The sequence below is a fragment of the Streptomyces sp. NRRL S-340 genome, from assembly GCF_000720185.1.
GTDB lineage: Bacteria > Actinomycetota > Actinomycetes > Streptomycetales > Streptomycetaceae > Streptomyces.
Genome location: NZ_JOIY01000051.1, coordinates 1 through 53,867 on the forward strand (window position 1 = coordinate 1; position 53,867 = coordinate 53,867).

At 73.1% G+C, this 53,867-nt stretch carries 48 protein-coding genes and 2 pseudogenes; 27 read left to right on the plus strand and 23 right to left on the minus strand.

Annotated features, from left to right (window positions below; genetic code table 11):
* Positions 1–127 precede the first annotated feature (127 nt).
* From IG64_RS31435 to IG64_RS31470, 9 genes are all read left to right on the plus strand, one after another.
* Positions 128–772: an HAD family hydrolase gene (locus tag IG64_RS31435; protein WP_037862375.1), complete on the plus strand. Its 645-nt coding sequence runs from the start codon at positions 128–130 to the stop codon at positions 770–772.
* Between the two features lie 105 nt (positions 773–877).
* Positions 878–1,684, plus strand: coding sequence for a VC0807 family protein (locus IG64_RS31440; protein ID WP_051813550.1), 807 nt, complete (start codon positions 878–880; stop codon positions 1,682–1,684).
* Positions 1,685–1,763: 79 nt separating this feature from the next.
* Positions 1,764–3,002, plus strand: a complete 1,239-nt coding sequence (locus IG64_RS31445; protein WP_078884334.1) for an MFS transporter — start codon at positions 1,764–1,766, stop codon at positions 3,000–3,002.
* Positions 2,953–4,125 (plus strand): acetoin utilization protein AcuC, encoded by a 1,173-nt coding sequence (locus IG64_RS31450; RefSeq protein WP_037862380.1) that lies wholly within the window; start codon positions 2,953–2,955, stop codon positions 4,123–4,125. Before IG64_RS31445 ends, IG64_RS31450 begins: the two co-directional genes overlap by 50 nt.
* A gap of 414 nt (positions 4,126–4,539) precedes the next feature.
* On the plus strand, positions 4,540–5,355 hold the full coding sequence (locus IG64_RS31455; protein ID WP_037862382.1) for a phosphatase: 816 nt from the start codon (positions 4,540–4,542) through the stop codon (positions 5,353–5,355).
* Between the two features lie 129 nt (positions 5,356–5,484).
* Positions 5,485–5,697, plus strand: a complete 213-nt coding sequence (locus tag IG64_RS31460; protein WP_158771693.1) for a helix-turn-helix domain-containing protein — start codon at positions 5,485–5,487, stop codon at positions 5,695–5,697.
* Between the two features lie 155 nt (positions 5,698–5,852).
* Positions 5,853–5,951 (plus strand): 30S ribosomal protein bS22, encoded by a 99-nt coding sequence (locus IG64_RS39605; protein ID WP_003948845.1) that lies wholly within the window; start codon positions 5,853–5,855, stop codon positions 5,949–5,951.
* Between the two features lie 184 nt (positions 5,952–6,135).
* Positions 6,136–7,197 carry an NAD-dependent epimerase/dehydratase family protein gene (locus tag IG64_RS31465; RefSeq protein WP_037862389.1) on the plus strand — a complete coding sequence of 354 codons (1,062 nt, stop codon included), beginning with the start codon at positions 6,136–6,138 and terminating at the stop codon, positions 7,195–7,197.
* Positions 7,198–7,211: 14 nt separating this feature from the next.
* The gene (locus tag IG64_RS31470) at positions 7,212–8,285 is read left to right on the plus strand and encodes a lysophospholipid acyltransferase family protein (protein ID WP_037862391.1); all 1,074 of its coding nucleotides are present in this window, start codon (positions 7,212–7,214) and stop codon (positions 8,283–8,285) included.
* An 82-nt stretch (positions 8,286–8,367) separates the two neighbouring features.
* Here the strand turns inward: IG64_RS31470 and IG64_RS31475 are convergent, their stop codons facing one another.
* The 3 genes from IG64_RS31475 to IG64_RS31485 all read right to left on the minus strand — a co-directional run bounded on the left by IG64_RS31475 (position 8,368) and on the right by IG64_RS31485 (position 12,118).
* Complete coding sequence (locus IG64_RS31475) at positions 8,368–9,612, minus strand: DUF5667 domain-containing protein (RefSeq protein ID WP_037862394.1); 1,245 nt, start codon at positions 9,610–9,612, stop codon at positions 8,368–8,370.
* A gap of 235 nt (positions 9,613–9,847) precedes the next feature.
* Positions 9,848–10,672, minus strand: coding sequence for an ECF subfamily RNA polymerase sigma factor, BldN family (locus IG64_RS31480; RefSeq protein ID WP_037862396.1), 825 nt, complete (start codon positions 10,670–10,672; stop codon positions 9,848–9,850).
* Positions 10,673–11,191: 519 nt separating this feature from the next.
* Positions 11,192–12,118 (minus strand): HAD family hydrolase, encoded by a 927-nt coding sequence (locus tag IG64_RS31485; protein WP_037862400.1) that lies wholly within the window; start codon positions 12,116–12,118, stop codon positions 11,192–11,194.
* 277 nt (positions 12,119–12,395) lie between these two features.
* Here IG64_RS31485 and IG64_RS31490 point away from each other — a divergent pair, with 277 nt between their 5' ends.
* The 5 genes from IG64_RS31490 (at position 12,396) to IG64_RS31510 (ending at position 18,234) form a co-directional block, all read left to right on the plus strand.
* Complete coding sequence (locus IG64_RS31490) at positions 12,396–12,680, plus strand: glutaredoxin family protein (RefSeq protein ID WP_107474413.1); 285 nt, start codon at positions 12,396–12,398, stop codon at positions 12,678–12,680.
* 328 nt (positions 12,681–13,008) lie between these two features.
* Entirely contained in the window at positions 13,009–13,773 is a 765-nt protein-coding gene (locus IG64_RS31495; RefSeq protein ID WP_037862404.1) for a redox-sensing transcriptional repressor Rex, read from the plus strand.
* Positions 13,770–15,545 carry a glutamyl-tRNA reductase gene (locus IG64_RS31500; RefSeq protein WP_037862407.1) on the plus strand — a complete coding sequence of 592 codons (1,776 nt, stop codon included), beginning with the start codon at positions 13,770–13,772 and terminating at the stop codon, positions 15,543–15,545. Before IG64_RS31495 ends, IG64_RS31500 begins: the two co-directional genes overlap by 4 nt.
* Positions 15,542–16,528, plus strand: coding sequence for a hydroxymethylbilane synthase (hemC, locus tag IG64_RS31505; protein WP_037862410.1), 987 nt, complete (start codon positions 15,542–15,544; stop codon positions 16,526–16,528). Before IG64_RS31500 ends, hemC begins: the two co-directional genes overlap by 4 nt.
* The gene (locus IG64_RS31510; protein ID WP_037862411.1) at positions 16,525–18,234 is read left to right on the plus strand and encodes a uroporphyrinogen-III synthase; all 1,710 of its coding nucleotides are present in this window, start codon (positions 16,525–16,527) and stop codon (positions 18,232–18,234) included. Before hemC ends, IG64_RS31510 begins: the two co-directional genes overlap by 4 nt.
* Before the next feature lie 81 nt (positions 18,235–18,315).
* Here IG64_RS31510 and IG64_RS31515 read toward each other — a convergent pair whose 3' ends face one another.
* Complete coding sequence (locus IG64_RS31515) at positions 18,316–18,564, minus strand: DUF397 domain-containing protein (protein WP_037862413.1); 249 nt, start codon at positions 18,562–18,564, stop codon at positions 18,316–18,318.
* Complete coding sequence (locus IG64_RS31520) at positions 18,561–19,394, minus strand: helix-turn-helix transcriptional regulator (RefSeq protein WP_324609596.1); 834 nt, start codon at positions 19,392–19,394, stop codon at positions 18,561–18,563. The genes IG64_RS31515 and IG64_RS31520 overlap by 4 nt, the downstream gene beginning before the upstream one ends.
* 157 nt (positions 19,395–19,551) lie before the next feature.
* Here IG64_RS31520 and IG64_RS31525 point away from each other — a divergent pair, with 157 nt between their 5' ends.
* On the plus strand, positions 19,552–20,016 hold the full coding sequence (locus IG64_RS31525; RefSeq protein WP_037862472.1) for an ATP-binding protein: 465 nt from the start codon (positions 19,552–19,554) through the stop codon (positions 20,014–20,016).
* Between the two features lie 242 nt (positions 20,017–20,258).
* Entirely contained in the window at positions 20,259–21,371 is a 1,113-nt protein-coding gene (locus IG64_RS31530) for a hypothetical protein (protein WP_037862415.1), read from the plus strand.
* Positions 21,372–21,389: 18 nt separating this feature from the next.
* On the opposite strand, the gene IG64_RS31535 is transcribed toward IG64_RS31530, so the two are convergent.
* The gene (locus tag IG64_RS31535) at positions 21,390–21,779 is read right to left on the minus strand and encodes a VOC family protein (RefSeq protein ID WP_037862417.1); all 390 of its coding nucleotides are present in this window, start codon (positions 21,777–21,779) and stop codon (positions 21,390–21,392) included.
* 70 nt (positions 21,780–21,849) lie between these two features.
* On the opposite strand from IG64_RS31535, the pseudogene IG64_RS31540 reads away from it, so the two are divergent.
* Positions 21,850–22,800, plus strand: a pseudogene (locus tag IG64_RS31540) (helix-turn-helix transcriptional regulator); the annotation flags it as partial.
* A gap of 430 nt (positions 22,801–23,230) precedes the next feature.
* Complete coding sequence (gene hemB / locus IG64_RS31545) at positions 23,231–24,223, plus strand: porphobilinogen synthase (RefSeq protein WP_037862419.1); 993 nt, start codon at positions 23,231–23,233, stop codon at positions 24,221–24,223.
* Here hemB and IG64_RS31550 read toward each other — a convergent pair.
* On the minus strand, positions 24,187–24,408 hold the full coding sequence (locus IG64_RS31550) for a hypothetical protein (protein ID WP_037862421.1): 222 nt from the start codon (positions 24,406–24,408) through the stop codon (positions 24,187–24,189). The genes hemB and IG64_RS31550 overlap by 37 nt on opposite strands.
* Positions 24,409–24,650: 242 nt before the next feature.
* Complete coding sequence (locus IG64_RS31555) at positions 24,651–25,409, minus strand: DUF4232 domain-containing protein (protein ID WP_037862423.1); 759 nt, start codon at positions 25,407–25,409, stop codon at positions 24,651–24,653.
* A 226-nt stretch (positions 25,410–25,635) separates the two neighbouring features.
* Here IG64_RS31555 and IG64_RS31560 point away from each other — a divergent pair, with 226 nt between their 5' ends.
* The gene (locus tag IG64_RS31560) at positions 25,636–26,940 is read left to right on the plus strand and encodes an XRE family transcriptional regulator (RefSeq protein ID WP_037862425.1); all 1,305 of its coding nucleotides are present in this window, start codon (positions 25,636–25,638) and stop codon (positions 26,938–26,940) included.
* A 288-nt stretch (positions 26,941–27,228) separates the two neighbouring features.
* On the opposite strand, the gene argS is transcribed toward IG64_RS31560, so the two are convergent.
* Positions 27,229–28,992: an arginine--tRNA ligase gene (gene argS / locus IG64_RS31565; protein WP_037862428.1), complete on the minus strand. Its 1,764-nt coding sequence runs from the start codon at positions 28,990–28,992 to the stop codon at positions 27,229–27,231.
* A gap of 218 nt (positions 28,993–29,210) precedes the next feature.
* Here argS and lysS point away from each other — a divergent pair, with 218 nt between their 5' ends.
* Positions 29,211–30,953 carry a lysine--tRNA ligase gene (lysS, locus tag IG64_RS31570; protein ID WP_037862431.1) on the plus strand — a complete coding sequence of 581 codons (1,743 nt, stop codon included), beginning with the start codon at positions 29,211–29,213 and terminating at the stop codon, positions 30,951–30,953.
* A gap of 69 nt (positions 30,954–31,022) precedes the next feature.
* On the opposite strand, the gene IG64_RS31575 is transcribed toward lysS, so the two are convergent.
* From IG64_RS31575 to IG64_RS31585, 3 genes are all read right to left on the minus strand, one after another.
* The gene (locus IG64_RS31575; RefSeq protein WP_037862434.1) at positions 31,023–32,333 is read right to left on the minus strand and encodes a DUF2637 domain-containing protein; all 1,311 of its coding nucleotides are present in this window, start codon (positions 32,331–32,333) and stop codon (positions 31,023–31,025) included.
* A gap of 118 nt (positions 32,334–32,451) precedes the next feature.
* Positions 32,452–33,393 carry a DUF3558 family protein gene (locus tag IG64_RS31580; protein WP_107474415.1) on the minus strand — a complete coding sequence of 314 codons (942 nt, stop codon included), beginning with the start codon at positions 33,391–33,393 and terminating at the stop codon, positions 32,452–32,454.
* A 166-nt stretch (positions 33,394–33,559) separates the two neighbouring features.
* Positions 33,560–34,429, minus strand: a complete 870-nt coding sequence (locus IG64_RS31585; protein ID WP_037862437.1) for a hypothetical protein — start codon at positions 34,427–34,429, stop codon at positions 33,560–33,562.
* A gap of 205 nt (positions 34,430–34,634) precedes the next feature.
* Between IG64_RS31585 and IG64_RS31590 the strand changes: the two genes are divergently transcribed.
* Positions 34,635–35,828 (plus strand): RtcB family protein, encoded by a 1,194-nt coding sequence (locus tag IG64_RS31590; RefSeq protein ID WP_037862440.1) that lies wholly within the window; start codon positions 34,635–34,637, stop codon positions 35,826–35,828.
* A 7-nt stretch (positions 35,829–35,835) separates the two neighbouring features.
* Here the strand turns inward: IG64_RS31590 and IG64_RS31595 are convergent, their stop codons facing one another.
* Genes IG64_RS31595 through IG64_RS31610 form a run of 4 tightly spaced genes read right to left on the minus strand, consistent with a single transcriptional unit; the run spans position 35,836 to position 38,546 of the window.
* Entirely contained in the window at positions 35,836–37,104 is a 1,269-nt protein-coding gene (locus IG64_RS31595) for a GNAT family N-acetyltransferase (RefSeq protein ID WP_037862442.1), read from the minus strand.
* A gap of 43 nt (positions 37,105–37,147) precedes the next feature.
* Positions 37,148–37,372, minus strand: a complete 225-nt coding sequence (locus IG64_RS31600; RefSeq protein ID WP_037862480.1) for a hypothetical protein — start codon at positions 37,370–37,372, stop codon at positions 37,148–37,150.
* 5 nt (positions 37,373–37,377) lie between these two features.
* A complete protein-coding gene (locus IG64_RS31605) occupies positions 37,378–38,154 on the minus strand; it encodes an SDR family NAD(P)-dependent oxidoreductase (RefSeq protein ID WP_037862444.1) in 777 nt (258 codons plus the stop codon).
* A gap of 50 nt (positions 38,155–38,204) precedes the next feature.
* A complete protein-coding gene (locus tag IG64_RS31610) occupies positions 38,205–38,546 on the minus strand; it encodes a YnfA family protein (RefSeq protein WP_037862448.1) in 342 nt (113 codons plus the stop codon).
* A gap of 350 nt (positions 38,547–38,896) precedes the next feature.
* Here IG64_RS31610 and IG64_RS31615 point away from each other — a divergent pair, with 350 nt between their 5' ends.
* The 5 genes from IG64_RS31615 to IG64_RS31635 all read left to right on the plus strand — a co-directional run bounded on the left by IG64_RS31615 (position 38,897) and on the right by IG64_RS31635 (position 44,905).
* Positions 38,897–40,222 (plus strand): MFS transporter, encoded by a 1,326-nt coding sequence (locus tag IG64_RS31615; protein WP_051813552.1) that lies wholly within the window; start codon positions 38,897–38,899, stop codon positions 40,220–40,222.
* A 570-nt stretch (positions 40,223–40,792) separates the two neighbouring features.
* A complete protein-coding gene (locus tag IG64_RS31620) occupies positions 40,793–41,896 on the plus strand; it encodes an LLM class flavin-dependent oxidoreductase (protein ID WP_037862451.1) in 1,104 nt (367 codons plus the stop codon).
* Entirely contained in the window at positions 41,893–42,501 is a 609-nt protein-coding gene (locus IG64_RS31625) for an FMN reductase (RefSeq protein ID WP_037862455.1), read from the plus strand. The genes IG64_RS31620 and IG64_RS31625 overlap by 4 nt, the downstream gene beginning before the upstream one ends.
* A gap of 232 nt (positions 42,502–42,733) precedes the next feature.
* The gene (locus IG64_RS31630) at positions 42,734–43,459 is read left to right on the plus strand and encodes a response regulator transcription factor (RefSeq protein ID WP_037862482.1); all 726 of its coding nucleotides are present in this window, start codon (positions 42,734–42,736) and stop codon (positions 43,457–43,459) included.
* Positions 43,460–44,905 (plus strand): sensor histidine kinase, encoded by a 1,446-nt coding sequence (locus IG64_RS31635; protein WP_037862460.1) that lies wholly within the window; start codon positions 43,460–43,462, stop codon positions 44,903–44,905.
* A 182-nt stretch (positions 44,906–45,087) separates the two neighbouring features.
* On the opposite strand, the gene IG64_RS31640 is transcribed toward IG64_RS31635, so the two are convergent.
* From IG64_RS31640 to IG64_RS31655, 4 genes are all read right to left on the minus strand, one after another.
* Positions 45,088–47,307: a serine/threonine-protein kinase gene (locus IG64_RS31640; RefSeq protein WP_078884336.1), complete on the minus strand. Its 2,220-nt coding sequence runs from the start codon at positions 47,305–47,307 to the stop codon at positions 45,088–45,090.
* 32 nt (positions 47,308–47,339) lie between these two features.
* On the minus strand, positions 47,340–49,214 hold the full coding sequence (locus IG64_RS31645; RefSeq protein WP_051813551.1) for a phosphatidylglycerol lysyltransferase domain-containing protein: 1,875 nt from the start codon (positions 49,212–49,214) through the stop codon (positions 47,340–47,342).
* Positions 49,215–49,382: 168 nt separating this feature from the next.
* Positions 49,383–49,862 carry a hypothetical protein gene (locus tag IG64_RS42550; RefSeq protein ID WP_234438675.1) on the minus strand — a complete coding sequence of 160 codons (480 nt, stop codon included), beginning with the start codon at positions 49,860–49,862 and terminating at the stop codon, positions 49,383–49,385.
* Positions 49,863–50,193: 331 nt separating this feature from the next.
* On the minus strand, positions 50,194–50,850 hold the full coding sequence (locus tag IG64_RS31655) for a hypothetical protein (protein WP_037862462.1): 657 nt from the start codon (positions 50,848–50,850) through the stop codon (positions 50,194–50,196).
* Positions 50,851–51,336: 486 nt separating this feature from the next.
* On the opposite strand from IG64_RS31655, the gene IG64_RS31660 reads away from it, so the two are divergent.
* Positions 51,337–52,203 carry a class I SAM-dependent methyltransferase gene (locus IG64_RS31660; RefSeq protein WP_234438676.1) on the plus strand — a complete coding sequence of 289 codons (867 nt, stop codon included), beginning with the start codon at positions 51,337–51,339 and terminating at the stop codon, positions 52,201–52,203.
* Positions 52,204–52,353: 150 nt separating this feature from the next.
* Here the strand turns inward: IG64_RS31660 and IG64_RS31665 are convergent, their stop codons facing one another.
* The 3 genes and pseudogenes from IG64_RS31665 to IG64_RS31675 all read right to left on the minus strand — a co-directional run.
* A complete protein-coding gene (locus IG64_RS31665) occupies positions 52,354–52,704 on the minus strand; it encodes a MerR family transcriptional regulator (RefSeq protein WP_037862464.1) in 351 nt (116 codons plus the stop codon).
* 572 nt (positions 52,705–53,276) lie between these two features.
* Positions 53,277–53,456 (minus strand): CBS domain-containing protein, encoded by a 180-nt coding sequence (locus tag IG64_RS31670; RefSeq protein ID WP_420710023.1) that lies wholly within the window; start codon positions 53,454–53,456, stop codon positions 53,277–53,279.
* Between the two features lie 136 nt (positions 53,457–53,592).
* A pseudogene (locus IG64_RS31675) lies at positions 53,593–53,867 on the minus strand (ATP-dependent helicase); the annotation flags it as partial.

The window sequence follows — 53,867 nt, forward strand, 5'->3', positions numbered from 1 at the left end:
AGCGCCGATGGTACTGCAGGGGGGACCCTGTGGGAGAGTAGGACACCGCCGAACAAATTTTAGGGAGAACCCCGCACCTCACGGTGCGGGGTTTTCTGCTTTTCCGGACCTGTTTAGGCTCCTTGGTATGCGCTATGACCTCGTCCTCTTCGACAACGACGGTGTGCTCGTCGACAGCGAGCCGATCTCGAACCGTCTCCTCGCCGCCTATCTGACCGAACTGGGACACCCCACCTCGTACGAGGACTCCCTCCGGGACTACATGGGGGCGGCGATGCACAGGGTCCACGACTTCGTGCTGGAGCGCACGGGGCAGCGGTTGCCCGACGACTTCGACGACGTCTTCCACGCCCGGGTCTTCGCCGCGTTCCAGCGGGAGCTGAAGCCGGTGCCCGGTGTCGTGGACGTCCTGGAGAAGCTGACCGCGGACGGGACACCGTACTGTGTCGCCTCGTCGGGGAGCCATGAGCGGATCCGGGTGGGGCACCGCACGACGGGCCTCGACCGGTGGTTCGACGACGCGCGGATCTTCAGCTCGCAGGACGTGGGACGGGGCAAGCCTGCACCGGACCTCTTCCTCCACGCGGCCGAGCGGATGGGGGTCGCTCCGGAGCGGTGCGTGGTGGTCGAGGACTCCCCGCTGGGCGTGCGGGCCGCCCTGGCGGCCGGGATGGACGTGTACGGGTTCACCGCGATGACGCCCGCCTGCCGGCTCAGCGGAGCCACTCAACTCTTCGGTGACATGGCGGACTTGCCTGACCTGCTGGTATGAGCCGGCGTATGACCGGGGCCACCGGCGCCGGGCTGACATTTGTCATGCGGACCTCCGGACGATCGTTTCTGTCGGCGGACCCCCCTCGGCGGCGAAGCTGAGGGCATGACGAAGAAGACGGGGAACCAGAGCCGGAACACCACCGAGAACCCGAGCGTGCTGGACAACTTCAAGCCGCTGATCCTGGACGTGGCGCTGCCGCTCGGCTCGTACTACGCCTTCAAGGATGCCCTCGGGATGAGCACCTTCGCGGCGCTGGCCTGGAGCAGCGCGGCGCCGGCCCTGCGGACGGTGTGGAGCCTGGTCCGGGAGCGCCGGGCCAACGCCCTGGCGACTCTGATCCTCTTCGTGAACGTCGTCTCGCTGCTGCTGAGCTTCGTCTCCGGTGACCCGCGGTTGATGCTCGCCAAGGACAGCGGGGTGAGCAGCACCGTCGCCATCGGGATCCTGGTCTCCGTGGCGCTCGGCAAGCCGATGATGACCGCGGGGATGAAGCCCTTCCTGGTGAAGGGCGACGCCGGCAGGGAAGCCGCCTGGGGGCGGCTGATGTCCGGCACCGCGGCCGGGTCGGCGGCCTTCCGGGGCAAGGAACGCGTGTTCTCCGCCGTCTGGGGCGTGGCGCTGCTGGCCGAGTGCGTGGCGCGGGTCGTGGGCGCGTACACCCTGCCCGTGGACACCATGGTCTGGCTCGGCTCGGTGATCATGGTCGGCGCGATGGCCGTCGCGTTCGTGGTCAGCGGCGGGGCGGCCGTCGGTCCGATGGAGGGGATGCTGGCCGCCGAGGTCGAGGCCGGGAAGGCCGGGGCGACCGGGGCCGGGCAGCCGGAGCACGCCACCGCCGCGGTCCCGTCGGCCGCCGCCACCACGGTTGCCGCCCCGGCGGTTCCCGCCCCCACCCCCGTCGCCGTCTGAACCGTCCGCGCGAAGCTGAAGGAAATTCATCTTTGACCGGATCTACCCACAGGTAGCCTCGGGCCCTACGCTCGCCGCCATGACAGATGTGCTGCGGCGCGGTAGGGCCTCTTTGGCGTTCAGCTTCTTCGCTCAGGGCACCGCTTTCGCCCTCCTGGTGACGCGCATCCCGGCGATCCAGGACCACTACGGCCTCACCGACGCCCAGCTCCCCATCGTCCTCGCCGCCGTCCCCGTCCTCGCCGGGGTCGGCAGTGTGACGACCGAGCAACTGGTCAAGCGGATACGCCCCAGCCGGCTGCTCCGCTGGTCCCAGCCGCTGGTGCTGCTGGCCCTGCTGGGCGCCGGTGCCGGGCACGGCATCGCGGCGATGGCCGCCGCACTCGCCGTGTTCGGGCTCGCCGTCGGCGTGCTGGACGCGTCGATGAACATGCTCGGGGTGAGCCTGCAGCGGACCTACGGCCGCAGCATCATGCTCAGCTTCCACGCCGCCTACAGCCTGGGCGGGATCGTCGGCGCCTCGCTGGCCTGGGCGGGGGCGCACTGGCACCTGGCGCTGTGGGTGTCGTACCTGCCGGTGGTGGCGGTGCTGCTGCCGGCGGCCCTCGTGGGGAGCCTGTGGTACGTCGACGGGAAGGCCGCCGGGGCCGGGACCGCCGGGGCCGGGACCGAGGGGGCCGGCGACGGGGGTGCGGCCGGCACGCTCGTGTTCCGGCTGCTGCTGCCGCTCTGCCTGGTGATGACCTTCGCGTACATCGGCGACTCGACCGTGTCCAACTGGAGTGCCAAGTACCTCCAGGACACGCTGGGGAGTTCGGAGCAGCTGGCGACGGTGCCGTACAACGTCTACATGGTGACCACGCTGCTGGGCCGGGCCATCGGGGACGTGGGGGTACGGCGGTTCGGGGCGGTGGCCGTGGTGCGGCTGGGCGCGCTGGTGGCGGCGCTGGGATTCGCGGTGGTGGCCGGGGCGCCCGGTGCCTGGGCGGGGATGCTCGGGTTCACGCTGCTGGGGCTCGGGCTGTGTGTGCTGGTGCCGCAGACCTTCGCCGCGGCCGGGCGGTTGTTCCCGGGGGCGTCGGACGCGGCGATCGCACGGCTGAACATCTTCAACTACGTGGGTTTCCTGGTCGGCTCACCGCTGGTGGGCGCGCTCGGCGACGCGTGGAGCTATCGCGGGGCGATGCTGGTGCCGATGGTCCTGGTGCTGGTGACGCTGGTGTACGCCAGGTCGTTCGCGCCGCGGGCGGACCGATACGGTGGCGGGCATGAGCGGCCGCGCACAGCTGATGTGGGACGAGGCAGTAACGGGGTATGACTTCGGCCGGGACCATCCGATGGACCCGGTCCGCCTCGCCCTGACCCGGAAGCTGGTCGGCGCCCTGGGCCTGGACCGCGAGGTGCGGCTGGTCGCGGCCAAGCCGGCCGGGGAGTCGACGCTGCGGCTCGTGCACCGGCTGGACTACATCGAGGCGGTGAAGTCGGCGTCGGCGGATCCGGGGTCCGCGGACGGTGCGTACGGCCTGGGCACGCTGGACGATCCCGCCTTCGCCGGGATGCACGACGTCTCCGCGCTGATCGCCGGCCAGTCGGTGGGCGCGGCGGAGGCGGTGTGGCACGGGGAGGCGCTGCACGCGGTGAACTTCGCGGGCGGGCTGCACCACGCGATGCCGGGCGCGGCGTCCGGCTTCTGCGTGTACAACGACGCGGCGCTGGCCATCGCGCGGCTCCTCGAACTCGGCGCCGAGCGGGTCGCGTACGTCGATGTCGACGTGCACCACGGCGACGGGGTGCAGGCGGCTTTCTGGGAGGACCCGCGGGTGCTGACGGTCTCGCTGCACGAGCATCCGCGGACGTTGTTCCCGCAGACCGGCTGGCCGCAGGAGACGGGCGCCGAGTGCGCGGAGGGCTCGGCGGTGAACGTGGCGCTGCCCGCCGGCACCGGGGACGCGGGGTGGCTGCGGGCCTTCCACGCGATCGTCCCGGAGCTGATCGCGGACTTCCGGCCGCAGGTCCTGGTGACGCAGCACGGCGCCGACACCCACTTCGAGGATCCGCTGGCGCACCTGGCCGTGTCCCTGGACGCGCAGCGGGCCGTGCAGGTGGCCTGCCACGAACTGGCGCACGCGCACGCCGACGGGCGATGGGTCGCACTCGGCGGCGGCGGTTACGCGGTGGTGGACGTCGTCCCCAGATCGTGGTCGCATCTGGTGGGCATCGCGGCGGGGCGGCCGGTGGAGCCGGAGACGGTGATCCCGGAGAGCTGGCGGCAGGAAGTGTACGCACGGACGCGGCAGTTGGGGCCGATGCGGATGACGGACGGCCGGTGGCCGGTGACGTGGGCCGACTGGGAGGCGGGGTACGACCCGGCGGACCGGCTGGACCAGGCGATCCGCGCGACGCGACGGGCGGTGTTCCCCCTGCGGGGCCTGCTCGCGTAGCGGGCGGCCAAGAGCTGCGAACAGAACGGGCGCCCGGCTCGTGACGCCCGGCCCGCACACGCTCGCGGCGTTGCCGAAAGGCCCCGGTGACTCCGCTGCGAGGAGCTTCCGGCGGCTTGCGCTCGCACGCGCCGGGCGCCGCGGGCTGACCGGACTCCCGTCTTGTTCGCAGCTCCGACAGCGGTCGGCGGTCGACGGGTGGCGGGTGGCGAACAGCGGTCGTCATCCGGTCGCCGACGTTCGGCGGCCGGTGGCCGACGTTCGGCGGCCGGTGGCCGACGTGCGGCGGCCGGGGGTGCAAGGGCTGCCCGGCGGAACGGCCGTCCCGTGGCGGACGTGCCTGCGTTACGCCGACCGTGCGGTGTTCTCCCGGTTCCCGGGACGTGCCCGCCGCGTGTCCGGCACCATCGCTTCGTGTCGAGCACCGCTGCACTGCGCGCCCACCTGGTGCGCGCCGGACTGGCCGGGGTGGTGGCCACCACGCGGGAGGTGAGCCTGCGGAGCTACCGGCTGTTCGCGGCCGGTGACCCCCGGGCGCTGATCGGGATCGACCCCGAACGGTCCTGGGGGCAGCGGGAACTGATCGGGTTGATGGCCGAGAAGTGCGGCGTTTCGGCCGATCCGCTGCACACCTTCGGCCATGATGTGATTGACCCGGAGCTGACCCTGGCCGCCCTCGGTGCCTTCGCGGACCGGCTCGGCCTGGCCGCCCGGCGCCGCACGGCGGTGCTGCTCGGCACCGGGCACCCGCACCGGCTGCTCGGTTTCTACGCCGCGTTCGCGGACGCCCTGTCGGCGGCGGGATGTACTGTCCTCACCCCGGCGCAGGGTCGCTGTGTCGACATAACGACCCGGTTCGGTCTACGTACGCACCGCCTCGACTACGTACGCCGCGTCGCCCTGGTACGGTCCGCCGGCCCCGAACGCCCCGGTTGTGAGCCCGGCGCACACACGCACTCGCCGCTCCCGGTTCGGGTGGCCCTCGACGCGGCCGCGGAGGCCGGCGGCCCGCTGCCCGAGCTGGTGATCGGGGACCACGGCTGGGTCTGCGGGGCAGGTCAGCTGGGGTTCGAGGCCATGGGCCTGGCCGACACCGACGACCCGGCGCCGTTCGTCGGGCAGGCGGAGGGGCGCGTGTCCGTCGTCGTTCCACTTGATGACGGTGTGCGAGCCGACTACTACCGTCCGCTGGTCCGCTACGTGCTCAATCGAGCGCGTCTGTCGCCCTAGTCCGGTGATGCGTGCACCTCTTCCCCACTCGCACCACCCGCCCCTAGTCTGGGGAGTGAGCACGCAGCGACGAAGAGTCACCGGAAGGGGAAGCCGGTGGCCGTCGAGTGCGGAAGGTGCAGGTGTGTCATGGCTGCAGCTGACCAGAGGCCTCTGAACGAGGTTCAGTTCCTTACCGTGGCGGAGGTCGCCTCGGTGATGCGAGTGTCGAAGATGACCGTGTACCGGCTGGTGCACAGCGGTCATCTGCCCGCGATCCGGGTGGGGCGGTCCTTCCGCGTCCCGGAGCAAGCGGTTCACGAGTACCTTCGCGAGAGCTATGTGGGGGTGGAAACCGCCTGACGGCAGCGGAGGGGGACCCGTACCGGGCACCGCCGGGTCCCTCCCGGCCCACCGATTAACAAGTGCGCCGCTCCTGCGGGTAGGCTAGCCCCTCGTAGGTCGTGTGGGCCCATGGCGCCCAAACACCGAGTGATGAGAAGTGAGCGAGGGTAGTCGTGGGCTCTGTTATCAAGAAGCGGCGCAAGCGGATGGCCAAGAAGAAGCACCGCAAGCTGCTGAAGCGCACCCGCGTCCAGCGTCGCAACAAGAAGTAGTGACGCCGGTCGCCACTGTGTAGTGCGCGACATCGCGAGAGCGTGTCCGTGGCCCCCCACCCGTGCGGTGGGGGGCCACGCGCGTCACACAGCGCAGTCGGCGGTCATCACAGCGCGACACCGGCCAGGATAGGTTGGCCGCACACGGGGAACGCGGGACGCGACGTGAAGGAAGGCGCTGAGCTTGGGACAGATCGTGCTCGTGACCGGAGTGGCCCGCCGGCTCGCCGGCCGGTTCGTCCGGCGGATCCAGCGTGACCCGCAGGTGGACCGGGTGGTCGCCGTGGACGCGGTCCCGCCCGAGCACCATCTGGGCGGCGCCGACTTCATCCAGGCGGACATCCGTCAGCCCACCCTCGCGCGGGTGCTGGCCGAGACGGCCGCCGACACGGTCGTCCACATGGACGTGACCGGCACCGCGCTCGGCGGCGGCAGCCGGGCCACGGTCAAGGAGACCAACGTCATCGGCACCATGCAGCTGCTGGGCGCCTGTCAGAAGTCCCCCAACGTCCGGCGGCTGGTGGTGAAGTCCAGCACCAACGTCTACGGCTCCGCGCCCCGCGACCCGGCGGTGTTCACCGAGACGACCCCGGCCAAGTCGCTGCCCAGCGGCGGCTTCGCCAAGGACACCGTCGAGGTCGAGGGGTACGTGCGGGGCTTCGCGCGGCGCCGCCCCGACGTGGCCGTGTGCGTGCTCAGGTTCGCCAACATCCTCGGGCCGACCGTGGACACGCCGCTCGCCTCGTACTTCGCGCTGCCGGTGCTGCCGACGGTCTTCGGCTACGACCCGCGGCTGCAGTTCGTGCACGAGGACGACGTGATCGAGGTGTTGCGCATCGCCTCGCACGAAGCCCGCCGGGGCACGCTGAACAGCGGCACCTTCAACATCGCCGGGGACGGTGTGCTGCTGCTGTCGCAGTGCGCGCGCCGGCTGGGCCGCCCGACCGTGCCGCTGCTGCTGCCGGCGGTCACCTGGGCGGGCTCGCTGGTGCGTACGCTGGGGATGACGGACTTCTCGCCCGAGCAGATCCGGCTGCTCACCCACGGCCGGGTCGTGGCCACGGACGAGATGCGCCGGACGCTGGGATTCGCGCCCCGGTACACGACCGCCGAGACCTTCGCGGACTTCGCCCGCAGCCGCGGCCCCGGACTGCTGCCGCCCGAGGCCCTCGCGGGGGCCGTCGACCGGATCGCCGCGCTGTCCCGACAGGGCGGCGGCCACCCCCCGACGCCGAGCGCCAACTGAGGAGCGCAGCAACGATGGCGGACGCCAAGGTCATTCCGTTCGACGACGACCGTTCCCGAGGGAGCGGCGGAGCGCGGCCGTCGCGGCGCCGGAGCACGGGCAGCCGGCGTTCCGGCGGCGACGCCGCGGTGGTCAGGGAGGTCCAGCCGCTGCCGACGGGCGCGGCGGCGCAGGACGAGGGTGCCGAGAGCGGTGAGCCCGAACAGGAGCGCCCGCCGCAGCCGCCGCGGGGCGCCGAGGAGGGCGCCGGCGGCTTGGAGCGGCGGGTCGCCGGCGGCCTGGCGTTCCTGCGCCGGCGCCTCACCGGGGAGTACGAGGTCGACGACTTCGGCTACGACGCCGAGCTGACCGACCAGGTCCTGATGTCCCTGCTGCGGCCGGTGTACGAGAAGTACTTCCGGGTCGAGGTGAAGGGGATCGAGAACATCCCCAAGACGGGCGGCGCGCTGCTCGTCGCCAACCACTCGGGCACGTTGCCGCTGGACGGGCTGATGATGCAGGTGGCGGTGCACGACCACCACCCGGCCGGCCGGCACCTGCGGCTCCTCGCGGCCGACCTCGTCTTCGTGCTGCCCGTGGTCAACGAGCTGGCCCGCAAGCTGGGCCACACCCTGGCGTGCGCGGAGGACGCCGAACGGCTGCTGGGCCAGGGGGAGCTGGTCGGGGTGATGCCGGAGGGCTTCAAGGGCATCGGGAAGCCCTTCAGCGAGCGCTACAAGCTCCAGCGCTTCGGGCGCGGCGGTTTCGTCTCCACGGCGCTGCGCCAGGGAGTGCCGATCATTCCGTGCTCGATCGTCGGGGCGGAGGAGATCTACCCGATGCTCGGCAACGCCAAGACGCTGGCGCGGCTCCTCGGCTTCCCGTACTTCCCGCTGACGCCGACCTTCCCCTGGCTGGGGCCGCTGGGTGCGGTGCCCCTGCCGACGAAGTGGACGATCCAGTTCGGTGAGCCGATCCCGACGGACGGCTATCCGCCGGAGGCGGCCGAGGACCCGATGCTGATGTTCAACCTCACCGACCAGGTCCGCGAACAGATCCAGCACACGCTGTACAAGCTCCTGGTGCAGCGGCGGTCGGTGTTCTTCTGAGATGTGCCCCGGGGCGCCCGCCCGGGACGAGGGCGCCCCCCGGGAGGGGCGCCCTGGCCGCCGTACTGCTGCGGGGCGGGTGCTACTTGGCGTCCTCGCCGTCGATGCCCAGGCCGGGCAGGAGACCCGGGAGGAGGGGCGGGATCGTGACGTCGGGGTCGCTGCCGGGCGACTTGCCGGCGGACGGGGAGGCGCTGCCGCTGGACTGCGGCGGGTCGAGCAGACCGCCGGTGGTGCCGCCGAGCAGACCGTCACCGCTCTCGCTGCCGCTGCCCGCCGACGCCGTGGGGCTGCCGCTGCCGGGCCCGTGAGCGCCCGAGGGACTGCCGCTGCCGGTGCTGGGCGGGGCGGAGCGGCCGGCGGAACCGGTGGGGCCGGACGGTGACGCCGGTGCCTTCCGGTGCCGTCCGCCGCCGTCGGCGGGGGCGGCGGGCTGGGGCAGCAGCGACTGGAGCGGGGCGACCTCCTGGTCTATGGCGTCGAACACCGAGGAGACCTGGTCGCTGACGTCCCCGAGCTGCACGGGCAGCTTCTCGCGCAGCGCGCCCCAGGCGTCGCGGTGGGACTTGGAGAAGGCGGAGAGCGCCTGGATGGGGCCCAGGGACTCCGGGTCGCGCTCGTACGCCTCGTGCAGCAGGCGGTGGCCCTCGGTGGCGTCGTGCTGCATCCCGGACAGGGTGCGGCGGATCTCACCGAGGGACTCGTGGTCCAGGTGGCCACCGCGGCCCCGCTCCAGCAGCCGCCTGGCCTCGCTCAGCCGCATCGAGGCGAGGTCCAGGTAGGCCTGTCCCTGGTCGTCGGCCCCGTCGGTCAGGTAGTTGAGCTTGAAGTCCTCGATGCCGCGCTTGAGGCCGTACAGCGAGTCACCGGGGAGGGCGTCGGAGCTGGCGGCTGCCACTCCGCCGAAGGCGCTCGCGGCCACCCCGACGCTGAGCCCGCCCGCGGCAAGGCCCTTGGTCAGGCGTGTGCGCGGCCGCAGTTTCCCCAGGCCGCTCGCCCGGTGCGCGCCCTTGCCCCGGTGGCCCCGCTGACCGGGCACCGACAGCTCACTCGCCTCGCCCGCCGCGGTGCCCTCCTGCAGCATGGCCTCCATGGCGGCCACCAGCTGGGCCCGCTGGACGGCCTTGACCTCGGGGTCCAGCTCCGGCCTGGGCAGCGCGCCGAGACCGGTGGCGAGGGCCGTCAAGCGCCCCTGCTCGGTCTGGTCCGCCGCCGGGTCCGGTTCCGGTCCCTCGGACTGCTCGGCCGCCGGGCCCCGGTCGGACAGCTCCTCCAGGGCCTGGGCGAAGGCGTTCGCCCGCCGGTGCGCCGATACGTTCGCGATCACTGGCGGCACCTCCTCTCGTCATGACGGTCGACTCCACGGGGGTCCTGCGGGGTTGCACGCCCACGACCGGACCACCCGATCGGGTGATCAGCGTGGGCCAAGGCATGACCACAGGGAGCCTGTATCCCGCACAACGAGCGCCCCGGCACTTCGGTTACGGACGTTCCGGGATCCGGTGGAGAAGTCAACGCGCCGCGACGGAGGGTGAGTTGAATGTCGCTCAGGGTGGGCGGTCTCAGCGGGCGTCGTCGGGGAGCAGCCGGGCCAGGGTGCGCACCGCCCGGTACTGGAGGGTCTTGATCGCGCCCTCGTTCTTGCCCATCACCCGGGCGGTCTCGGCGACCGAGAGGCCCTGGAGGAAGCGGAGCGTGACGCACTCCTGCTGCTGGGGGTTGAGCCGTCGTACGGCGTCCAGCAGGGCGGCGTTGGACAGCGACTCCAGGACGGAGTCCTCGGGGGAGCGCTCGACCTCGTTGGCGTCGAGCATCTCGCCGGTGGTGACCTCCAGCCGGAAGCGGCTGGACTTGAAGTGGTCGGCGACGAGGTTGCGGGCGATGGTGACCAGCCAGGCGCCGAAGTCGCGGCCCTGCCAGGTGAAGGTGCCGATGCGGCGCAGGGCCCGCAGAAAGGTCTCGCTGGTGAGGTCCTCGGCGGTCGCCTTGCCGCCCACGCGGTAGTAGATGTACCGGTACACGGTGTCGCTGTACTGGTCGTAGAGGCGGCCGAAGGCGTCGGCCTCGCCGGCCTGGGCGCGTTCGACGAGGTCCATCATCCGGGCGCTGTCGCTGTCCGCGGCGGGGCGGCGGACGGTGGCCGCCGGGGCGGAGCGCGCGCGTCTGCCGGCCGTCCGCCCGTCGCCGGAACGCCGCCCCTCGACGACGGCGCTGCGCGCGGGCCCCTGCTCCATGCCGTCGGCCAGCGCGTAGCACGGGCCGAGCGGCGCGGCGGTGGCGAAGGCGGGGCCGGGGTACGCGGTGGGGACGATGGTGCGCAGCAGGTCGAGGACCGTTGCGCGGAGCGTAGCCAGGCCCGAGGCGTCAACCCCGACGTGTGGGTACACGGGACTCCCAGAGGCAGAGCTTGCATCACGTGCAGTGCGGAACCATTCACCCGTCGTAGCGACGGAGGGGTGCCGGATTGCGTCTGAGGAGAATAACGCTTCGTACAGGCCCTGCTACACCGAGTTGCTCAAATCACCGATTACGTCGTTTCGGTAACCGGTTGATGACCGTTCGTGTGTCGCAGAGTGACCGTTTGCTGATCGTTCTGGTTCGTGATCGGGGTAGGACAGGGGCGTGTTGTGGCGGTGTACCGCCAACGGGTAAGGCCGGCGCGGTACATGGGGGCGTTCGGTCGTTTGACCGGAATCCGGCTGCGCGGAGCGACTGTGACCGGTGGTGTCACTGTGTTTTCCGTGACCGGTGGTGTGCGGCCGCCCGGCGCCGGGGGTGCGCGGTCAGGGACGACGGCGGCCGGGTGGCCGGGTCCGGTGGCTGGGCGCGGGGACCGGTTCGGGTCCGGCGGCCGACTGCGGGGCCGCTGCGGGCCGGGTCCGGGCCCGCGGGGCGCGCGCCGGAGGTCAGCGGCGGCGCCGGTGCAGGGCGATCGCCGCGGCGGTGCCGCCCGCGACCGCGCCGACGCCCGCCGCGGCGGGGATGCCGACCTTCGCCGCCTTGCGGCCGGTGCGGTAGTCGCGCAGGCGCCAGTCCTTCTCCCGGGCGTGTCGGCGGAGCTTGGCGTCGGGGTTGATGGCGTAGGGGTGGCCGACCAGCGACAGCATGGGGATGTCGTTGTGCGAGTCGCTGTAGGCGGCGCAGCGGGACAGGTCCAGGCCCTCCGCCGCCGCCAGGGCGCGGACCGCCTCGGCCTTCGCCGGGCCGTGCAGCGGTTCGCCGACCAGGCGGCCGGTGTAGACGCCGGCGACCGACTCGGCCACCGTGCCGAGCGCGCCGGTCAGGCCCAGCCGGCGGGCGATGACCTGGGCGATCTCCACCGGGGCCGCGGTGACCAGCCACACTTTCTGGCCGGCGTCGAGGTGTGCCTGGGCCAGGGCCCGGGTGCCCGGCCAGATGCGCTCGGCCATGTACTCGTCGTAGATCTCCTCGCCGATGGACTGCAGCTCGGAGACGCGGTGGCCCTTGACGATGGACAGTGCCGAGTCGCGGGCCTCCTGCATGTGTTCGGGGTCCTCGACGCCGGCCAGCCGGAACCAGGCCTGCTGCCAGGCGAACCGGGCGAGGTCGCGGGTCTCGAAGAACTTCCGTTTGTACAGGCCCCGGCCGAAGTGGAACAGCGCGGCGCCCTGCATCACGGTGTTGTCCAGGTCGAAGAAGGCGGCGGCGCGGTCGTCGCCGTGCACGGGGAACTCCGGTTCCGCCGGGGCGGGCGCCGGGGCCTGTGCCTCCTGGGAGGACTTGCGCGCTGCCTCCGCCGAGGCCTCGCCTGCCAGCACGCTCCGCGCGGTGGCGGAGCGCCTACGGGGGGTGAGCCATCCGAGAGCGGCCATGGCTGTGAGCATAGCCAGTCTGTTCGGGGGTTCCTCAGCCGCGAGGTTCGGGCGCCGTGAACTCTGCGCGACGGCGCCGTGAAGGGGACCGCCGAGGGCCGCCCCGGGACGGCCCGGAGGAGGGCGGCGGGATGGCCGCGGGGGCGGCGGCGGGGCCGCCGGGGGATCCGCGGCGGGGAGCCGCCGGAGGGCGCGCGGCAGGACGGCCTCGGAGCCGGGGGAGGGCCGGACGGCCGGGCGGGGCGGTCCTGGAAGCGGGGGCGCCGCCGGGGCGACAATGTCCGGCATGAGTCCGCTCTTCCGCCGCAGGCCCCCCGCTCCCCAGGACCGGCTGGTGACCCTCGTCCGCAAGCCCGGCTGTCATCTGTGCGACGACGCGCAGGAGGTCGTCGAGAAGGTGTGCGCGGATCTCGGTGTCCGCTGGGAGCAGAAGGACATCACCGAGGACCCGCGGCTGCACGACCGGTACTGGGAGCAGATCCCCGTCGTCCTGATCGACGGGGAGCAGCACACCTTCTGGCGGGTGAACGAGGAGCGGCTGCGCCGCGCGCTGGCCGGCTGAGCCGCGCATCAGCGGGCCCGAGAGGCCGGCCGCGAACTGACCGGCGGGTACAAAGTGGCCGAAAGTCGCTTAGGATCGACGGCGACTTGGTCTCGGGGGCGGTGATCGTGAAGGAGCGTGTGCGGTTTTGCCCCCAACGAGTAAGGAACGCGGACGCGGGTGCGTCGGTTCCGCATGTTCACGCCGGGGGCGCGTGACCCCGGTCACGTTGGCCGGGCAAATCGGACACCATCTTTGTGCACGCGTTCACAAAGACATAGCCTGCTGTCGACGGGGCGGTCCGGGAACGTATGACCGCCCACAGCCCCGCTCTACCCGCAGGAGCACCGTGGCAACTGGCCGAACTCACCGACCGGCGACCCGTAGCCGAGGGATTCCCGAGGCCACCGTCGCCCGGCTTCCGCTGTACCTCCGAGCCCTGACCGCACTGTCGGAGCGCTCGGTCCCGACGGTTTCCTCCGAGGAACTGGCGGCGGCTGCGGGAGTCAACTCCGCCAAGCTGCGCAAGGACTTCTCCTACCTCGGCTCCTACGGGACCCGTGGTGTCGGCTACGACGTCGAGTATCTCGTCTACCAGATCTCCCGTGAACTGGGGCTCACCCAGGACTGGCCGGTTGTGATCGTCGGCATCGGAAACCTCGGCGCCGCGCTCGCCAACTACGGCGGGTTCGCCTCCCGCGGCTTCCGCGTCGCCGCGCTCATCGACGCCGACCCCGCGATGGCCGGGAAGCCGGTCGCCGGGATCCCGGTCCAGCACACCGACGAGCTGGAGGCGATCATCCGGGACAACGGCGTCTCGATCGGCGTCATCGCGACGCCCGCGGGCGCCGCCCAGCAGGTCTGCGACCGGCTCGTCGCCGCGGGCGTCAGCTCCATCCTGAACTTCGCGCCGACCGTGCTGAACGTCCCCGAGGGCGTCGACGTGCGCAAGGTCGACCTCTCCATCGAACTGCAGATCCTGGCCTTCCACGAGCAGCGCAAGGCCGGCGAGGAGGCCGCCGCCGAGGGCGCGGTGCCCGCCGCCGCTGCCGCCCGGAAGCACTCCGCCGACCAGGGACCCGACGGGGACGTCCCCGCCGTGATGCCGGCATGAGCCTTCTCGTCGTCGGACTCAGTCACCGCAGCGCCCCCGTCAGCGTCCTGGAGCGCGCCTCCCTGAACGCGGACGACCGGGTCAAGCTGCTCCAGGACACCGTCGCCGCGGAGCCCGCCACCGAGGCCGCGGTCCTGGCCACCTGCAACCGCATCGAGCTGTACGCCGACGTGGACAAGTTCCACGCCGGGGTCGCCGAGCTGTCCACGCTGCTCGCCCAGCACAGCGGGGTCGGCCTGGAGGAACTCACTCCCCATCTTTACGTGCACTACGAGGACCGTGCCGTCCACCACCTGTTCTCGGTGGCCTGCGGCCTGGACTCGATGGTCGTCGGCGAGGGCCAGATCCTCGGCCAGATAAAGGACTCGCTCGCCCGCGCGCAGGAACTGCACACCGCGGGACGCCTGCTGAACGACCTGTTCCAGCAGGCGCTGAGGGTCGGCAAGCGGGCGCACTCCGAGACCGGCATCGACCGCGCCGGGCAGTCCCTGGTCACCTTCGGCCTGGAGCAGCTGTCCGCGGGCACGGCCGTCACCGACTGGGCGCGCGGCAAGAAGGCCCTGGTCATCGGCGCCGGTTCGATGTCGTCGCTGGCCGCCGCCACGCTGGCACGCGCCGGTGTCGGCGAGATCGTCATCGCCAACCGCACCCGGGAGCGCGCCGAGCGCCTCGCGCGGATCCTCACCGAGGGCGACGACACGCACGTGCCGGCCCGCGCGGTACCGATGGACGCGGTACCGGTCGAGCTGACACGTGCAGACATCGCCGTCTCCTGCACCGGCGCGACGGGACTCGTCCTGACGGCCGAGGCGGTCGCCGCCGCGGTCGAGGGCCGTACGGCCGAGCCCGTCGCCCGGCCGGACGGCGGCCGCACGGCCCCGGAGCCCGCGGGGAGCCGTACGGCAGCCGCGGTGGAGCCGGGCCCGCGCGAGACGACGCAGCCGACCGCCGCCGGTGCCGAGGAGGGCTGCCCGCTCGACCTGGCCACCGTGGAGCAACTGGCCGGTGTGGAGCCGGGCTTCTCCCTGCTCGGCGAGTCCGCGGTCGCCGGTATCGACGCGGCCACCCTGGAGCAGCACGGGGCCTGGGTCGACGGCGGCACCTCCCTGCTGGAGCGGGGCCGCGCGCGTGACGCGCAGGCGGAGGCCGGCGCGGACGCCGAGCTGATCACCGCGCTCGCGGCGACCGCCGCCACCGTCGGCCGCGTCCCCGAACTGCGCAAGCCCGAGCCGGTCGCCGTGCTCCCGCGCCCCGAACCGGTCCTCTTCGTCCTCGACCTGGCCATGCCCCGCGACGTGGACGCGGCCGTGCACCGGCTGGCCGGGGCGCGCCTGGTGGACATCGAGTCGCTCGCCGAGGCCTCGGCCGACGCGCCGATGGCGGCCGACGTCGACCAGGTCCGCCGTATCGTCTCCGACGAGGTCGGGGCCTTCGGGGCGGCCCAGCGGGCGGCGCACATCACGCCGACCGTCGTCGCCCTGCGCACCATGGCCGCCGACGTCGTGGCCAGCGAGATCGCCCGCCTCGAAGGGCGGCTGCCCGGCCTCGACGACAAGCACCGCGCGGAGATCACCCAGACCGTGCGGCGCGTCGTGGACAAGCTGCTGCACGCCCCGACCGTGCGGGTCAAGCAGCTCGCGGCCGAACCCGGCGGCGCCGGGTACGCCGACGCGCTGCGCACCCTGTTCGACCTCGACCCGGAGACGGTGGCCTCCGTCTCCCGGGCCGACGAAGACTCCGAGAAGAACGGCAAGAACCGAGGGCCGGCATGAGTAACAAGGCACTGAGACTCGGGACCAGGCGCAGCAAGCTCGCCATGGCCCAGTCCGGGCAGGTGGCGGACGCCGTGAGCCGGGTGACCGGACGGCCCGTCGAGCTGGTCGAGATCACCACGTACGGCGACGTCTCCCGCGAGCACCTGGCGCAGATCGGCGGCACGGGCGTGTTCGTCGCGGCGCTGCGCGAGGCGCTGCTGCGGGGTGAGGTGGACTTCGCGGTTCATTCGCTCAAGGACCTGCCCACCACGCAGCCCGAGGACCTGGTCCTGGCCGCGATACCCGAGCGCGAGGACCCGCGCGACGTGGTCGTGGCCCGCGATGCGCTGAAGGTCACCGACCTCGCCGCGTCGTCCCCGACGGGGGTGGCACGCATCGGCACCGGCGCCCCGCGCCGCATGGCCCAGCTGAACGCGTACGCCCGCGCCCACGGACTGGACATCGAGACGGTCCCGATCCGGGGCAACGTCGACACCCGCATCGGCTTCGTCCGCAGCGGTGAGCTGGACGCGGTGGTCCTGGCCGCGGCCGGACTGAACCGGATCGGCCGCAGCGACGAGGTGACCGACTTCCTGTCGGTCGACACGGTTCTGCCCGCCCCCGGCCAGGGGGCTCTGGCGATCGAGTGCAGGGCGGGGACCACCGCCCAGGACACTGAGCTGATCGCCGCGCTCGCCCGGCTCGACGACCCGCTCACGCGGGCCGCCGTGACGGCCGAGCGGTCACTGCTCGCCGCCCTGGAGGCCGGTTGCAGCGCCCCTGTGGGTGCTTTGGCCGACCTCCTGGCCGACGGGCAGACTGTCAAGGAAATGCGCCTGCGGGCCGTCGTCGGCACGACCGACGGCACCACGCTGGTGCAGCTGTCCACCACCGGTCCCGTGCCCCACACGCACGACGATGCGATGGCGTTCGGTCGCGAACTCGCCACCGAGATGCTCGCCCAGGGCGCGGCCGGTCTGATGGGGGAGCGAGCACATTGAGCCCCACCACCCTTCCCGCCGGTCCTGAACACGGGCACGTCACCTTCCTCGGTGCCGGACCCGGAGATCCGGGACTGCTCACACTGCGCGCCGTGGAGGCGCTGGCGAACGCGGACGTCCTCGTCGCCGAGCACGAGGTGCTCGACGTCGTCCGCACGCACGCCCGGCAGGGCGTGACCGTCGTGGACACGGCCTCCGGCTCCTCGCCGGACGCCGTTCCGGGCACGGGCGCACCTCAGCTCACAGTGGTTGACAGCACGTCAGCCACCGTCGGGGCCCCCGCGGTGCGGGATGCCGCACATCTTGTCATGGAGGCCGCGCGGGGCGGCAGGCGGGTCGTCCGTGCGGTGACCGGTGACCCGGGACTCGACACGGACGCCGCCGCCGAGATGCTCGCGTGCGCCGACGCGGGGGTCCCCTTCGAGGTCGTCCCCGGCATCGCGAGCGCCGTCGGTGTGCCCGCGTACGCCGGTGTCCCGCTGCGCGACGCCGAGGGCACCGACGTGCGGTTCGTCGACGCCCGTACGGCGTCCGACCGCTGCTGGACGGAGGTCGGCGCCTCCGACGGCACGGTCGTCGTGTCGACGACCCTGGACTCGGTGGCCGCCACGGCCGGTGAACTCGTCACGGCCGGCCGCAAGCCGGACACCCCGATGACGGTGACCGTCGCCGGTACGACCACCCGCCAGCGGACCTGGACCGCCACCCTCGGCACGGTCGCGCAGACCCTCAAGCAGGCCAAGGTCCTGCCGTCTCCGGACGGCGGCCGGCCGGTGATAGCCGTGGTCGGTGAGCGCAGCGCCGCCGCGGCGCGGCGCGACCAGCTGTCGTGGTTCGAGTCCAAGCCGCTGTTCGGCTGGAAGGTCCTCGTGCCGCGCACCAAGGAGCAGGCCGTGTCGCTCTCCGACCGGCTGCGCTCCTACGGTGCCGTCCCGCACGAGGTGCCCACCATCGCCGTGGAGCCGCCGCGCACCCCGCAGCAGATGGAGCGCGCGGTCAAGGGCCTGGTCACCGGACGCTACGAGTGGATCGCCTTCACCTCCGTCAACGCGGTCAAGGCGGTCCGCGAGAAGTTCGAGGAGTACGGTCTCGACGCCCGTGCCTTCGCCGGCATCAAGGTCGCGGCGGTCGGCGAGCAGACCGCCAAGGCGCTGATCGCCTTCGGCGTGAAGCCCGACCTGGTCCCGAGCGGCGAGCAGTCGGCCGCCGGCCTGCTGGAGGACTGGCCGCCCTACGACCCGGTCTTCGACCCGATCGACCGTGTCTTCCTGCCGCGCGCCGACATCGCCACGGAGACGCTGGTCGCCGGGCTGATCGAGCTGGGCTGGGAGGTCGACGACGTCACGGCCTACCGCACGGTCCGCGCCTCGCCGCCGCCGGCGGAGACGCGTGAGGCGATCAAGGGCGGCGGTTTCGACGCGGTGCTCTTCACCTCGTCCTCGACGGTGCGCAACCTGGTAGGCATCGCGGGCAAGCCGCACAACGTCACGGTGATCGCCTGCATCGGCCCGGCGACGGCCAAGACGGCGGAGGAGCACGGCCTGCGGGTCGACGTGATGGCCCCCGAGCCGTCCGTCCTCAAGCTGGCCGAGGCCCTCGCCGACTTCGGCCTGCGCCGCAGGGCCGCCGCCCTGGAGGCCGGCGACCCGGTGACCCGGCCGAGCGAGCGGCGTCCGGGGGCGCGGAGGCGTCGGTCCTCGACGTAGCGGCGCCACGGGTGAGCGGAACGGCGGGGCGTGCCTTCAGGGGCGCGCCCCGCCGTCGTGCGTGGTGCCTCGGGGACTCCGTCAGCGCCCGGAGGCGTACGGCAGGAAGGCCGCCCAGGTGGTGGGGGTGAGGGCGAGGCGGGGGCCGCGGGGGTTCTTGGAGTCGCGGACGAGGATGTGATCGGGGACGGCTGCTACTTCGATGCAGTCGGGGCCGCTGGACGTGCTGTAGCTGCTCTTCCTCCAGGCCACTTCGACGCAGGATGGACCGTCGTCGGTGCTGTAGCTGCTCTTTATCCACTCCAGCTCAGAGCTGCGTTTGAGGCTCATGTTTCTCCCCGCAGTTGCTCGATGAAGGTCAGGGACTCCCGTGGCGTGAGCGCCTGTGCCCGGATGATCCCATAGCGCACATCGAGGACGGTCGTCTCCTTGGGACCGCAGAACACCCGGCTGACGAGCGGCGCTTCGCTGAGCCCCACGGCTGTCCCGTCCTTGAGCTTGAGCAACCGGAAGAGCCCGCCGAGTCCCGAGTTTTCCTCGCTGGTCAGGGGAAGCACCTGTAGGTCGACGTTGGGTAGCCGGGCCACATCCAAGAGCCGTTCAAGCTGCGCACGCATGACCACCCTGCCCCCGATCGGTCGCCGCAGCGTGGCCTCGCACAGCACGAAGCTGAACAGCGGTTTGGCGGTTGCGCTGTCGATGATCTCCTGACGGGCCAGGCGCGCAGTCAGCTGCCGCTCCAACTCCTCATCCGTGAAAGGGGGTCGGCGCGAGCAGAAGACGGCCCGCGCATAGTCCTCGGTCTGGAGTAGGCCGTCCACAACCGAGTTGTTGTACGAACAGATCTGTACGGCCTCGACCTCCAGGCGGCGGACGTCCCGCACCTTCTTCGGATACCTGACCTCCGCCAAGTCTCGCGTCATCGCCGCGACCCGGCCGCCCGCGTTCAGCACTCGGTCCGCCGCCTCCAGGTACTCCGGCCGGGGAATCCTTCGTCCCCGCTCCACAGAAGAGACCAGTTCCTCGCCGTACCCGATGGCCGCACCGAACTCCGCCTGGGTGAGGCCGGCGGACTCGCGCCAGAGCTTCAGTTGCCGTGCGACGGCCCGCACGACCGCGCTGGCTTCCTCGTCATCCGGGCTCATGTCACTGTCGTTCACGTCTGCCCTCCCACCGCACCCTTCCCCGTCCAACCCGCCGCCTCCGCACGCCGTTATCCCGGGCAGCCCGGACGGAACCGGACACCTCCCGGACAGCCACCGGCCGCACGGGGCATCTGTCTTCACAGAGTACGCAGGCGTGAACACGCTGAGTGACGTGAATCAGCAGATCGCCGCAGCGCACACGTCGTTGCACCACTTCTCCGTGCCGCTCTCCGCCACGCGCCGCGGCGCCCGTCTCGCCCGGCTGCTCGCGGCCGAGCGGCTGGACGCGTGGGGAGTCCCATTGGACCCGGCGCGGCTCGTGGTCGCCGAACTCGCGGCGAACGCCGTACTGCACGGCAAGGTTCCCGGGCGGAGTTTCCGGCTCGGTCTCTCCCTCCTCGCGCCCAGGGTGCTGCGCGTCGAGGTGACCGACGCCCGGGGTGACCGGCTCCCGGTCCCCGAGCGTGCCATGGCAGTCGCACAACCCGCCGAGTCCGGTTACGGGCTGCTGCTCGTCGAGGAGTTGGCCGACCGGTGGGGCGTACGGGAAGGGCCGTTCCCGTGCAAGACCGTGTGGGCCGAGTTCGATCTCGCCGGTTCGCCGGGCCGCCTTCCACCGGCGCCGGGGAACACGTGATCCGGTGAGGCGGCCGCCGGGGCTTCGGGACGTAAAAAGACCAAAGAACCCAGGGAAATAACCAACCAACCAAACCAAACCCGGCGTAGGTCACCCGGGTGGGTGAAATCGGTCGGTGTGGGTGGCGCGGCGGCTGGTCAGGCGGGCAGTCTCGGCTCAGACAACCCACACATACGTCGGCCCCCGCCGGGACTGCCATCCCAGTGCGAGGGCCTGACCAACGAGGAAGCGAACCCTTCCCCATGGCTGTGAAGAAGCCTAGTGCTGCCCCGCGTCCGAATCACGAGGTTCGGGCAAGTACCACCCCCACCGGGGTCACCCACGTACGCACGTACCAGTCCGGCCAGTACGTCGTCGTCGGCAACCACCTCGCGCAGCACCGCGAGTTGTCGCTGACCGCGATCGGGCTGGCGACGCACATCATGTCGGTGCCCGAGGGCACCCCGGTCGACATCCGCAGCCTCACCGAGCGCTTCCCCGAGGGACGCGACCGGATCGCCTCCGCGCTGCGCGAGCTGGAGGCGCACGGCTACCTGGAGCGGGTCCGGGAGCACACGGCGGCGGGTCGTCTGGTCACGCGGACGTACGCCCACCACACGCCCGCCGCAGCCCAGCGGGCAGCCGTGCCCCCGCCGGTGCCGCCGCAGGCGGCCGCCCGTCCGGTCGTGCCGCACGCCCGCGCGCCCAAGCGAACGCACGGGACGCCTGCGCAGGGCACGGACACGTCCCAGGAGGATGATCCAGCCGTCCGGCAGGCGGAAGCGGTGCCGGACGGCGGGCCGGTACGGGAAGGCGGGGTGGTCGGCGAAGGCGGGGCCGTTCGCGAAGGCGTGGCGGTTCCCGGAGTGCCCCGGCAGCGGTCCGTGCCCGGGCGGCCTCGGCCGTCGACGCCTGTGAGGCCGTTGCCGCCGAACGGCCCGGGAACCCGCGACCGGAGCGATGACGAGCGCTACGACAAGGCCGTCACGCTGCTCGCCGGGCTGCGCCGTGCCGACGGCCGGCTCGTCCTCTCCCTCCGCGACGTGAACGCTCTGGTCCCGGGAGTCGTCGACTGGCTGGACAGGGGTGTCCCCCTAGTCGACATCCGCCGGGCCCTGGTGAGCGGTCTGCCCGCCGAGATGAACCACCCGGCGGGTGTCCTGGCCTACCGCCTGCGCGAACTGCTGCCGCCGCGGCTTCCCGTCGTCCCGGCGCTCCCGGCCGGTGCGACGACGCACGCGGAGGGGCCCCGGCGTCCGCATCCCCTGCAGGACTGCGACGGTTGCGAGCGGGTCTTCCGGGCGCCCGCCCCCGGCCGCTGCCGGGACTGCCGGGCGGAGCAGGCCGGGGTGGGCGGCGCCCTGTGCCCCGCGTGAGTCGCGGGGCGCAGGGACTCAGACCAGCGTCGTGATGCAGAACGGGTGCCCGGCCGGGTCCAGCAGGACCCGCCAGCGGTCGGGGGAGGGCTGGTCGGCGGGCTTGGTGGCGCCGAGGGTGAGCAGGTGGGACTCGGCGGCGTCCAGGTCGTCGACGCCGATCTCCAGGTGGGCCTGCTTCCCCTGGGCGGGGTCGGGCCAGGTGGGGCGGCGGTAGTCGGCGATGCGGTTGAAGCCGAGGCCCGGGGTGCCGTCCTTGGCGAGGAAGACGAAGTCGTCGGTGGAGAAGGCGACGGGCAGGCCGAGCATCTCGCCGTAGAAACGGCCCAGTTCGGCGGGGTCGGCGCAGTCGAAGGTGACGGCGGCGTAGCGGTAGGCGGGTGCGGAGGTGCTGTTCTCGGTGCTCATGCAAAGACCGTAGGACGGGACCAGGACAGTTCCGGTCCTGGATGTGCGAGGACTGTGGAACACTTCCGGCGTGATCAGTGCGTCCGCCCGGCTGCTGCGACTGGTCTCCGTGCTGGCCGCCCGCCCCTCATGGACCTGCGCCGAGCTGGCCGAGCGGACCGGGGTCACCGAGCGCACGGTGCGGCGGGACGTCGCCAGGCTCCGGGAGATCGGTTACGTCGTCGACTCCGAGCCGGGGCCGTGGGGCGGCTACCGGCTGCGGGCCGGGTCCCGGGTGCCGCCGCTGATCCTCGACGACGAGGAGGCCCTGGCCGTGGCCGTCGGGCTGCGCGAGGCGGCGCTGAGCGGGGCGCTCGGCGGTGACCAGGCCGCGCTGTCGGCGCTGCTGAAGCTGCGGCAGGTGCTGCCGCGGCGGATCGCCGAGCGGCTGGAGGAGATGGACGCCGCGTTCGTGCACACGCCCCGGGCCAGCGAGCCGCAGATCACCTCCGGGATGCTGCTGGAACTGGCCGCCGCGTGCCGCCGGGGCGAGCGGGCGCGGCTGGCCTACCGGGACGGGCAGGGACGGGCCACCGTCCGGGACGTCGACCCCTACCGGCTCGTCCACACCGGGCGCCGCTGGTACTTCGTCGCCCGGGACGTGGCACGGGACCAGTGGCGCACCTTCCGCGCCGACCGGGTCGAGCACGTCCAGCCGACCGGGCAGCCGGTGGCGCCCGCCGACCCGCCCGACCCGGCCGGGCTCGTCTCCCGTTCCACCGCGAACGGCCCCTACCCGCTGACCGCGACGGTCCGGCTCCCGCTGTCCGGGGAAGAGGCGCTGCGGCTGATCCCGGCGACGGTCGGCACGCACCGCCCGGACGGCCCCGACGCCACGGTCGTGGACGTCGGGGGCCCCGACGCCGACGGGCTCGCCCGGTACCTGCTCGGGCTGGCCGTACCGCTGCGGGTGCTGGCCCCGGCGGCCGTACGCGAGGCCCTGGTACGGCACACCCGCGAACTCCTCGCCGCCAACGCCGACGGGGAGGAGCACCTGCCCGGTGCACACCGGGCGGACGGGGACGAGCACCCGCCCGGCGCGCAGCGCGCTGACGGGGATGCGTGTTCGGCCGGTACGCACAGCCCCCGCGGGGGCGAGCACCCGCCCGACGCGCACCGGGCCGACGAGGACGCGTACTTGGCCGGTATGCACAGCCCTCGTGGGGACGAGCACCCGCCCGGCGCGCAGCGCGCTGTCGGGGAGGCGTGCTCGGCCGGTGCGCAGCGCGCCGGCGGGGGCGAAGTCCCGTCCGGAGCGCACCGCCCCCACGGGGACGACCCGCCCGCGCAGCGCTCCGACGCCGCCTGCCCAGGCGGTCCGCGGCGGGCGGGGGAGCGGGGCGGGGGCGGCGGGCAGGCGGTCGACACCGCGTCGGCAAAAGGGCGTCCGGGGCGGGCGTAGCGTAGAGGTCATGACGAAGTACGGATCCTTCCCTGGTACGCGTCCTCGTCGGCTGCGCACCACCCCCGCCATGCGCCGCATGGTCGCCGAGACCCGGCTGCACCCGGCGGACCTGATCCTGCCCGCCTTCGTGCGCGAGGGCGTCGGCGAGCCCGTGCCCATCGCGGCCATGCCCGGTGTCGTGCAGCACACGCGGGACAGCCTGAAGAAGGCCGCGGCCCAGGCCGTGGAGGCCGGGATCTCCGGGATCATGCTCTTCGGGGTGCCGGAGGAGGCCAAGAAGGACGCCCTCGGCACCGCCGGGACCGACCCGGACGGCATCCTCCAGGTCGCCCTGCGGGACGTACGGGCCGAGGTCGGCGACGACCTGCTCGTCATGTCCGACCTGTGCCTGGACGAGTTCACCGATCACGGCCACTGCGGGGTCCTCGACGCCGAGGGCCGGGTGGACAACGACGCCACGCTGGAGCGGTACGCCGAGATGGCGCAGGTCCAGGCCGACGCGGGCGCCCACGTCGTGGGTCCCAGCGGGATGATGGACGGCCAGATCGGTGTGGTGCGCGACGCGCTGGACCAGATCGGCCGCGAGGACGTCGCGATCCTCGCCTACACCGTGAAGTACTCCTCCGCCTTCTACGGGCCCTTCCGCGAGGCCGTCGGTTCCTCGCTCCAGGGTGACCGCAAGACCTACCAGCAGGACCCCGCCAACCTGCGGGAGTCGCTGCGCGAGCTGGCCCTCGACCTGGAGGAGGGCGCCGACATGGTGATGGTCAAGCCGGCCGGCCCCTACCTCGACATCCTCGCCCGGGTCGCCGACGCCGTGGACGTGCCGGTCGCCGCGTACCAGATCTCCGGCGAGTACTCGATGATCGAGGCCGCCGCCGAGAAGGGCTGGGTGGACCGGGACCGGGCCATCCTGGAGAGCCTCACCGGCATCAAGCGGGCCGGGGCGCGCAACATCCTCACCTACTGGGCGGTCGAGGTCGCGCAGAAGCTGCGCTGAGCGTCCGGCTGGTCGGCGGCCGTCGCACACGGCCGCCCCAGCGACGCCGAGTCCGTGGACGGCCCCTCGTCGCGTACGCCCTCACCGTCGTTGCAGCCCGTCAGGGCCGCGGAGGCGGTGATCACGAGCGCCGTCGCGGCGAGCAGCCGGACGCGGAGACGGGCACGGGTGGGGCGTGCGGACATGGGAGATCCCCCTGGAAGCGGGCACGAGCGGTTCTTGCGGTGCGGGACAGCGAAGGCGGCGCGGCGCGGTACGGCGGCGGGCGCGGGTGGTCGGGTCCAGCGTGGTCCGCGGGGGCGCTCTCGCGCCACACCCGGCCGCCGATGCGGGACGCCGGACCGCCACAACCCCCTGTGACCTGCGGCAACGGCGTCCCTGTGGGATGCGGTACGGGACGCGGAACCAGACGTCCGCATCCGGCGCGTCAGAAGTCCACGGCCGGTGCCATGGTGCTCTCCCAGTACGACACCGTCAGCTTGTCGTCGACGAAGACGCCCTGGGCGGGCAGTCGCACCGTGGCGATGGAGCCGTCGTCGAACGGGATCGTCAGGGTGTGCACGGTGTGGCCGTGGCCGCCGTCGCCCGACAGCAGCACGCCCGCGTATCCGGACTGCCCCGGCTCCAGCGTGGTCAGCGCCTGCGGCTTGGTGTCCTCGGCCGTCGGCGGCACCGACTGCGCCTCGCCGAACCGGGTGGCCGGGTACATCGGCAGCATGCAGGTCCTCGAACCGGTGTTGGTCGCGGTCAGCAGCAGGTGGTTGAGGGGACGGGAGACCTCGGCGGCCTTGAGCCGCAGGCTCTTGGCGCCGCACTTGGCCAGCTCGCCCGAGGACGCGTCGGAGGAGCCGGAGGCCTGCGAGCCCTTGCCGGAACCGCCGCCCTTGGCGGTGCCGCCGCTGACGGAGCCGCCCTTCCCGGCGGTGGAGCCCGAACCCGAGCCGGCGCCCGCTCCCGAGCCGGCGCCCGAACCCGTCCCGGCGGGCGACTGCGGGTCGGCGGAGGCGGCGCCCGACGGCTGCTCGTTCTGTACGGACCCCGCGGGGGCGGCGGAGGACGCGGCACCCGCGCCGCTGTCGTCGCCGCCGGCCTGGCAGGCGGTCAGGGACAGCGCGGCGGCGGCGACGGCCGCGGCGGTGAACAGGCGGGTGCGGCGGGGACGGCGGGTGCGGGGGGACAGGGACATGGGAACTCCTTGGTACGCGGTGGTGGAGGACGGCGCTCGGCCCTTCGCCGGGGAGGCGGCCGACGGGAGCGCCGTGTTCGGCTGATCCACAGCTTGTGGGAGGATCCGTCCCGGGTGCCACAGACGCGGCGGCACCCGGGACGGTGGAACGCAGAAACGGGCCCTGAGCTGCGGAAACATCACCCGTCTGGGACGCCGTCCGGGGATGTGAGGAGAGGAAGAGAAGGTGGCGGGGGACGATTTCGCCGGGTTGCTGCGGGAGCTGAAGGAGCGGTCCGGGCTCAGTTACGGAGCGCTCGGCAAGCGCCTGCACATGAGTGCCTCGACCGTGCACCGGTACGTCAGCGGTGACGTCGTACCGACCGACTACGCCCCGGTCGAACGGCTCGCCCGCCTCTGCCGGGCGACCCCCGACGAACTCCTCGAACTGCACCGCCGCTGGGTCCGCGCGGACGCGCTGCGCGGGACGAAGGGGGCGGACCCCGCCGGGGAGGCGACGGCGGAGCCGGCCATCGGGGAACCGGTGGAGGAGAGCGCGCCCGCCTCCGCTCCCGGCGCCGGGCCCGCCCCGGCCCCTGAGCCCTCCCTCGCCCCGGCCCCCGGACCCGCCCGCGCGCCCGCCCCCCGCAGGCGCCGTCCCACCGCCCTGCTCGCCGGTGCCGGGATCGCGGTGGTCGCCGCGGTCACCGCGCTCGTGGTGAACCTGGTGCCGGGCGGTCGCTCCGACCCCTCCGGCGCCGCCGGTGACGCTGCCGCGACGGTCTCCTCCACGGGCGCCACCGCCCCGCACACCGTCCCCCCGGCCGGCGGCGCGAGCGCCAGTACGTCCCCCTCGCCCTCACGGCCGGTCTCCTCCTCGCCGTCCCCCTCGGCGCCCGCGCACCGCACCGCCGCCCCGAGCGCCACCGCGTCCCTCGGGAACGGCCGGCCGGGCGCGGTGCCGGTCACGGTCGCCACCACCCCCTACTACTGGGACGTGCCCTGCGAGCAGAGCTTCCTGGTGGACCGCAGCCCGAAGAACGTGCCGCCGCCGGCCGGACTGCAGGACGTGGTCGGCTGGGCCACGCCGCTCGGCGCGGTGGCCGCCGACCACCAGACGGTGGTGCTCACCGTGCAGGGCACCGGCGCCGAGACGGTCGTGCTCCAGGCGCTGCACGTGCGCGTGGTGCGCAGTGAAGCACCGCTGACCTGGAACTCGTACGCCATGGGCAACGGCTGCGGCGGCGGGGTGGACACCAAGTCCTTCGACGTCTCCCTCGACCTCGGCAACCCGCTGGCGCAGCCCATCGGCGGGCAGCGGAACTTCCCGTACAAGGTCAACGAGTCCGACCCCGAGGTCTTCTACGTCAACGGGCACACCACCGGACACGACGTCAGCTGGTACCTGGAGCTGGACTGGTCCAGCGGCGACCGGCACGGCACCGTGCGCGTGGACGACCACGGCAAGCCCTTCCGCACCAGCGGCGCCCCGGGCGACCACTACGTCAATCCGCTGGGCGGCCACGGCTGGGAACGGGAACTGGGAACCTGAGACCGGGCGGCACGACGTGGCCGTCCCGGGCGCGCCCGAGCGGCGTGCACGGCTGGGTGGCCGGTGATCGGACGGCCTTCCAGGAGCCGCGCCATGCCGGTGGTGCCCTCCGCCACGACCGCTCCCTCCGGCGCGGTCGTGGAGGCTTCCCGAGCGGCCGGCGGGACAAGAAAGGGCGGACGCGGGCTGATGCTCGCGCCCGCCCTCGGTGACAAGCGGGGAGAGCGGAACCCGGGCCGGGTGGTGAGGCCCGGGGGCCGCTCGGTGACCGTCGCCGGTCAGGCCGGATCAGAGCCGCTCAGGCGTCCGGATGCCCAGCAGCGCCATGCCCTGGTGCAGCGTGCGGGCCGTGACGTCGCACAGGAACAGGCGGTTCTCCACCTGTTCGGGCGTCTCGGCCTTCAGCACCGGGCACTTGTCGTAGAACGTCGTGTAGAAGGACGCGAGCTGGTAGAGGTAGGCCGTCAGCTTGTGCGGGGCGTACTCGGCGGCCGCCTCCGCGACCGTCTCCGCGAACTGGTCGGCGTGCAGCCCGAGGGCCCGCTCGGCCGGGGACAGTTCCAGCTCCGGGTGCGCCGCCGGGCGCACCTCGCCCGCCTTGCGCAGGATCGACTGGATACGGGCGTACGCGTACTGGAGGTAGACGGACGTGTCGCCGTTGAGCGAGACCATCTGGTCCAGGTCGAACTTGTAGTCCCGGCTCGCCGACGTCGACAGGTCCGCGTACTTCACCGCGCCGATGCCCACCTGGGCGCCGCGCTCGGCGATCTCCTCCTCGGACAGGTCCAGCGACTTCTCGCGCACCACCGCCGAGGCGCGGTCGATCGCCTCGTCGAGCAGGTCGACCAGGCGGACCGTCTCGCCCTCACGCGTCTTGAACGGCTTGCCGTCCTTGCCGAGGACCGTGCCGAAGGCGAGCTGCTGCGCCTTCACGTCCTCGCCCAGCCAGCCCGCCCTGCGCGCCGTCTCGAAGACCATCTTGAAGTGCAGGGACTGGCGGGCGTCCACCACGTAGAGCAGGGTGTCGGCCTTCAGGTTGAAGACGCGGTCGCGGATCGCGGAGAGGTCGGTGGCCGCGTAGCCGTAGCCGCCGTCGGACTTCTGGACGATCAGCGGGACCAGGTTGCCGTCCGGGCCCTTGATGTCGTCGAAGAAGACGCACAGCGCGCCCTCCGAGCGGACCGCGACGCCGGACTCCTCCAGCAGGCGGCAGGTCTCGGCCAGCATGTCGTTGTAACCGGACTCGCCGACGATGTCCGCGTCCCGGATCTCCATGTCCAGCTTCTCGAAGACGGAGAAGAAGTAGATCTTCGACTCGTCGACGAACTTCTGCCACATCGCGAGGGTGTGCGGCTCGCCCGCCTGGAGGTCGACCACCCGGCGCCGGGCGCGGGTCTTGAACTCCTCGTCGGCGTCGAACTTCTTGCGCGCGGCCTTGTAGAGGCGGTCCAGGTTGGACATCGCCTCCTCACCGCTGACCTCGCCGGCCTCGTGGTCCAGCTCGTGCGGGTGCTCGTCCAGGTACTGGATGAGCATGCCGAACTGGGTGCCCCAGTCGCCGATGTGGTGGCGGCGCACCACGTTCTCCCCGGTGAACTCCAGGAGCTGCACCACCGAGTCGCCGATCACCGCGGAGCGCAGGTGGCCGACGTGCATCTCCTTGGCCACGTTGGGCTGGGCGTAGTCGATGACCGTGGTGCCCGGGTGGCCGGCCTGCGGCACACCGAGGCGGCCGGCCGGGTCGGTGGCGCGCGCGGCCAGGTTCTCCGTGATCGCCCTGTCGGTGACGGTGATGTTGAGGAAGCCGGGTCCGGAGACCTCGATGTCCTTGATCACGTCACCGGCGGTCACCCGCTCCACGACCTGCGCCGCCAGCTCGCGCGGGTTGGCCTTCGCCTTCTTGGCCAGCGCCAGGATGCCGTTGGCCTGGAAGTCCGCCCGGTCGCTTCGTCGCAGCAGCGGGTCCGCGTCGGCGGTCTCCGGCAGGGCGGCGGAGAGGGCGTTCGCGAGGCGCTGGTGGACGGAGGCGGTGAGGGACGTGACCGAGGCCATAGGAATGGGTGCCGTTCTCCTCGTGGGGATGGACAGTCACGGCCAGTATCCCATGGGGGGCAAAGCGAATTTTCCCGCCGCCCGGCCAACCCCGGCGTCCGCGGACCCGTCCAACGCGGTGATAAGGCGTTTTCGTGGATGCCGACCCTCCTGGGACAATGGAGCGGTCAGCCGTGCGACCGCATTGGCAGCTCACGGAGAACTTCAGGAAAGAGGACGTGCCGATCGTGGCTCAGAGCACCGAGACCACCGACTGGGTCTCCCGTTTCGCGGATGAGGTCATCGAGGAGTCGGAGCGTCGGGCCCCCGGCAAACCCGTTGTCGTCGCGTCCGGGCTCTCCCCCTCCGGTCCCATCCACCTGGGCAACCTGCGCGAGGTCATGACCCCGCACCTGGTCGCCGACGAGATCCGCCGCCGCGGCCACCAGGTGCGGCACCTGATCTCCTGGGACGACTACGACCGGTACCGCAAGGTCCCGGCGGGCGTCCCCGGCGTCGACGAGTCGTGGGCCGAGCACATCGGCAAGCCGCTGACCTCGGTCCCCGCCCCCGCGGGCTCGCAGCACCCGAACTGGGCCGAGCACTTCAAGGCCGCGATGACCGCCTCGCTGGCCGAGCTGGGCGTGGAGTTCGACGGCATCAGCCAGACCGCGCAGTACACCTCCGGTGTCTACCGCGAGCAGGTCCTGCACGCGATGAAGCACCGCGGCGACATCGACGCGATCCTCGCCCAGTACCGCACCAAGCCGAAGGCCGGCGCCAAGAAGCAGCAGAAGCCGGTCGACGAGGCCGAGCTGGAGGCCGCCGAGGGCTCGGGCGCCGCCGCCGAGGACGACGGCAGCTCCGGCTCCGCCGGGTACTTCCCGTACAAGCCGTACTGCGGCAACTGCGAGAAGGACCTGACGACCGTCACCTCCTACGACGACGACTCCACCGAGCTGACCTACACCTGCACGGTGTGCGCCTTCTCGGAGACCGTCCGGCTCAGCGAGTTCAACCGCGGCAAGCTGGTCTGGAAGGTCGACTGGCCGATGCGCTGGGCGTACGAGGGCGTGATCTTCGAGCCGTCCGGCGTCGACCACTCCTCGCCCGGCTCGTCCTTCCAGGTCGGCGGACAGATCGTCGGCATCTTCGGCGGCAAGCAGCCCATCGGCCCGATGTACGCCTTCGTCGGGATCTCCGGCATGGCGAAGATGTCCTCGTCCAAGGGCGGGGTGCCCACGCCCGGCGACGCGCTCCAGATCATGGAGCCGCAGCTCCTGCGCTGGCTGTACGCCCGCCGCCGCCCCAACCAGTCCTTCAAGATCGCCTTCGACCAGGAGATCCAGCGGCTGTACGACGAGTGGGACAAGCTCGCCGCGAAGGTGGCCGACGGCTCCGCGCTGCCCGGTGACGTCGCCGCGTACACGCGCGCGGTCGGCACCGCCGCCGGCGAACTGCCGAAGACCGCCCGCCCGCTGCCGTACCGCACGCTCGCCTCCGTCGCCGACATCACCGCCGGCCACCAGGACCAGGCGCTGCGGATCCTGTCCGAGCTGGACCCGGCGAACCCGCTGGGCTCGCTGGACGAGGCCCGCCCCCGGTACGACAAGGCCGAGGCGTGGATCAACACCCACGTCCCCGCCGAGGCCCGCACCATCGTCCGCGACGAGCCCGACACCGACCTGCTCAAGTCCCTCGACGAGGCCTCCCGGCAGTCCCTGCGCCTGCTGCTCGACGGCCTCGCCGAGCACTGGTCGCTGGACGGGCTCACCCACCTCGTCTACGGGGTGCCCAAGGTCCAGGCCGGGTTCTCCGCCGACGCCACGCCCAAGGAGCTGCCGCCGGAGATCAAGACCGCCCAGCGGACGTTCTTCGCGCTCCTCTACCACCTGCTCGTCGGCCGCGACACCGGCCCGCGCCTGCCCACGCTGCTGCTCGCCGTGGGCCAGGAGCGGGTCCGGACGCTGCTCGGCGCGTAGGCCCGCGGGACGCCGTACGGGAAGGGGCCCTCCAGGCGGAGGGCCCCTTCCCGTCGCCTGCCGCCGTGGCTAGGCGATGTGCTCTTCCATCAGCTCTTCGTTGAGACGGGCCGTGAACAGGTCCATGTACTTGCCCAGCTCACGGGAGTTCAGCCGTACCCCGTACGCCGCCTCGACGTTCGCGGCGAAGGTGCCGGGCGTCGGCATGCCCTCGCCCTCTATCGAGTACCGGAACACCTGGTACAGGCCCTCCTCGTCCGGCGCCTGCGCGGGAGTGCCGCCGCCGTCGCCCAGCTCACGGGTGCGGCCCGGGCCGGCGGGGACGGGGAAGCCGCCCGTGTCCTCGGAAGAGGGCTGCGGGGCGGGCTGCCGCGGCGCGTGCTGCCCGGGGTGCTGCGGCGCGTGCTGCGCCGGTTGCTCGGGCCGGTGTTCGGGGTGGTCCGGCTGCTGCTCCTCGTACCACTCCTCGTACGGCGGCTCCGGGCCGTAGGACGGCTCCGGCTCGTACGTCGGGTCGTACCCGCCGTGGTAGTCGATCTGCCGCTGCGACTGGAACCACGGGCTCTCCTCCGGGTCCGGCACGTACGCCTGCTGCTCCGGCTCCGGGCCGCGCTCGGCCACCAGCGCCCGCGGCCCGGAGCCGCCCGGCACCGCCGCCCGCTGCGCGTCGGCCGTCACCACCGGCTGCGGCGCGGGCGCCGGCGGGAGCAGCACCGGCTCGATCCCGGCCGCCGCCAGCCCCGCCGGGGCCGTCTCCGCCAGCGGCACCCCGTAACGGGCCAGCCGCAGCGGCATCAGCGACTCCACCGGCGCCTTCCTGCGCCACGCCCGGCCGAACCGGGAGCGCAGCCGCGCCTGGTAGACCAGCCGCTCCTGCTCCAGCTTGATCACCTGCTCGTAGGAGCGCAGCTCCCACAGCTTCATCCGCCGCCACAGCAGGAACGTCGGCAGCGGCGACAGCAGCCAGCGGGTGAGGCGGACACCCTCCATGTGCTTGTCGGCGGTGATGTCCGCGATCCGGCCGACCGCGTGCCGCGCCGCCTCCACGGCGACCACGAACAGCACCGGGATCACCGCGTGCATGCCCACGCCCAGCGGGTCCGGCCAGGCGGCGGCGCCGTTGAACGCGATCGTCGCCGCCGTCAGCAGCCACGCCGTCTGGCGCAGCAGCGGGAAGGGGATCCGGATCCAGGTCAGCAGCAGGTCCAGCGCGAGCAGCACGCAGATGCCCGCGTCGATGCCGATCGGGAACACATAACTGAAGTCCCCGAAGCCCTTCTTGATGGCCAGCTCGCGCACGGCCGCGTACGAACCGGCGAAGCCGATACCGGCGATGATCACGGCGCCGGTCACGACCACGCCGATGAGAACCCGGTGCATCCGAGTCAGCTGCAGTGGCGCGGCCACTCGTACTCCCCTCCCCTTACGTCCTGTTGCGCGCAACAGAGTGGCACATCTGTCCGGGGAACGGTTGTCCGGATCCGATGACCCGCCGCGCTCAGCGGTCGTCCGACGCCTTGGACGCGGACTGCGACGCCGACGGCGAAGCGGACTTGGACGCCGGTCCGGAGGGCGACGTGGACGGCGTGCCCGACGCCGACCCGGACGCCGGCTTCCCCGACGAGCCCTCACCCGAACCCGCCGAACCCGTCCCGGTGCCGCCGTTGGCCTCGGTCACCGAAGCCACCACCTCCTTGGCGGCCTTCACCGCGTCCTTCGACAGGTCGTCCGCGTCCGGCGCCTTGTCACCGGCCAGTCCGGCGCCGTTGTAGTCCAGCGTGACCACCACGTTCTCGACCCGGGCCACGACCGTCTGCTGCTTGAAGGTGCCTTCCTTCTTCTTCAGGTCGTAGCGCACCGCCGTCGCCTCGTCGCCCGTCCCGGACACCGGCTGCGACTTGGTGTTCTTCGCGTCCGCCACGGCCTGCGCGTCCCCCACCTGCTTGCGGTAGAACACCTGCGCCTGCTCCTCGCCCGTGCCGCGCGCCGTGTCGGACTCGAAGCGCAGCAGGGACACGTTCAGCCAGCGGTACTGAGAGCCCTTCACCCCGTTGTTGTCCAGGCCGTTCCACGAGCAGCTGGACCGGGTGCCCACGTCGCTCGACGTGCCCGCCTTCGCGGACTTCGCGCCCCGGGGGACCAGGTCGTCCAGCGTCTTGCGCGCCAGCACCTTGCACGCGTCCGGCAGCTTGGCGTACTTCGCCGGCTGCACGGTCGGCGAAGCGCTCGGGCTCGCCGACGTCTTCGCGCCGGCCGCGGGACTCTTCGACGCGTCGTCCGAACCCGGATTCGAGTCCGAGGAGGAGCAGGCCGCCGCCAGCAGCAGCACGGGCACCGCACCCGCGCAGACGAGGGCACGGTGCAGCCGCTTCGCCCGCGGGCCGCGTCCCTCCCGCTGATCACGCCGGTCACGCTGTTCTCGCTGAGCTGCTCGCTGCATGGTTCCTTCACTCATGACGCTCGTGGTTCCCTGCGTTCTGATCGGGTGCGGGTCCGGCCGGGTGCGGTCCGACCGGGGCCGGGAGGGCCACCGTACGCAATCGGTCAGCCGCGTGGTCCGCCTTCCCCGGGAGCACGGCACCGCGCCAAGTGCCGCCCCCGGCACGTCAACCGCCCAGCGAACCCGCCAGCTGCGCCGCCAGTTTCCGGGCCTTGTCCTGCATTTCCTTGCTGTCCGGGACGACGCCGACGGCGGTCGGCTGCTCCTCGTACTCGATGGTCACGATCACGTTCGACGTGCGGAACGCCACAGTCACCGTCCGCTGCTTGACCGTCGAACCGGAGCTGCTGAGGGTGTCGTCCACGAAGGCCTCGTCGCCGAGGTCGTCGAGCGTGCGGGGCTGCACCTCGGCCGGATCGGACGCCGGGGCGGAGGCCGAGGAGGAGGGGGAGGAGGGGGCCGTGGAGGAGCCCGAGGCCGGGGCGGTCGGGGTGCCGCCGGAGTCGCCGCCCGCCGGCGCACCGGCCGCCGTGCCCGTGCCCGTTCCCGTCGCGGAGCCCGAGCCGGTGGCGGAGGCGGGCGGCGCGGGCAGGTCCGCTGCCGTCTGCTTGGTGGCGAAGACCGCCTCGGCCTGGCTGTCGTCGCTCACGGCGTTGTCGTAGGAGACGACCCGCTCGAAGTCGACGTGGAGGTGGTCGGTGGCGTCCGCGGAGTCCACCTTCCAGCGGCAGCCGACCTTGCGTTCGGTGTCGTAGGTGAGCGTGGCCTCGCCGTCGTAGGCCTTCTCCCGCTGGTCCGGGTCCGTGATCTGCTGGATGCCGGGCAGCAGCGCGTCCAGGGTGCTGTGGCCGACCGCGCGGCAGGCCTCGGGGAGCGTGCGGTACTTGCCCGGCTGGGCCGCCGCCGTCGCCTTGCCCGGGCCGTCAGCGTTGGCGTTGTCGGCAGGGCCGTCGTCGGACGAGCCGCCGGTGCAGCCGGCCAGCAGCAGCGCCGCGAGCAACGCGGCCGGGCCGGATACGTACGCCTTCCGCAGCACGGTCAGGCTCCTCTCGACGATGTCGGGCCGGGGTGCCCCGCCCCGGTTATTCGCTTGCCGGCCGGGGGCGTCTCCTGGAGACAATGTCTATCGCACGCACTGCCGTGGACGCCGGTCCGATGCCCTGTTTCGTCGACCTTGGCGCCGGTATTGCGATTCACCGCTTCTGAGACTTCTGTTTGTTTTCCGGGGGAATGAGGACGATATGTCGTACGTGGAAATGCCGGGCGCGAAGGTCCCCATCCGTATGTGGACCGACCCCGCCTCGGTCGAGGACGTGGCGCTGCGCCAGCTGCAGAACGTCGCCACCCTCCCCTGGATCGAGGGCCTGGCCGTCATGCCCGACGTGCACTACGGCAAGGGCGCGACCGTCGGCTCCGTCATCGCCATGCGGGGCGCGGTCTGCCCCGCGGCGGTGGGCGTGGACATCGGCTGCGGCATGTCCGCGGTCAGGACCTCCCTGACCGCGAACGACCTGCCCGGCGACCTGTCGCGGCTGCGCACGAAGATCGAGCAGGCCATCCCGGTGGGCCGCGGCATGCACGACGACCCGCTCGACCCGGGCCGCTTCCACGGGCTGCCCACGGCCGGCTGGGACGGGTTCTGGGCGCGGTTCGACGGGGTGGCGGAAGCGGTCAGGTTCCGCCAGGAACGCGCCATCAAGCAGATGGGAACGCTTGGCGGGGGCAACCATTTCGTCGAAGTCTGCACAGACACGTCCGGTTCCGTCTGGCTCATGCTCCACTCCGGTTCCCGCAACATCGGCAAGGAACTGGCCGAGCACCACATCGGCGTCGCGCAGAAGCTCCCGCACAACCAGGGCCTGGTCGACCGCGATCTGGCGGTCTTCGTCGCGGACACCCCGCAGATGGCCGCGTACCGCACGGACCTGTTCTGGGCGCAGGAGTACGCCAAGTACAACCGCACGCTGATGATGGCGCTGCTGAAGGACGTGGTCCGCAAGGAGTTCAAGAAGGCCGGGCCGGTCTTCGAGCCGGAGATCTCCTGCCACCACAACTACGTGGCCGAGGAGCGCTACGACGGCATGGACCTGCTGGTCACCCGCAAGGGCGCGATCCGCGCCGGGGCGGGCGAGTACGGCATCATCCCCGGCTCGATGGGCACCGGCTCGTACATCGTGAAGGGCCTCGGCAACGAGAAGGCCTTCAACTCCGCCTCGCACGGCGCCGGCCGCCGCATGAGCCGCAACGCCGCCAAGCGCCGCTTCTCCACGAAGGACCTGGAGGAGCAGACGCGGGGCGTGGAGTGCCGCAAGGACTCCGGCGTGGTCGACGAGATCCCCGGTGCCTACAAGCCGATCGAGCAGGTCATCGACCAGCAGCGGGACCTCGTCGAGGTCGTGGCGAAGCTGAAGCAGGTCGTGTGCGTGAAGGGCTGAGGGCCCGTCAGTCCCGCAGCCGCTTCTCCATGAGGGTGACCGCGTACGGGCTGCCCGTGCCGTCGGTCTTCACGGGCTGCTCGCCGACGGCCGTGTAGCCCGCCGCCTCGTAGTAGGCGCGCAGACGGGGGTTGGAGGACAGGCAGTCGAGGCGGGCGTGGCTGCGGCCGGCGGCGGCGATGCGGGACTCGGCCTCGGCCAGCAGAGCGCGGCCGGCGGCGGGCGGTGCCGTGTGCGGCATGGTCATGAGGCGGTGGATGTAACCGGCCTCCGGGGGGCGGGGGCCCCAGGCGGCGGGGTCGTCCCACCACAGTTCCCAGGCGCCGGCCAGGTCGTCCCCCGCGTACGCCAGCCACACCTCGCCCTCGCGCATGCGGGTGACGAAGTGGGCCTCGTCCTTCTCGCCGGGCTTCCACTGGTCGATGCCGCGGGCCAGTTGCCGCAGGGCGGCCGTGTCGCGCAGGCGCACCAGGAGCGGGGCGTCGGCGGGGACGGCCGGGCGGTAGGTCAGGGCCGGCCAGGACGTGGGGACGGGCTCCAGCAGGTGCGCCCGGAGGGTGGCGGTGAGGACCTGCGCGTCGAGTTCCAGCGCGTCGCTCACGTACCCCTCGACCGAGCCGTACTTCGCCTTCAGCGCGGCCAGGAACAGGCGCATCACCGCGGCGGGCGCGCGGCCGTATCCCGGCCAGTCCGGGGAGCGGCCGCCGTTCCTGGCCCGCCAGTCGGCCAGCAGGGCCCCGGTGGCCAGCTCGGTGAGGGTGAAGTCCTCGACGACCACCGGCTCGGGGACGCCGAGGAGGGAGAGGACCAGGGCGGCCATCTCGCCCGTGCGGTCCTTGCCGGAGGCGCAGTGGAAGACCAGCGGGGTACCGGAGACGGCCGCGTCGCTGATCAGCTCCAGGGCCTCGCGGATCTCCTTGGTGCCGTCCTCGGCCACCTCCATGTACCGCTCCGCCAGGTACGGTCCCGGTTCCACCTCCGGGCCCAGGGCCGGCTGGTCGTACGGGCGGTGCTCGATGCTCAGGTTGTGGTAGGCGAAGGACGGGTGCTCCGGCACGCGGCCCTGGCGGTCGACCTCCCAGCCGTGGCGCAGGTCGATCACCGTGCCGATGCCGAGGGCGAGGAACCGGTCCCAGTCGGCGGTGCCCGGGCGCAGCTTGCCGAGGCCGTCCGCGCGGAAGAGGCGGCGCGGAACGACCCGCCGGCCGTCGTCGGTGGCGTACCCGCCGAGGTCGCGCATGTTGCGCAGGGCGTCGAAGCGTATGTGTCTGTCCACGGTCGGTCACCCTACGGCCGGGAGGGCGGTCCCGGCCGGGGATTCACTTCGCGTGCCGCACTGCGTAGATCATGACGAAGGCGACGACGTGGATGCCGAAGAGGAAGTAGCCGAGGTAGTACCAGACGTAGCGCTCACGCTTCTTCTCCTCGGCCAGGCGCCGCTGCTCGGCGGCCCGGTCCCGGCCGGGAGCACCCTGCGCGGGGGTGTCCCGCGCGGGGGCTGCCTGTCCGGGCGGGTGCTCGGGAGTGTCCCGCGGTGTCGTCAGCGGTCTCACCGCTCCCGGTGGACCTTGGTGTTCGACGCCTGGGCGCGCGGACGCACGACCAGCAGGTCGATGTTGACGTGGCTGGGACGGGTCACGGCCCAGGTGATGGTGTCCGCGACGTCGTCGGCGGTCAGCGGCTCGGCGACGCCCTCGTAGACCTTGGCGGCCTTCTGCCGGTCGCCGCCGAAGCGGGTGAGCGCGAACTCCTCCGTCATGACCATGCCGGGTGCGACCTCGATGACCCGGACCGGCTGGCCGACGATCTCCAGGCGCAGGGTCTCGGCCAGGACGTGCTCGCCGTGCTTGGCGGCGACGTACCCGGCGCCGCCCTCGTAGGTGCCGTGGCCGGCCGTGGAGGAGACGACCACGACGGTGCCGTCGCCGCTCGCGGCGAGCCTGGGCAGCAGGGCCTGGGTGACGTTGAGGGTGCCGATGACGTTCGTCTCGTACATCGTGCGCCAGTCGGCCGGGTCGCCGGTGGCGACCGGGTCGGCGCCGAGCGCGCCGCCCGCGTTGTTGACGAGGACTCCGACGGTCTTGAACGCGGTCGCGAACTCGTCGACGGCCGCGCGGTCGGTGACGTCGAGCTGGTAGGCCGTGGCGGCGTGCCCGGCCGCGGTGATCTCCTCGGCGAGTGCCTCGATGCGGTCCTTGCGGCGGGCGGTCAGCACGACGCGGTAACCGGCGGCGGCGAGCTGCCGGGCCGTGGCGGCGCCGATGCCGCTGCTCGCACCGGTGACGACGGCGATGCGGGAGGCGGCGGACGGTGCGGCGGTGGGCATGGGCTGCTCCTGGGGTTCGTACGCTCGGTTGCGCCCAGGGTAGGGGAACGTCAGCCCCCGTTCCTCGGCGCCCACATGATCAGCGCCATGCCGGCGAGGCAGACCAGGGCGCCCGCCACGTCCCACCGGTCGGGGCGGTAGCCGTCGGCGGCCATGCCCCACAGGATCGAACCGGCGACGAAGATCCCGCCGTACGCGGCGAGGATGCGGCCGAAGTGCGCGTCGGGCTGGAAGGTGGCGACGAACCCGTACGCGCCGAGCGCGAGGACGCCGCCGGCCGCCCACAGCCAGCCGCGGTGCTCGCGCACGCCCTGCCAGACCAGCCAGGCGCCGCCGATCTCGAAGAGGGCGGCGAGGACGAACAGGGCGGCGGAGCGGAGGATCACGGGCATGGCGGCAGCTTCGCATGCGGGCGGGGGCGAGGGCGGGGCCCGGGGCCGGGGGTGCGTGGTGGCCGTACCCGCGTGGTGCCACAACCACCGGTTGTGAGGTTCCTGGCCGTGGTTGTTTGCTCCGGCGGGCGGTGCCGGGCTTGGATGACGCGGTCCGCCGGTCCGCCGGTCCGCCGGTCCGCCGGTCCGCCGGAGGAGCCGGCGCGGGGTCCGCCGTGCGCGGGGTCTGCCGGGAGGGGCCCGGTCTGCCGGGAGGAGCCCGGTGGGCGGGCGCGGTGGGCGGCGTGCGGGCGTGCGGGCGTGCGGTGCATGGGTGTGCGGGCGTGGACGGCGGTTCCGGTGTCGGTGGCATGTGGTGCGGAGGTGTGGGCGTGGCGGTACGGCGGCGGGCGCTGGGGCGGCGGTTCGGGTGGCTGTGGGCGGCCTACGCGGCCAGTACGTTCGGCACGTGGCTGGCGTTCGACGCCTTCGCGCTGATCGCGGTGCTGGTGCTGCACGCCGGATCGGCCGAGGTCTCGGTGCTGTCGGCCGTGGGGCTGGCCGTGGGCGCGGTGGTGGCGGTGCCGCTCGGGCCGTGGATCGAGTTCCGGCGCAAGCGGCCGGTGATGGTCGCGATGGACCTGGTGCGGTGCGCGGCGCTGATGAGCGTGCCGGCCGCCTACGCGCTCGGCGGGCTCGGGTTCGCCCAGTTGCTGGTGGTGTCGGTGGTGGTCGCCGCGGCGGACCTCGCGTTCCGCGCGGCGAGCGGGGCGCACCTCAAGGCCCTGGTGCCGCCGGGTGACCTGCTGGTGGCGAACAGCCGTTTCGAGTCGACGACGTGGACGGCGTCGGTGCTGGGGCCGCCGGTGGGGGGCGCCCTGGTCGGGGCGTTCGGGCCGGTGGTGACGGTGGTGGCCGACGCGGTCAGCTATCTGCTGTCGGCGCTGGGGATCCGTGCGATCGGCGGTACGGAGCCGGCGCCCCCGGCGGGACCCCGGGGCTCCGCGGACCCCGGGGGCCCGGGGGGCAAGGGGCGCGCGCCGGGACTGCGGGCGGGAGAGCTGCTCGACGGCTGGCGGTTCGTGCTGGCGCATCCGGCGCTGCGCCCGCTGTTCTTCCACACGGTGCTGGCCAACTCCCTGATCATGGCGGTGGCGCCGCTGCTCGCCGTCCTGATGCTGGGGCCGCTCGGGTTCGCGCCGTGGCAGTACGGTCTCGCCTTCGCGCTGCCCTGTCTCGGCGGGCTGGCGGGTTCCCGGCTGACGGGGCGGCTGGTGGACCGGTACGGGCAGCGCCGGGTGCTGCTCGCGACGGGTGCGCTGCGGGTGTGCTGGTCGGCCGGGCTGGCCTTCGTCCGGCCGGGGGTGGCCGGGCTCGTGCTGGTGATGGCGGTCGAGCTGGTGCTGATCACCCTCTGTGGGGTGTTCAACCCGGTGTGTTCCACGTACCGCCTGGAACAGACCCCGTCGGACCGGGTCGCCCGGACCCTCTCGGCCTGGTCCGTCACCGGCAAGCTGACCACGGCGGCGACGACCGCCCTGTGGGGACTGCTGGCCGCCCTCGCCGGCACCCGCACCGCCATCGGCCTGGCGGGTCTGCTGCTGCTCGCCACACCGCTGCTGCTGCCGTGGCGCGAAGGGCGGCGGGAGCCGCGGCCGGAGCCGGGGTCGCTGCCCCGGCCCCAGCCGCAGCCGTAGCGCGCGCGGACCCGGAGCGCGGCGCGGGCCCCCTGCCGGGCCGCGCCGCCCACGCTGCCCCGGAGCCACCCGGGCCAAGCCGCCCTCAGCCGCAAGCCGCCCCCGGCCGCTCTGCCCGACCGGCCGCCCTCTGCCGCGCCGGCCACGCTGCCCCGTAGCCGCCCCCAGCCGCACCCCACCGCGGCCGCACCCCGCCCCGGCCGAGCCGCGCTGAGCCAGGCAGCCCCCGGCCGCTCTGCCCGGTGAGCCGCCTTCGGCCGCGCCGCCCACGCTGCCTCGGCGCTGCGTCCGGGCGCACCGCCCCCCGGCGCCCTGCCCTCGGCCGAGCCGTTCCCAGCCGCCGTGCCCGGCCGCCCTGCCCGGCCGGCCGCCCCCGCCCGAGCCCCGCTCCGCCAAGCCGCCCCGGCCGCACCTCCCAGCCTCGCCCCCCGGCCGCCCTGCTCCAGCCGGTCCGCCTCCCAGGCAAGCCCTCTCCCAGTCGAGCCCTCTTCCAGCCGCGGAATACCCGCGGGGTCCGCGCCGTTCAGCGGGGTATAGTTGAACAATCAACAACTTGGAGGGTGAGCGACCATGCAGTTCGGGATCTTCAGCGTCGGTGACGTCACGCCGGACCCCACCACCGGACGGACGCCGAGCGAACGCGAGCGCATCAAGGCCATGGTCGCCATCGCGCTGAAGGCCGAGGAGGTCGGCCTGGACGTCTTCGCGACCGGCGAGCACCACAACCCGCCCTTCGTCCCGTCCTCGCCGACCACGATGCTCGGCTACATAGCCGCGCGCACCGAGCGCCTGGTGCTGTCCACCTCCACCACCCTGATCACCACCAACGACCCGGTGAAGATCGCCGAGGACTTCGCGATGCTCCAGCAGCTCGCCGACGGCCGCGTCGACCTGATGATGGGCCGCGGCAACACCGGCCCGGTCTACCCCTGGTTCGGCAAGGACATCCGCGAGGGCATCAACCTCGCCATCGAGAACTACGCCCTGCTGCACCGGCTGTGGCGCGAGGACGTGGTGAACTGGCAGGGCAAGTTCCGCACCCCGCTCCAGGGGTTCACCTCGACGCCCCGCCCGCTGGACGGCGTACCGCCGTTCGTCTGGCACGGCTCGATCCGCTCCCCGGAGATCGCCGAGCAGGCCGCCTTCTACGGCGACGGCTTCTTCCACAACAACATCTTCTGGCCCGCCGACCACACCAAGCGGATGATCGAGCTGTACCGCTCCCGCTACGCCCACTACGGGCACGGCACCCCCGAGCAGGCCATCGTCGGCCTCGGCGGCCAGGTGTTCATGCGGAAGAACTCCCAGGACGCGGTGCGCGAGTTCCGTCCGTACTTCGACAACGCCCCGGTGTACGGCCACGGGCCCTCCCTGGAGGACTTCACCGCCCAGACACCGCTGACCGTGGGTTCCCCGCAGCAGGTCATCGAGAAGACCCTGTCCTTCCGCGAGTACGCCGGCGACTACCAGCGCCAGCTGTTCCTGATGGACCACGCCGGGCTGCCGCTGAAGACCGTCCTCGAACAGCTCGACCTGCTCGGCGAGGAGGTCGTACCGGTGCTGCGCGAGGAGTTCGCCAAGAACCGTCCGGCGGACGTGCCGGACGCGCCGACCCACACGTCCCTGCTGGCCGCGGCCGCGGAAGCGGCTCCGGAGGAGGCGAGCGCCGTATGAACATCGTCGTCGTGTCGGCGGGACTGAGCGTCCCGTCCTCCACCCGGCTGCTCGGCGACCGGCTGGCCGCCGCGACCGCCGCGCACACGGGCGCGGACGTCCGGGTGGTCGAGGTGCGCGACCTCGCCGTCGACATCGCGCACAACCTCACCAGCGGCTTCCCCGGCCCCGCCCTGGCGGAGGCGCTGGACGCGGTGGCCGGGGCGGACGGCCTGATCGTCGTCACCCCCGTGTTCTCCGCGTCCTACAGCGGGCTGTTCAAGTCCTTCTTCGACGTGCTCGGGGCGCGGGACAAGGACGCCCTGGCCGGCAAGCCGGTACTGGTCGCCGCCACCGGCGGCACCGCCCGCCACTCGATGGTCCTGGACCACGCCCTGCGGCCCCTCTTCTCCTACCTGCGGGCCGTCGTCGTCCCCACCGGTGTCTACGCCGCCTCCGAGGACTGGGGCGCGGAAGGGCTGCCCGAGCGGACCGAACGGGCGGCGGGCGAACTGGCGGCCCTGATGACCGGGCGCCCGGCGCGGCGGGACGGGGCGCCCGGGCGGGCGGCGGACGACCTGACCGTCGTCCCGTTCGCGGAGCAGCTGGCCCGGCTTCGTGGCTGAGGCCCCGCACCCGAAGCCGCCGTACCAGCGGCCCTGCGTCTGAGGCTCTGTGGTCGCAGTTCCGTACCTGAGTACGAAGGTGGACGGGGGCGGCGGTGGGTGAGAGGACGGTAGGCACCTGCCGCCGGTTGCGTCCGAGACGGTGAGAGCCGGGTAAAAAGGGGTGATCGTAGGCCCGCGCACCCGCTTCGCCCCGACCCGGCCTTGGCAGACTGGGCGCGTGCCCCAGACTGTGCTGCTCGCCGAAGACGACCGCGCCATCCGCCATGCCCTGGAGCGGGCCCTGACCCTGGAGGGCTACGAGGTGACGGCGGTGGCCGACGGCGTCGAGGCACTCGCGCAGGCCCACAAGACACCGCCGGACGTCCTCGTCCTGGACGTGATGATGCCCGGCATCGACGGGCTCCAGGTCTGCCGGGTCCTGCGCGCCGAGGGCGACCGCACCCCGATCCTGATGCTGACGGCCCTGGTGGAGACCGCCGACCGGATCGCCGGCCTCGACGCGGGCGCCGACGACTACGTCGTCAAGCCGTTCGACGTCGAGGAGGTCTTCGCCCGGCTCCGCGCCCTGCTGCGCCGCACCAGCCCGGCCCCCGCGGAACCGGCCGCCGCCCCCGCCGCCGAGGAAGCGCCGGCGAAGGCCCCGCACCTGCCCGAGCGGCAGGTCGAGGCGGCCGGGATCCGCATGGACGTCCAGGCCCGCCGGGTGTGGCGCGGCGCCCGCGAGGTGGAACTGACCCGCACCGAGTTCGAACTCCTCGAACTGCTGGTGCGCAACGCCGGCATCGTCCTCGACCACTCCACCATCTACGACCGCATCTGGGGCTACGACTTCGGTCCCGGCTCCAAGAACCTCGCCGTGTACGTCGGCTACCTGCGGCGCAAGCTCGACGAGCCGGGCGCCCCGCAGCTCATCCACACCGTCCGCGGTGTGGGGTACGTGCTGCGGGAGGACTGAGTGGGCCGCCTCGCGCGGCTGACGGACCGACCGCGGCGCCGGCTCTCGTCGCTGCGGACCACGTTCGCGGTGTCGTTCGCGGCGGTGACCGCCGTCGTCACGGTCCTGGTCGGCATCCTGTCGTACAACTCCGCCGCCCGTCTGGTACGCGTGGACCAGCAGTCCGTGTTCACCCAGGTCGTCCAGGACGTCCAGGACGAGGTCCGGCGCTACGACCGTACGCCCGAGGACTTCTCCTCCTCCCGCCCCGGCCACGAGGTCGTCCGGCCCAGCCGCACCGACGTCCAGGTGCTCGGCGCGCAGGGCCAGATCGTGGACCGCGGCAGCCCCCCGCTGCCCGTCACCGCCGACGACCGGGCCGTCGCCCTTGACGACGTCGCGGGCAAGACCATCGAGTACCAGGACGTGCCCGTCGCCGACGACGTGTACCGCATCGCCACCGTGGCGCTCGGCGACGGCCGCGGCGCCGTGCAGGTGGCCCAGGAGTTCAGCGACACCGAGGACCTGCTGCGCGCGCTCCAGCAGCGCACCCTGATCCTGATGGCGATCGTGGTCATCGCGGCCGGCCTGTGCGGCTGGTGGCTGGCGCGCCGCATCACCCGCCGGCTGGTGGTCCTCACCTCCGCCGCCGAGGACGTCGCCCGCACCCGGCGGCTCGGCGTCCAGGTGCCGGTCACCGGCTACGACGAAGTGGGCCGCCTGGGCCGTTCCTTCGACCGCATGCTCGGCCGCCTCGCCCAGTCCGAGGAGGACCAGCGCCGTCTGGTGCAGGACGCCGGCCATGAACTGCGCACCCCGCTGACCTCGCTGCGGACCAACATCTCGCTGCTGCGCCGCATCGACGAACTGCCGCCCGCCTCCCGCGAGGAACTGGTCGCCGACCTCGCCCAGGAGGCGCGCGAACTCACCGACCTCGTCAACGAGCTGGTCGACCTCGCCGCCGGGCAGTCCGACACCGAGCCGCCGCAACGCGTCGACCTCGCCGACATCGCCGAGGACGTCGCGGGCCTGACCCGCCGCCGCACCGGACGCGACATCGTGGTCCGCGCGAGCGGTGACACGACGGCGGACGGCCGGCCCGGCATGCTCCAGCGGGCCGTCTCCAACCTCGTGGAGAACGCGGCCAAGTTCGACCGGGGCGGCACGGCGCCCATCGAGATCGCCGTGCTGGGGCCGGCCCGGCCGGGCACGGTGCGCGTCGAGGTCCTGGACCGGGGTCCCGGCATCGCGGAGGGCGACCTGATCCGTGTCTTCGACCGCTTCTACCGCGCCGCCGACGCCCGTTCCCTGCCCGGGTCGGGCCTCGGCCTGTCGATCGTGCGTGAGGTGGCCATCGCCCACGGGGGCGCGCCGTTCGCCTGCCGGCGCGAGGGGGGCGGCGCCGTGATCGGGTTCACCGTGGGCGCCGAACGGGACCGGGCCGAGGGCGGCGCGGCGCCACGGTGAGGGGCGGCGCCACCGTGACGTGCGGCGCCACGGTGACGTGCGATGCCCACGGTGACGTGCGGCGCCACGGTGACGTGCGGGGGCTGGTCAGAACGGGTTCAGAACGGGTTCGGGCGCTGGTCAGGGCAGCCTCAAGGGCGGTCCGGGCAGTTCCGGGGAGGTGGACGCGGCCCTGGTGCCGGTCACTCCTTCGCCCAGCGCTGCGACGCCTTCCCGGTCGTGCAGGGCGTGGCCGACACGTTGCCGCCGAAACCGATGTCCAGGCAACTGCCGTTGAAGACGCTGACCAGGGTGCTGCCGGAGCCCGCGCGCCACAGCCGCGGGCTTCCGCCGTCGCAGGCGCCCACGAGCACGTTCTGCCCGCTGAAGTTCGCGCTCAGGCACTGGCCGCTCTGCTTGCTGACCAGCTGGAAGGCGCCGCCGGAGGCGCTGCGGACGGTCCACGCGGCGGTCGAGTCCGCGCAGTCACCGGTGGACGCGGCCATGTACTGGCTGGTCAGGCACTTTCCGGTGTCGCCGTTCTTGTAGAGGTGGGCGCCGCCGGACGGGGGCTGCCCACCGGAGCCGCCCCCCGCCGAGCCGCCCCCCGCCGAGCTGCCGGAACCGCTGCCAGAGCCCGAACCCGAACCGGATCCGGTGCCGGATCCGGTGCCGGATCCGGTGCCGGATCCGGTGCCGGACCCCGAGCCGGATCCTGAGTCCGAGCCCTTTCCGGTGCCGGTGCCGGATCTTGGTCCTGTCCCTGATCCGGTCCCCGCTCCGTTCGAGCCGGTGCGGTCGTCCGCGCCGCCACCGCCGTGGCCGCCCGAACCCGCCGCTGCCTTCCCGTCCTTCCCGTCCTTGCCGTCCTTCCCGCTCTTGCCGGGCGAGGCGGAAGCGGACGCCGTGGGCTTGGCCGGACCCGAGGGCGAGCCCGACGCGGACCCGGAGGGGGTGACCCCGGCGCTCGCCGAGGACAGGGGGGACGCGCCGGCCCGGGCGTCGGGCCCGGCGGAGAAGTAGGGGAGGAGCTGGACGGCGGTGGTGGCACCGGCGACGGCGACGACGGGTACGACGGCGAGCAGGATGCGGTTGCGGCGCCGGTGTTCCTTGCGCCCGCCGGACTTCGCCGGCTCCACGGCCGCGGGCTCCTTCGAGTCTCCCGGTTCCTTCGGGCCTCCCGGTTCCTTCGGGCCCCCGGGCTCCCGGCCCTCCGGTTCCTTCCTGTACCCGGAGTCCCCGGAGTCCCCGGAGTTCCCGGAGCCGTCGGAGCCCTCCGGTTCCTGCGTGGTGCCGGACTCCGCCGGTTCGGTGGCCCCGGGCTCCTGCGACGCGGGCCGCGCGGCCAGGAGTGCCTCGGCCGCCGGGACCGCGGCCGCGAACGCCGCCCGCCGGGCCAGCACCGCCGTGACCGACGGGGGCCACAGCGGCTCGGTGAACGGCCCCTTCGCGTCGGCGAGCCGCACCAGCTCGGCGGCGGTGGGGCGCCCCTCGGGGTCCTTGTCCAGACAGGCGGTGACGATGTCGGCGAGGGCCGCGTCGCACTCCCGGAGCCGCTGGAGGTCGGGCTCGTCATGGACGATGCGGTAGAGGAGGTCGAGGCCCGCGCCCTCGCCGAAGGGCGACCTGCCGCTGGCCGCGAAGGAGATCAGGGAACCCAGGGCGAACACGTCCGTGGCACCCGTCAGCGTCCGCGCTCCCGAGGCCTGTTCGGGTGACATGTACGCGGGGGTGCCGACCACCATGCCGGTCTTGGTCAGCCGGCTCTGGTCGGCGGCGCGGGCGACACCGAAGTCGATGAGGGTGCAGCCGTCGAGCGTCAGCATCACGTTCGACGGCTTGAGGTCCCGGTGCACCATGTCCAGGTCGTGCACCGTGCGCAGCGCCGCGGCGGACTCGCGCAGCAGCAGCCACAGCGCGTCGCCGGTCAGCCCGTCCCGGTGCAGCCCGACGGCCTCGCTCAGGGTGAGGCCGGGGACGTAGGCGGTGGCGAGCCAGGGCGGCTTGGCCTCGCGGTCGCTGGCCAGCAGCGGAGCGGTGGCGTGTTCGGGGAGGCGGGCGAGGTTGTCGAGTTCGTGTCCGAAGTGCCGCAGGAACCCCTGGTCCTCGGCGAGCAACGGGAGCACCTGTTTGACGGCGGCGTACCGTCCCTCGTGCACCCCCAGGTAGACCCGGCCCATGCCGCCCGTGCCGAGCTTGCCCACCAGCGGGATGGCGCCGATACGGAGGGGATCCTCCGCCCGCAGCGCTTCGGCGCCGCTGCCGCCCAGATCGAGCCCGCGACCTCGGTTCCCGTCCTGCTCCGCGCGGCTCTCGTCCTGCTCCGTGCGGCTTCCGTCCTGCTCCGCGCGGCTCCCGTCCCGTTCCGTGCGGTTCCCGTCGCCGTTCTCCGCCGTGTTCCCGTCTCCCCCGGACCCCGTCATGCCCCGAAGGCTACCGAACGCGAAATCCCCTGTCAGCGCGAGGACTTGGCGCCGGAACCGGCGGAACCGGCGGACCCGGCCGAACCGGCGGAATCCGTGGAATCCGTGGGTCCGGCGGGAGCGTCCGGCACGGACCGGCGCCCGCGGCGGGCGAACGACGGCAGCGCGGGCGGGGTGAGGAAGCCCTCGGCCCGGGCGCTGGCGATGCCGATGCGCGGGATGTCGGCGCTCTTGGCGAACAGCAGGAACCGCGGCTCCCACACCGGCCGGTACTTGGCGTTGGCGCGGTACAGGGACTCGATCTGCCACCAGCGGGAGAAGAAGGTGAGCACCGAACGCCACAGCCGCAGCACCGGGCCGGCCCCGAGCCGCGCGCCGCGTTCGAAGACGGAGCGGAACATCGCGAAGTTGAGCGAGACCCGCCGTACGCCGATCTCGCCCGCGCGCAGCAGGAGCTCCACGACCATGAACTCCATCAGGCCGTTCTCGCTGTCGCGGTCGCGGCGCATCAGGTCCAGCGACAGTCCCTGCTCGCCCCACGGCACGAAGCTCAGCAGTGCGCGCGGCTCGCCCTGCGCGTCGCGGCACTCCAGCATCACGCAGCGGCCGTCGGCCGGGTCGCCGAGACGGCCGAGCGCCATGGAGAAGCCGCGCTCGGTGGCGCCGTCGCGCCACTGGTCGGCACGCTCGACGAGCCGTGCCATCTCGTCGTCGGGGATGTCCTCGTGGCGGCGGATGGTGACCGTGTAACCGGCCCGGCGCACCCGGTTGTGGGCCTGCCGTACGACCCGCATGGCGCGCCCGTCCAGACTGAAGTCGGCGACGTCGACGATGGCTTCGTCGCCCAGTTCGAGGGCGTCCAGGCCGTGCCGGGCGTAGATCGTGCCGGCCTCCTCGCTCGCGCCCATGACGGCGGGTGCCCAGGCGTGCCTGCGGGCCTCGGACAGCCAGGCGTCGATGGCGCCGGGCCAGGCCTCCGGGTCACCGATGGGATCGCCGGAGGCGAGGCTGACACCGCCGACGACGCGGTAGGTGACGGCGGCCTTGCCGGTGGGGGAGAAGATGGCGGCCTTGTCGCGGCGGAGCGCGAAGTAGCCGAGGGAGTCGCGGTCGCCGTGCCGGTCGAGCAGGTCGCGCAGCCGCCTCTCGTCCTCCTCGCCGAGCAGCGCCCGGCCGCGCGGCGAGCGGAAGCAGACGTAGAGGACCAGCAGGAAGGTCGCCGCCATCAGGAGGTTGATGGTGATGTCCACCCAGCGGGGCGCGTGCACGGCGGGGACGCGGTCGGCCAGCGGGCCCACGCTGATGCTGCGCAGCAGGGTGTAGACGACCTTGTCGGCGAGGGGCGCGCCGGAGACCTTGTTGGTGGCGTCGACCAGCCAGGTGCCGAGGCCGCCGCTGAGCAGGATGCCGCCGGCGCCGACGGCCAGCGCGTCCCGGGGGTTGGAGCGGTCGCCGATGGCGTTGAACTCGCGGCGGCCGAGCAGCAGGGCGGCCACGAACCCCCCGGTGAGGGCGGCGGAGACCCAGTTGAACAGGTGGTCCTGGTAGCGGTCCTGGGTGAGGGCGAGCACGTAGAGCAGGAACAGCGGTCCGGCGAACAGCAGGTTGAACAGCCAGGCCGCCCGCTTGCGGCGGCGCATCACCATGGCCAGGAACAGCGCGAGCGCGGCCGAGACGAGGCCGGCGGTGGCCAGGTACGGGGTGAAGAACTCGCCGCCGTTGTGCTCGTGCACCTCCTCGCGGAACGGCAGGGAGAGCACCGCGACGATGTTGAGGGCCGCGAGCACCCGCAGGTACCAGACGGTGGCCGCGGCGGCTCCCGCCCGCAGCCGGGGGCCGGGGGCGAGGCGGACCGGGGCGCGGGACTCGCGCTGCGGGGGGATGAGGACGGACTGCCGTGCGGGCATGGGTGACTCGTCACCTCGGAGAGGGCCGCCGGGGAGGCGGAGGGGGACGGGAGAGGGGGACGGAAGGGGCTCGGGCGAGGCGGCCCTACAGTCTGTAGGGTAACGGAGCCCGGTGAACTGCCGCCTCCCACTGTTCCGGGAAAAGGTAAGGAACGGGTGGGGCGGCGCTTACTCGGCGGGACCGGGGTGGTGAACCGGGGGTGTGCCGCCGGCGGGGATGCCGGGCGGGCGGTCGCGGCCGGTGGCGTCGGTCCCCGCGGCGCCGGGTGCGGCATCGTGGGCGGGGATACCGCTGCCGGTGACCGGAGTGCCGCGGTCGCCGTGCGCGGGATCTTCCGCCGGACCGGTGTGCGGATGACGGCCGGGGCCGGTGGCCGCCTGCCTCCGGGGCGCCGTCAGGAGCCAGGCCAGGTTTCCCGCCGCGGCACCGGCCGCCACCGTGGCGCCGATGACGCCCGCCGTGGCGAAGCCGTCGTTGAACAGGTGAGGGTGCTGCGCGAGGCTGTGCAGCCCGAAGCCGCACAGTTCGTAGACCCCGACGGCGGCGACCGCCAGGCTCACCACGAGGACCGCGACCGTCGGCCCGAGCCCGCCCTTAGCCTCCTCGCCGAGCGAGGCGCCGGGCGCCGGGCAGCGCGCTTCCTGCATGGATCCCCCGTCGACGGTTGGATGGCGAGCCGGACCCTACAGTACGTAGTGCCGCGCGGGGAGGGAAACCGGCGGTCGCCGCGAAGGGCGCGGAGCCGGGCCGCGCTGTCCGGAGCGCCACCCTTCCGGCGAACGGCACGCCGCTCCGTCCGGGATCACGTCCCGGACCACGTCAGGGGCGCACGCGACGGGAGGAAGCCGCAAGGACCTCACGGGTGGAGGCCAGGGGTGGACGTCTCAGGTGCCGGGGGTGGACGTCCCAGGTGGATGTCACGGACGCGCGCGCCACGCGGGCGGCGTCACCGTGAGGACGGCGGCCCGCCGGTGGACGTCACTTGCGGGCCGCCCGGTCGAGTGCGCGGACGACGGCCTCCTCGCCCTGCCCGAGCAGGCTCTTCTCGAGGCTGTGGTCGTCCGAGCGGGAGAAGAGTTCGCCGCGTGCCACGTCCTCCGTGCCGAGCACGCGTCCGCACCATTCCCCCCGGCCGGCGGTGTGCCCGTCGAACGGCACGGAGGCGCCCTCGCCGAGTACCGCCCACCGGCCGCCGCTCCAGCGCAGGGCGAGCAGGTAGGTGTGGCCGGTCTCCAGGCGGGGGGCGTCCCCGGTCGTCCTCTTGATCCGGTCGCCGCTCTGCCGCATCACGCTCCACCCGGGGGCCACCAGGTCGAAGCTCCGGCCCAGCGACTGCCGGGGCCGGCCGGCGGACCACAGGAGGCGGTCCGTACGGAACGTCACCTTGCGGTCCGTCTGGTGACCGACCGGGCCCTTGGTGAAGTCCCGGCGTCCGGTGTCCTCCTCCTGCACGGGAGTGCCCACCACCACGTGGTCGGCCTGTGTGACCCAGTCCCGCGCGCTCTGGTCCGGATAGGTGTGGTCGGGGACGCCGCAGCCGACCACCGTGTCCAGACCCGAGGCACCGACGAAGACGCCTCCCGTGATGCCGGCGAAGGCCAGGCAGATGGCGACCACCGAGGTCGTCCGTGTCACTTCGCACCCCCCGATGCGTTTCCCGCGCCGCCCCGCGGCGGCGCTCCCTGTGCCGCCCTGGGCGGCGCTTCCCCTGCCGCCCCGGGCGGCGTCCGCTCGCGACCATGGTCGGTGATCGCAGCAGCCGTCATGATCACATGAGGTGCGCGGACTGTACACAGACGCCGCCCGCGGGCGCTGCACGCGGGAACCGCGCCCGGGCGGTGCGGCGTGCGCCCTGCGGGTGGCGGTCCGAGGTGCGCGACGGCCGCCGTTGTGGAAACGTGAGTCGGCCCTCGCCGCTGCCGGACCGGGCCGGATCGCGCTCGACCGGTTCTTCCGCCGGGGCGGGGAGGCCGGCCGGGAGCCGCCCTCGCCGCCGGCCTCGGCGGCGCCGGGGCGGCCGTCACCCCGGCCCTCTGAGAACGCCCTGCCGGGACCGGACCGCCCATGGGACCATCGCCCGTCCAACGGGTGCGGGTCCGAGCGCGGAGGCGGTGGGTGACGGTGGTGGCCGGCTGGGAGTGGGACGACACGCTGTTCGCGGGGACCGCCGCGTACTACCGGCGCGGGAGGCTTCCCTACGCCCCCGGGCTGGCGGACGTGCTCGCCGGGGCACTGGAACCGGACGGGCGCGGGCGCCTCCTCGACGTGGGATGCGGACCGGGAACCCTCGCCCTGGACCTGGCGCCCCTGTTCGGCGAGATCGTCGGCGTGGACCCGGACCGCGGGATGATCGCCGAGGCCGCGCGGGTGGCCGGTGAGCGGGGCGTGGGCGGGAAGGCGCGGTGGGTGCGGGCCCGGGCCGAGGAACTGCCGGCGGGACTCGGGACGTTCACCGTCGCCGCCTTCGGCCAGTCCTTCCACTGGATGGACCGCGATCTGGTGGCGGCGACCGTCCGTACGATGCTCCGCCCCGGCGGGGCCCTGGTGCACATCTCGGACCTGAAGACGGAGACCCTCACCGCGGTCGGTCTGCCGCACCCCGCCGTCCCCTACGCGGCGATCGAGCAGCTGGTCAGGGACTACCTGGGGCCGGTCCGGCGGGCGGGCAGGGGGACGCTGCCGCAGGGAACGCCCGGCGGTGAGGCGGCGGTGCTCGCACGGGCCGGGTTCGGCGGTCCCGACCGCCATGTCGTCAGCGGCGGGCAGGCGCTGGAACGCGCTGACGACGACGTCGTCGCCTGGGTGTTCTCGATGTCGTTCTCGGCCCCGCACCTGTTCGGCCCGCGCCGCGAGGACTTCGAGGCGGAGCTGCGCGGGCTGCTCCGGAAAGCCTCCCCGTCAGGACGGTTCTCCGAACGCCGGCCGAGCACGGAGGTCTTCGTCTGGAGGAGGGATCCGATCGCCCCGGCGCCTCGCCCCGTGCTGTGACCGGCGGGTCGTCCGAGCGGGAACCGCACGGCCGGGCGGGCCGGTGCCCCGCCCGCAGGCGCGCCGCCGGCATCTGCGGGCCGCGCCGGTGCGCGGGTGTCCACGGGCCCGGGAGGAACGGTTCGCTTCCGCCTGCACGCGCCCGAGCGGTCAGCCGGAACCGGGGCCGGGGCTTTCGGGTGCTTCGTGCGCGGCGCGGCGGTACTCGGCGTTGATGCGCTGAGCCTCCTCGAGCTGGTCCTCGAGGATGATGATGCGGCACGCGGCCTCGATGGGGGTTCCCCGGTCGACGAGCTCGCGGGCGCGGGCGGCGATCCGCAGCTGGTAGCGGGAGTACCGGCGATGCCCGCCCTCCGAGCGCAGGGGGGTGATGAGACGGGCCTCACCGATGGCTCGCAGGAAGCCAGGGGTGGTGCCGAGCATTTCGGCGGCCCGGCCCATGGTGTAGGCGGGGTAGTCGTCGTCGTCCAGACGATTGCTGAGCGGAGTATCTGCTGCCATGTCACCTCGTTGTACAACGCGTCGAGGGGCCCTGGTGCCGTACAGCACCAGGGCCCCGAAGGAAATGAAACACCATCTGCCGGCCCTCATGCTCGGCCGACCTTCTGTTTCCGCTACCCGGCCCGGCTAGGGGCGGGGTGCGGGGATCGCGGCTGCGTGACCGGGGACCACCATCCAATCCGGGGTCTTGCGGTACCCGGGCCGAGAACTGCTCGGGCCGGGCGATCCTGATGGCGTCTGCTCCTCCGTCCTTTCTCCGAACCGACCACTTGCGAACGGGTACTGCGCTACTGCTCCCCGGCAGTTCGTGTCTGCCGGCTCTCACTGGACCGTCTCAACGAGAAAAAGGCTAACTGCGTGAGAGGCCGATGTCTACTCTGGCAAGAGCAGATTTTCTCGCCCGGGATCCGCAGCTCTCCGGTGACCCGCGACGAAGGGGCGGATGAGGGGCGGATGCGGGGCGGCGCGGGGGGCGATACGACGACGAGGGCCCTGCCGACGCGTGTCGGCAGGGCCCTCATCAGGTGTTCGCGGCGGTCTTCCGCCTGTCTTCGCGCTCCGGGCGGGGTGGATCAGCCGGTGGGGGCGAGGACGTCCCGCAGACGGATCCGGTCCGTGTACGCGGGGCTGCCGCGGAGAACGGCGAGCCGGGCCAGGGTGATCAGGCCCGTGCTCCGGTCGTCGCCGTCGCACAGGACGAGGTGATCGACACGGGCGCCCGCCATGAGGGACAGCGCCACCTCGACCGTCATGTCGTCACTGACCCGGGGCCCGGACGGGCCCCTGCCGCCGGGCACGGCCTGGGGGGAGCCGTCCGCTGCCTGGTACTGCGGCTGAACTGTCGTCACAGGTGCCTCCTGCCGGAAGGAACGGGCTGGTGATCAGGGCTTACGCGGCCGAGCCGAGGCCGGCCCGCCGTGGGGCGCCGCGGCGCGCGGCCTCGCCCGCGGGCCGGCCCTGTCCTGCGCGCCCCCGGGAGCCCCGGCGGCCACGGGCCGGGGAAGACGCGCCGCGCGGACGTTCCCTCTCCGGTTCGGTGATGGTGACGGGGGTGCCGGTGGGGATGCGGGCGCCGGTGATGCGGTGGAGTTCGGTGTCGCCTGCGCGGACGGGGGTGATGTGGGGGGTGATGCCGGCGGTGGTCATGAGGCGGTTGATGTCGC

Coding starts and splice junctions, on each gene's coding strand:
- IG64_RS31450 (WP_037862380.1), top strand. CDS start 2,953: ATGAGCGGCCGCGCACAGCTGATGTGGGACGAGGCAGTAACGGGGTAT.
- IG64_RS31580 (WP_107474415.1), bottom strand. CDS start 33,393: ATGCAGCGAGCAGCTCAGCGAGAACAGCGTGACCGGCGTGATCAGCGG.
- IG64_RS31625 (WP_037862455.1), top strand. CDS start 41,893: ATGAACATCGTCGTCGTGTCGGCGGGACTGAGCGTCCCGTCCTCCACC.
- IG64_RS31610 (WP_037862448.1), bottom strand. CDS start 38,546: ATGCCCGTGATCCTCCGCTCCGCCGCCCTGTTCGTCCTCGCCGCCCTC.
- IG64_RS31460 (WP_158771693.1), top strand. CDS start 5,485: ATGGCTGCAGCTGACCAGAGGCCTCTGAACGAGGTTCAGTTCCTTACC.
- argS (WP_037862428.1), bottom strand. CDS start 28,992: ATGGCCTCGGTCACGTCCCTCACCGCCTCCGTCCACCAGCGCCTCGCG.
- IG64_RS31440 (WP_051813550.1), top strand. CDS start 878: ATGACGAAGAAGACGGGGAACCAGAGCCGGAACACCACCGAGAACCCG.
- IG64_RS31515 (WP_037862413.1), bottom strand. CDS start 18,564: ATGAGCCTCAAACGCAGCTCTGAGCTGGAGTGGATAAAGAGCAGCTAC.
- IG64_RS42550 (WP_234438675.1), bottom strand. CDS start 49,862: ATGCAGGAAGCGCGCTGCCCGGCGCCCGGCGCCTCGCTCGGCGAGGAG.
- IG64_RS31535 (WP_037862417.1), bottom strand. CDS start 21,779: ATGAGCACCGAGAACAGCACCTCCGCACCCGCCTACCGCTACGCCGCC.
- IG64_RS31435 (WP_037862375.1), top strand. CDS start 128: ATGCGCTATGACCTCGTCCTCTTCGACAACGACGGTGTGCTCGTCGAC.
- IG64_RS31590 (WP_037862440.1), top strand. CDS start 34,635: ATGTCGTACGTGGAAATGCCGGGCGCGAAGGTCCCCATCCGTATGTGG.
- IG64_RS31645 (WP_051813551.1), bottom strand. CDS start 49,214: ATGCCCGCACGGCAGTCCGTCCTCATCCCCCCGCAGCGCGAGTCCCGC.
- IG64_RS31470 (WP_037862391.1), top strand. CDS start 7,212: ATGGCGGACGCCAAGGTCATTCCGTTCGACGACGACCGTTCCCGAGGG.
- IG64_RS31555 (WP_037862423.1), bottom strand. CDS start 25,409: ATGTCCCTGTCCCCCCGCACCCGCCGTCCCCGCCGCACCCGCCTGTTC.
- IG64_RS31640 (WP_078884336.1), bottom strand. CDS start 47,307: ATGACGGGGTCCGGGGGAGACGGGAACACGGCGGAGAACGGCGACGGG.
- hemC (WP_037862410.1), top strand. CDS start 15,542: ATGAGTAACAAGGCACTGAGACTCGGGACCAGGCGCAGCAAGCTCGCC.
- IG64_RS31485 (WP_037862400.1), bottom strand. CDS start 12,118: ATGGCCGCTCTCGGATGGCTCACCCCCCGTAGGCGCTCCGCCACCGCG.
- IG64_RS31445 (WP_078884334.1), top strand. CDS start 1,764: ATGACAGATGTGCTGCGGCGCGGTAGGGCCTCTTTGGCGTTCAGCTTC.
- hemB (WP_037862419.1), top strand. CDS start 23,231: ATGACGAAGTACGGATCCTTCCCTGGTACGCGTCCTCGTCGGCTGCGC.
- IG64_RS31665 (WP_037862464.1), bottom strand. CDS start 52,704: ATGGCAGCAGATACTCCGCTCAGCAATCGTCTGGACGACGACGACTAC.
- IG64_RS31605 (WP_037862444.1), bottom strand. CDS start 38,154: ATGCCCACCGCCGCACCGTCCGCCGCCTCCCGCATCGCCGTCGTCACC.
- IG64_RS31490 (WP_107474413.1), top strand. CDS start 12,396: ATGTCCGGCATGAGTCCGCTCTTCCGCCGCAGGCCCCCCGCTCCCCAG.
- IG64_RS31575 (WP_037862434.1), bottom strand. CDS start 32,333: ATGCACCGGGTTCTCATCGGCGTGGTCGTGACCGGCGCCGTGATCATC.
- IG64_RS31620 (WP_037862451.1), top strand. CDS start 40,793: ATGCAGTTCGGGATCTTCAGCGTCGGTGACGTCACGCCGGACCCCACC.
- IG64_RS31530 (WP_037862415.1), top strand. CDS start 20,259: ATGGCTGTGAAGAAGCCTAGTGCTGCCCCGCGTCCGAATCACGAGGTT.
- IG64_RS31670 (WP_420710023.1), bottom strand. CDS start 53,456: ATGACGGTCGAGGTGGCGCTGTCCCTCATGGCGGGCGCCCGTGTCGAT.
- IG64_RS31615 (WP_051813552.1), top strand. CDS start 38,897: ATGTGGTGCGGAGGTGTGGGCGTGGCGGTACGGCGGCGGGCGCTGGGG.
- IG64_RS31550 (WP_037862421.1), bottom strand. CDS start 24,408: ATGTCCGCACGCCCCACCCGTGCCCGTCTCCGCGTCCGGCTGCTCGCC.
- IG64_RS31500 (WP_037862407.1), top strand. CDS start 13,770: ATGAGCCTTCTCGTCGTCGGACTCAGTCACCGCAGCGCCCCCGTCAGC.